At 65.5% G+C, this 57,671-nt stretch carries 19 protein-coding genes (2 of these 19 cut by a window edge); 2 read left to right on the plus strand and 17 right to left on the minus strand.

Translation table 11 applies throughout. The features are described 5' to 3' along the window. The 4 genes from CH305_RS26390 to CH305_RS26405 form a co-directional block, all read right to left on the minus strand. Positions 1–17,302: the 5' portion of a non-ribosomal peptide synthetase gene (locus tag CH305_RS26390; protein ID WP_094705508.1), read on the minus strand. Its footprint begins 4,466 nt before the window's first position; 17,302 of the gene's 21,768 nt are visible here — the first part of the coding sequence; it begins with the start codon at positions 17,300–17,302; its stop codon lies beyond the left edge, outside the window. Between the two features lie 92 nt (positions 17,303–17,394). Beyond that, positions 17,395–38,304, minus strand: coding sequence for a non-ribosomal peptide synthase/polyketide synthase (locus CH305_RS26395; RefSeq protein WP_256983995.1), 20,910 nt, complete (start codon positions 38,302–38,304; stop codon positions 17,395–17,397). A 283-nt stretch (positions 38,305–38,587) separates the two neighbouring features. Next, positions 38,588–39,013 (minus strand): PPOX class F420-dependent oxidoreductase, encoded by a 426-nt coding sequence (locus CH305_RS26400; RefSeq protein WP_032376623.1) that lies wholly within the window; start codon positions 39,011–39,013, stop codon positions 38,588–38,590. 95 nt (positions 39,014–39,108) lie between these two features. Then, positions 39,109–40,566 carry an amidohydrolase gene (locus CH305_RS26405; RefSeq protein ID WP_094705510.1) on the minus strand — a complete coding sequence of 486 codons (1,458 nt, stop codon included), beginning with the start codon at positions 40,564–40,566 and terminating at the stop codon, positions 39,109–39,111. Between the two features lie 73 nt (positions 40,567–40,639). On the opposite strand from CH305_RS26405, the gene CH305_RS26410 reads away from it, so the two are divergent. Further along, positions 40,640–41,074 carry a thioesterase family protein gene (locus CH305_RS26410; protein ID WP_094705512.1) on the plus strand — a complete coding sequence of 145 codons (435 nt, stop codon included), beginning with the start codon at positions 40,640–40,642 and terminating at the stop codon, positions 41,072–41,074. Here the strand turns inward: CH305_RS26410 and CH305_RS26415 are convergent. The 13 genes from CH305_RS26415 to mftE all read right to left on the minus strand — a co-directional run bounded on the left by CH305_RS26415 (position 41,050) and on the right by mftE (position 57,099). Then, entirely contained in the window at positions 41,050–42,996 is a 1,947-nt protein-coding gene (locus CH305_RS26415; protein WP_037147795.1) for an acetoacetate--CoA ligase, read from the minus strand. The two genes, CH305_RS26410 and CH305_RS26415, sit on opposite strands and share 25 nt — an antisense overlap. A gap of 31 nt (positions 42,997–43,027) precedes the next feature. Continuing rightward, entirely contained in the window at positions 43,028–44,644 is a 1,617-nt protein-coding gene (locus tag CH305_RS26420) for an AMP-binding protein (RefSeq protein WP_094705514.1), read from the minus strand. A gap of 53 nt (positions 44,645–44,697) precedes the next feature. Then, positions 44,698–45,522: an ethanolamine ammonia-lyase subunit EutC gene (gene eutC, locus CH305_RS26425; protein ID WP_373454596.1), complete on the minus strand. Its 825-nt coding sequence runs from the start codon at positions 45,520–45,522 to the stop codon at positions 44,698–44,700. Then, positions 45,519–46,931, minus strand: coding sequence for an ethanolamine ammonia-lyase subunit EutB (locus tag CH305_RS26430; RefSeq protein WP_032404654.1), 1,413 nt, complete (start codon positions 46,929–46,931; stop codon positions 45,519–45,521). Before CH305_RS26430 ends, eutC begins: the two co-directional genes overlap by 4 nt. Then, positions 46,928–48,382: an ethanolamine permease gene (gene eat, locus CH305_RS26435; RefSeq protein WP_094705516.1), complete on the minus strand. Its 1,455-nt coding sequence runs from the start codon at positions 48,380–48,382 to the stop codon at positions 46,928–46,930. The genes CH305_RS26430 and eat overlap by 4 nt, the downstream gene beginning before the upstream one ends. 135 nt (positions 48,383–48,517) lie before the next feature. Further along, positions 48,518–49,501 carry a cation diffusion facilitator family transporter gene (locus tag CH305_RS26440; RefSeq protein WP_032404652.1) on the minus strand — a complete coding sequence of 328 codons (984 nt, stop codon included), beginning with the start codon at positions 49,499–49,501 and terminating at the stop codon, positions 48,518–48,520. Between the two features lie 84 nt (positions 49,502–49,585). Then, positions 49,586–50,125 carry a DUF779 domain-containing protein gene (locus CH305_RS26445; RefSeq protein ID WP_052077824.1) on the minus strand — a complete coding sequence of 180 codons (540 nt, stop codon included), beginning with the start codon at positions 50,123–50,125 and terminating at the stop codon, positions 49,586–49,588. Then, positions 50,125–51,648: an aldehyde dehydrogenase family protein gene (locus CH305_RS26450; protein ID WP_032376614.1), complete on the minus strand. Its 1,524-nt coding sequence runs from the start codon at positions 51,646–51,648 to the stop codon at positions 50,125–50,127. Before CH305_RS26450 ends, CH305_RS26445 begins: the two co-directional genes overlap by 1 nt. 122 nt (positions 51,649–51,770) lie before the next feature. Then, entirely contained in the window at positions 51,771–53,066 is a 1,296-nt protein-coding gene (locus tag CH305_RS26455) for a transcriptional regulator (protein WP_032376613.1), read from the minus strand. A 108-nt stretch (positions 53,067–53,174) separates the two neighbouring features. Beyond that, positions 53,175–53,312 carry a hypothetical protein gene (locus CH305_RS29210; RefSeq protein ID WP_165712752.1) on the minus strand — a complete coding sequence of 46 codons (138 nt, stop codon included), beginning with the start codon at positions 53,310–53,312 and terminating at the stop codon, positions 53,175–53,177. Between the two features lie 50 nt (positions 53,313–53,362). Then, complete coding sequence (mftG, locus tag CH305_RS26460; RefSeq protein ID WP_094705518.1) at positions 53,363–54,856, minus strand: mycofactocin system GMC family oxidoreductase MftG; 1,494 nt, start codon at positions 54,854–54,856, stop codon at positions 53,363–53,365. A 33-nt stretch (positions 54,857–54,889) separates the two neighbouring features. Further along, positions 54,890–56,287: a mycofactocin biosynthesis glycosyltransferase MftF gene (mftF, locus tag CH305_RS26465; RefSeq protein WP_032405014.1), complete on the minus strand. Its 1,398-nt coding sequence runs from the start codon at positions 56,285–56,287 to the stop codon at positions 54,890–54,892. A gap of 125 nt (positions 56,288–56,412) precedes the next feature. After that, entirely contained in the window at positions 56,413–57,099 is a 687-nt protein-coding gene (mftE, locus tag CH305_RS26470; protein ID WP_037147789.1) for a mycofactocin biosynthesis peptidyl-dipeptidase MftE, read from the minus strand. Positions 57,100–57,170: 71 nt separating this feature from the next. Between mftE and CH305_RS26475 the strand changes: the two genes are divergently transcribed. Next, a protein-coding gene (locus CH305_RS26475; RefSeq protein ID WP_032404649.1) for a GntR family transcriptional regulator crosses the window boundary here: on the plus strand, positions 57,171–57,671 show its 5' portion. The gene runs 225 nt beyond the window's last position; 501 of the gene's 726 nt are visible here — the first part of the coding sequence; it begins with the start codon at positions 57,171–57,173; its stop codon lies off the right edge, out of view.

Genomic DNA, 57,671 nt, shown 5'->3' on the forward strand with positions numbered 1-57,671 from the left:
GATCGAGCAGATCGGCCTGCTCACCCTGGAGCCGCGTGAGGTACTGCTCCACTGTGTCGTGAGCATCGAGGCGAACTCGTACCGGAATGGTGTTGATGAACAAGCCGATCATCGATTCGACTCCGGGCAGGTCCGCGGGACGACCCGACACCGTGGCCCCGAAGACCACGTCGTCGCGGCCCGTCATCTGAGCCAACAGCATTCCGTACGCGGCCTGTACCAACGTGTTCACGGTGACGCCGAGGCGTCCACCGAGCGCGGTCAACGCTGCGGTGGCCTCCGCTTCGATCCGTACCTCGGTCTCTGCCGATCGGGTGGAGATCTCGCGGCCCAGGGTCGGTGGAGTCAGCAGTGTCGGTTCGTCGACGCCGTCGAGCGAACGGGCCCACGCCTGCCGGGAGGTCTCCGGGTCGCGCTGACCGAGCCACTGCAGGAACGAGCGATACGAGCGCGGACGCGGCATCGACGAGGTGTCGCTGCGGACGGCGTAGAGGTAGAGCAGCTCCTTCATCACCAGCGGCAGCGACCAGCCGTCCAGCAGCACGTGATGGTTGGTCATCGCCAGTCGGTACGTCGTGGGCCCGAGGCGAATCAGCAAGAACCGCAACAACGGGGCGGTGGTGATGTCGAAATGCTCCCGCTGATCCTCGTCCAGTGCCGCCGCGACCGCGGCGGCGCGCGCGTTCTCCTCGACACCGCTGAGATCGACACTGCGCCAAGGCAACCGCACGCCCTGCTGAACTATCTGCACACTGTCGCCGTCCGCGGTCACCGCGAACACGGCGCGTAGGTTCTCGTACCGATCCAGTAGGGCCTGTGCGGCATCGCGCAAACGCTCCTGATCGACCTCGCCTGCCAGGTCGAGAACGACCTGCATCGTGTAGACGTCCAGCGAGGTATCGGCGAACAGGGCATGGAACAGCAAGCCCTGCTGCAACGGTGCCAGCGGCCACACGTCGGTCAGTGCCGGATAACGCTGCTCGAAGCCGAGAATGTCGGCCTGACTCACGCGCGCCAACGGAAGGTCCGACGGAGTGAGGCCACCGGCACCGCGGGTACGTGCGTGGGCCGCGAGCGAGTCGAGCAGCTCCGACCACAGTTGTGCCAGACGCGCCACGGTCGCCTCGGAGATCGCGCCCCGCGGGAACGCCAGCGAAGCACTCAGGGCGCTGCCGTCGTCGGTGTCGACCACGATGGCGTTGATGTCGATCGTCTTGTTCGCGGCCATGTCCGGATCACCGGCTGCAGTCAGACCTGCGGTGTCCTCGGCAGGCAACCAGCCGAGAGACTTCATGTCCTCCGGTACCTCACCGGTACCGACCCGACCGAGATAGTTGAAGCTGATCTGCCCGGTGGACAGCGCCGCCAGCTCCGTCTCGCTCGTGGGATCGAGGTAGCGCAGCAGCCCCCACCCCATTCCTCGGTCGGGCAACGCCAGCATCTGCTCCTTGACGGCCTTCACGGCGTCGCCGAGGGCAGAGCCGCCGCCGAGGGCGTCGTCGACGTCGATTCCGGTCAGGTCGAGTCGAACCGGGAAGAGGCTGGTGAACCAGCCCACGGTCCGGCCCAGATCTGCTCCGGGGACCACGGCCTCCTCGCGGCCGTGGCCTTCGAGCTGAAGCAGTGTTGCGGGGGCATCGATCCCCTGTTCCTTGCGCAGGGCGGTGACTGCCAGCGCGAGTGCGGCGAGCAGTCCGTCCGCGACTCCGCCGTGGTAGATCTCGGGAACCGTGGTCAGCAACGTGCGCGTCGCATCCGACGACAGGGACATCTCGACTCGCTCGAGGGTGTCCACCACGTCGACGGCCGGCTCGAAGGCCCGCTCCCCCAGGACCGGGTCCGGGGTCCGAGCGATGCTGCGCCACTGCGGCAACTCATCCGTCCGGCGCGCCGCTTCCTCCACGAGTGCGTGTGTCCAGCGCCGCATCGACGTACCCACATCCGGCAGCACCGGGTCGGCACCGCCGGCGATCTGCGCCCACGCGGACACGAAGTCCGGCACCAGGATTCGCCACGACACGCCGTCGACGACGAGGTGATGTGCGACGACGGTCAATGTGTTCGGCGCGCTCTCGACCCACACGAACGCGAGCATGCGCCCGTTCTCCGGATCGAGCGATCCGACCGCCGCATCCACCGCGGCGGCTCCACCGTCCGACGACGCGGTCGTCAGCAGCCCGTCGACGTCCACCGAACCGGACTCGCCCACCTCGAGGCCCCAGCCACGAGCGTCGTGCACGAGGGTGGACCGAAGAACGTCGTGGTGGTCGACGACAGCAGTGAGCGTGGCCACGACACCGTCGCGGTCGATGCCTGCCGGGAGCTCGAGTGTGAGCGCCTGATGGAAGCGACGGTACCCACCGCCGCGCTGCAGCAGTGCCGCACCGAACGGTGGCAGCGGCAGCCAGCCGACCCCACCGCCGTCGAGTTCGTCGAGGACGACCGTGTCCGCACCCTCGCCGACGACGACGGCCACCTCGGCCAGCCCGGCAACGGTCTTGCGCTCGAACACATCTCGTGGGCCGAACTGGATTCCTCTCGCCTTGGCGCGCGAGACCAACTGAATGGACACGATGCTGTCACCACCGAGAGCGAAGAAGGAGTCGTCGACGCCCACCGTCTCGAGTCCCAGGACGTCGGCGAACACGTCGGCGATGATGCGCTCGGTATCGGTGCTCGCAGTGCGGAACTCGGCGTCGCTACCGAACTCGGGATCCGGTAGTCCCCGTCGGTCCAGCTTGCCGTTCGGTCCGAGCGGAAGTGATTCGAGAACCACCACCGACGCCGGAACCATGTATTCGGGCACCGTCCGCGCCGCGACCGCCGTCAGGGCCGCCGGATCGACGACCGCGCCGGAGGCGGGTACCACGTAGCCCACCAGAATTTCGCCCGACGACGGTGTCTGCCGCACGAGCACGACGGCCTGATCGACGGTCGGGTCGGCGATGAGCGCCGACTCGATCTCACCGAGCTCGATGCGAAGGCCGCGGAGCTTGACCTGGAAGTCGGTGCGCCCCAGGTACTCCAGCTCTCCCCCGGTGTTCCAGCGTACGAGGTCACCGGTGCGGTACATCCGGCTTCCCGCTCTCCCGTACGGATCTGCGACGAATCGGTCTGCCGTCAGGTCGGGTCGTCCCAGATAGCCACGGGCCAGCTGGGTTCCGGCCAGGTACAGCTCGCCCGGCACGCCGATCGGCACCGGGTGCAGCCGAGCATCCAGCACGGTGACCCGGGTGTTCCAGACCGGCACGCCGATCGGCACCGACACGGTGTCTGCGTCGGTGACCCGATGGAACGTCACGTCCACGGCGGCCTCGGTCGGCCCGTACAGGTTGTGCAGTTCCACGGCGGGCAGTGCCCGGCGGATGCCTACGGCTACCGAAACCGGTAGGGCCTCACCCGATGCGAACAGCATCCGCAGAGCGCTGCATCGCTCGATTCCGTCGGTGGCACCGAACACGGCGAGCAAGGAAGGAACGAAGTGTGCAGTGGTGACACCACGGCGTTCGATCGTCTCCACCAGATATGCGGGGTCCCGATGACCGTCCGGCTCGGCGATGTAGAGCTGGGCACCGATCTGCAACGGCCAGAACAACTCCCACACCGAGACGTCGAACGTCACAGGCGTCTTCTGCAGCACCACATCGTCGACGGTCAGACCGTACTCGTGCTGCATCCACAGCAGACGGTTGACGATGGCGGCGTGCGTGACGGCCACACCCTTGGGCTTGCCCGTCGAGCCCGAGGTGAAGATGACGTAGGCGGTGTCCGACGGCCTCAGCGGTGCCAGTCGCTCCGAATCCTCGACCGGTCGGGTCGCGGACGCATCGGTGTCCACGGTGTCCAACCGGATCTGCGGAACGGACGAACCGGCGACGCCGCCGTCGCGAGTGGTGGTCAGCACCGCGACCGGTGCTGCCGTCTCGAGGATGTACTCGATCCGATCGGACGGCTGGTCCGGGTCGACCGGCACATAGGCACCGCCTGCAGCGAGGACGGCGTAGATGCCGACGAGCATGTCCGGCGAACGGCGCATCGCGATCGCGACCACGGTCTCGGGTCCTACGCCCTCCCCGATGAGTACTCGGGCAAGCGAATTCACCCGTCCGGAGAACTCCGCGTAGTCGATCTGCTCGTCGCCGAAGCCCAGGGCCACGTTGTTCGGTGCTGCTGCTACCCGCTCGGCGAACAGGGAGACCAGGGTGTGCCGATCGTCGATCTCGTGGTCGGTCGCGTTCCACTGTTCGAGGACGGCGGTGCGCTCGGCAGGCTCGAGGAGATCGACGTCGCCGACGGGCCGGTCGATCTCGGCCGTCATCGACTCGAGAACCCGGACGAGCCTGCGTGCGAAGGCTGCCATCGACGATTCGTCGAACAGATCTGTGGCGTAGTCGAATTGGACGTCGACGCCATCGGGCGCGCCTGCGGAGTCGAACTTCTCCCACAGTGTCACCTGCAGATCGAACTTCGCGATCGCACTCGACAGATCGACACCGTCGATGTCGAGCCCGGGAAGCGCGAACGACTGTTCGGTGAGGTTCTGGAACGTGAGCATCACCTGGAAGATCGGGTGCCTGGCCTGCGACCGTTCCGGCGCGATCGCGTCGACGAGTCGCTCGAACGGTATGTCGGAGTGCGAGAACGCCCCGAGGTCCACCTCTCGCACCAGAGCGAGCTGATCGCGCAATGTCGTGCCCGGCTCGACGGACGTGCGCAGTGCGAGGGTGTTGACGAACATACCCACGAGGTCGTCGAGGTTGGAATCTCCGCGTCCGGCCACCGGCGTCCCGATCACCACGTCGTCGGTTCCCGCCAGCGCAGCCAACAGCACCGCGAGAGCGGTGTGCGCGGTCATGAACACCGTCGCGTTGTTCTCCCGAGACGCCCGGGCGATGCTCTCGTGCAGTTCGGCGTCGAGCGAGAAGTTGTACGCCGCTCCTCTGTTCGTCGCCACCGCCGGCCGCGGTCGATCGGTCGCCAGATCGAGTTGTGCAGGCGCGCCGCGCAGTACCGAACGCCAATAGCCGAGCTGCTGAGCCATGGGCGATTCGGGATCACCCTCGGTGCCGAGCAACTCGTGCTGCCACAGCGTGAAATCTGCGTACTGGACGGGCAGCGGTGCCCACTGCGGATCCTCGCCCGCCGCACGGGCGGTGTAGGCGACCATGATGTCGCGGGTCAACGGTCCCATGGAGAACCCGTCCGCGGCGATGTGGTGGGCCACGAATGCCAGAACGTGCTCACGCTCGTCGATGCGCAGGATCGTCACCCGCACCGGAACGGCGCTGGTGACGTCGAAGCCCTCGGACACGAACCGCCGCAACGTCTCTGGCACATCGGCGGCTGCCGTGTCGATGACGTCGACGGACGGCGCGCCCTCGGCCAGGCCGAGGACGACCTGACTGCCTCGCCCGTCGACCTCGGGGTACACGGTGCGCAGAATCTCGTGCCGCGAGACCACATCCGTCACCGCTCGCACCAGTGCGGGCACGTCGAGATCGCCGGACAGTCGGATCGCCACCGGAATGTTGTTCACCGCCGAGGTGGGATCGAACTGGCTCAGGAACCACATCCGCTGCTGTGCCAGCGACAGCGGAACCTGCTCGGGCCTCCTGCGCTGCACCAGAGCACGGCGCGCACCGACACCGACGGTGGATTCGATGGCGCGGGCAAGTCCGAGCACCGTCGGCGACTCGAAGATCGCCCGCACCGGAACCACGGTGTCGAGTGCGGAGCCCAGCCGTGAGACCACCTGGGTGGCGATCAGCGAGTTTCCGCCGAGCGCGAAGAAATCGTCGTCCAGACCCACGCGCTCGACACCGAGGATGTCCGCGAACACACCGGCAACCGTCACCTCGACGAGATCGGTGGGGGCCCGGAACTCCGCGGCCTCGAACACCGGTTCCGGCAGGGCCTTTCGGTCCAGCTTGCCGTTGGCGTTGAGTGGCAGGACATCGAGGATCACGAAGGCGGACGGCACCATGTAGGACGGCACCGACGACGCCATCGACGCGCGCAGGGACTCGGAATCGACCGTTACACCGTCGACGGGCACCACGTAGGCGACCAGTCGATCCCCGAGGCGTTCGTCGTTCGAGGCGACCACGGCCGCATCGCGTACCGATTCGATCGAGCGGAGCGCGGCGTCGATGTCGCCGAGCTCGATGCGGAAGCCCCGGATCTTGACCTGGAAGTCCGAACGACCCACGTACTCCAGTTCACCGTCGCTACGCCATGCTGCGAGATCGCCTGTGCGATAGAGCCGTCGGCCCGGCGAGAACGGGTTGGCCACGAACCGCTCCGCGGTGAGATCCGGCCTCCCGACATAACCGTCGGCCAACTGCGTGCCCGCGAGATAGAGCTCTCCCGTGACACCGACCGGGACCGGCGACAGACGTGAATCCAGCACGTAGACACGGGTGTTCCATTCCGGAGCACCGATGGGAACCGGCCCCGTCCCGGAGTCGTGCACCCGGTGCGCGGTGACCGACACCGCTGCCTCGGTGGGGCCGTACAGATTGTCCAGGCGTGCCCGCGTAGCGCGGAGCGCACGCTGAGCGGTGGTAGGCGGCAGTGTTTCGCCGATGGCCAGGATTCGACGCAGGCCGGACGGCAGCGTGCCCCCGGACGCCGCGATCAATGCGTCGAGCATCGACGGCACCGTGTGCAGCGTCGTCACGTTCGCCTCGGTCATCAGGTTCAGCAGGTAGCTCGGGTCGCGGTGTCCACCGGCCTCGGCGATCACGGTGCAACCGCCGGCGATCGACGCCGTCCAGAATTCCCATACCGACAGATCGAAGGTCGCCGCGGTCTTGAGCAGCACCGCGTCGTCGACGCCGATGCCGTATTCCGCACGCGCCCAGAGCAACTGGTTGACAATGGCGCGATGGCTGACGGCGACACCCTTGGGTCGACCGGTCGAGCCCGACGTGAAGATCACGTATGCCGTGTTCGCGGCACGCAGCGGCGCACGTCGTTCGTCGTCGGCGATCGGTGCATCCGAGATGTGTGCGTACTCGTCCGAATCCGCGTCGACCATCACGACGGGCACGGACCGACCGTTGCCCTCGGGAGCCGAGAACCCGTCACGAGTCGAGCTCAGGATCAACAGTGGCGATGCGTCGTCGACGATGTCGGCGATGCGGGCAGCCGGCTGATCCGGATCGAGCGGCACATAGATTCCGCCTGCCTTGCTCACCGAGTACATCGCGACGAGCAATTCGACCGAACGCCCGAGCGCAAGCGCCACCGTCACCTGCGGGGCCACTCCAGCAACGATCAACCGCCGCGCCAGACGGTTGATCCGACTGTCGAACTCGCGATAGGTCAGCGTCCGGCCGGCGTACCTGAGCGCCGGAGCGTCGGGACGAGCGTCGACCTGAGCGTCGAACAGCGACACCAGGGTCTGCGACAGATCGACATCGTGATCGGTGTCGTTCCACGTGTCCAGGATCGTCGTTCGCTCTGCCTCGTCGAGCAGGTCCAGATCTCCGACGACTGCACTCGGGTCTGCAGCCACCGCGGCCAGCACCGCAACGAATCTACGAGCGAAGGCCTCGACCGTCGATCTGTCGAACAGGTCGGTGGCGAAGGTGAATTCGGCGTCCATGTCCGCAGGCGTGCCGTCGACGGCGTAGCGATCGGACACCGTCAGTTGGAGGTCGGTCTTGGCGAGGGTCGACTCGGCGTCGACACCGCGGACGGTCAGCCCCGGCAACTCGAAGCTGAGATCGGCCAGATTCTGGAACGACAGGCCGATCTGGAACAGCGGATTTCGCGCGGTGGAACGCACCGGGTTGAGTACCTCGACCAGACGCTCGAACGGTATGTCCGCGTGGGCGAATGCCGACAGGTCGCGCTCGCGAGCCTGTGCCAGCAACTCCTCGAACGTCATGGAGGGGTGCACCGTGGACCGGAACACCAACGTGTTGACGAACATGCCGATCATGGGATCGAGCGCTCTCTCGCCGCGGCCGGCGATGGGAGTCCCGATGGCGACGTCCTCGGTTCCTGCCACACGTGCCAGGAACGCGGCGAAGGCCGAGTGGACGACCATGAAGACGCTGGCCTGACGTGCCCGCGCGAGGTCGGCGACGGCAGCGTGCACCGCGGCATCCACGGTGAAGCGCACCGTCTCGCCCCGGAAACTCTGGGTCGGGGGGCGGGGTCGGTCGGTGGGCAGCACCAGCTGGTCGGGCAGACCGTCCAGCGCTTCTTTCCAGTACCGAACCTGTTGCGACGCAACAGAATTCTCGCCGTCGTCGGAGCCGAGAACGGTGCGCTGCCACAGCGCGAAATCCGCGTACTGCACCGGCAGGGGTTCCCAGTCCGGAGCCGAGCCTGCCGCTCTCGCGGTGTATGCGGTCATCACATCCGTTGCCAACGGTCCCATCGATGCACCGTCGGCGGAAACGTGATGGACGACGAACGCAAGGACGTGCTCGACGTCCTCCCCGTCGATTCGCACCAGCATCGCGTCCACCGGAACCTCGCGGGTCACGTCGAAGCCGCGCAGGAAGAAGCGGCTCACCGTCTCCGGCAGGTCGGCCGCTGCAACTGTCCGCACCGACAGGTCCAGGGTGGCCTCGTCAGCCGGGAGTACCCGTTGGAACGGTCCGTGTTCGGAGTCCGGGTAGAGCGAGCGCAACGATTCGTGGCGTTCCACCACATCGCCCACGGCGGCCGCCAATGCCGCCGTGTCGAGCGCACCGGTCAGACGTACCGCGAACGGAATGTTGTCCACGGCCGACGACGTGTCGAACTGGTTGAGGAACCAGTAGCGCTGCTGTGCCAACGACAGTGGTGGACGCTCGGGCCGAGGTCCAGCCACGAGCGGCGCACGCGAGCCCGAACCGACGCCGGACTCGAGGCGATCCGCCAGCGCTGCGACGGTGGACACCTCGAACAGCATGCGTACGGGCACGGTGGTGTCCAGAATTGCACCGAGACGCGAGACCACCTGCGTCGCGATGAGCGAGTTGCCACCGAGCTCGAAGAAGTCGTCCTGGGCACCCACCCGATCGACTCCCAGCACCTCCGCGAACACGGTCGCCACGCTCTGCTCCACCGCGGTGGCCGGCGCAATGAACTCGCGTGCCTCGAACGCCGGAGCAGGAAGTGCTGCCCGATCGAGCTTGCCGACCGATGTCAGCGGCACCGCGTCGAGCACCGTGATCGATGCCGGAATCATGTAGTTGGGCAGCGCTTTTCCGACGAACGTCGTCAGGTCGCCCACGTCGACCGATGCGTCGCGGACCGGGAGTACGTACGAGATGAGCGTGGTGACCCCCGAGGGCAACCGGTGTCCGAGTGTCACGGCGAACTCGACACTCGGGTACGCGGTCAGTGCCGAGTCGATCTCGCCGAGTTCGATACGGAACCCACGCACCTTCACCTGGAAATCGGTGCGGCCCACGAACTGGAGTTGAAGATCCTCGGTCCAACGCACCACGTCTCCGGTGCGATACATCCGGCCGCCGCCGACACCGTAGGGGTTGGCTACGAAGCGCTCGGAGGACAGCATGGGCCGACCGAGATAACCGCGAGCGAGAGCGCCGCCGGCCAGGTAGAGCTCACCGGCAACTCCGGACGGCACCGGACGCAATCGATCGTCGAGAATCAGAGCCGACATACCGTGAATGGGCCGTCCGACGGTGATCGGTTCGCCGGGAGTCAGGTCTGCGAAGCTCGAGATGATGGTCGTCTCGGTCGGTCCGTAGCCGTTGAAGTACTTGCGGCCAGGGGCCCATCGCGCGAGCAGTTCCGGTGTGGTGACGTCGCCGCCGACCGAGAGCACTTCGAGCGCGTCGAGACCCGTCGGATCCATCGTGCCGAGCACCGCGGGAGTGATGATCGAATGGCTGACCTGCTCGGCCTTCAGCAGCTCGGACAACTCGGTACCGCCCAGGATCTCGGCGGGCACGATCACCAGAGTTGCACCTACCGAGAACGCCGCCATCCACTCGAGGACGGACGGATCGAAGTTCGGCGAGCAGATGTGCAGGAATCGCGCCGACGGTGTCAGGTGGTACAGATCGCCGGCGGCATCGAGCACGCCCCCGAGCCCGGCGTGCGTCACCACGACGCCCTTGGGCTTACCGGTCGAGCCCGAGGTGTAGATGACGTACGCCGGATTCTGGAACACCGACGGCCGCAGTCGATCCGCATCGGTGATCGGATCGGCCGAGTGAGCGCGCACCGCCGCCACCACGTCGTCGTCGAGACGGATCCATTCCGGACCGCCGCTCGATCCCTGCACCGACGCCAGGTGTGCCGCGGCGGTCAGGCCGAGTACCGCACCGGAATCACCGACCATGTGGGCAATGCGGTCGCTCGGATATGTCGGGTCGACCGGGAGGTGGGCACCGCCGGCCTTGGCCACGGCCCAGACCCCGAGCACCATCTCGTAGGAGCGCTGGAACCCGAGCGCGACAACGGTCTCCGGCCCCACGCCTCTGGAGATGAGCAGACGAGCGAGCTGAGACGACGTGCTGTCGAGTTCGGCGTACGTGATGGAGCGATCGCGGTAGCGGATAGCGATCGCCTGCGGATCGAGAGCGGCTCCGGCAGCGAAGATCTCGGCGAGAGTGCCGCCTGCCAACACCTCGTCTCCGTGCACGTGCGTCAAACGGTCGTATTCGTCCTCGTAGAGAATCCCCAGGTCGCCGACCGGAGTACTCGGATCCGCCACCACACCGTCGAGAAGGCGGCGGAAGCGGTCGGCGAAGCCCGCGATGGTCGACTCGTCGAACAGATCGCGCGAGTAGAGCCACGCCGCGGACATACCGCCGCCGTCGGACTCACGCAACGTCAGCGACAGATCGAACTTGGCCGTCTCGACGTCGAGATCGACGGCCGAGACCTCCAACCCGGGCAGCGCGAAGGTGCTCGGCGGCAGGTTCTCGAAGGCGATCGCAACTTGGAACAGCGGATGTCGCGAAGCGGAGCGTTCGGGGTCGAGAAGATCGACCAGACGCTCGAACGGGATATCGGCGTGCGCGAAGGCCGCCAGATCGACCTCGCGGACGTCGGCAAGCATGCCGTCGAAGCCCTTGCCCGGGTTCACCTCGGTACGCAGGACCAGGGTGTTGACGAACATTCCGATCACGTCGTCGAGTGCGGCATCTCCGCGTCCGGCGATGGCCGTGCCGACGGCGATGTCCGTCGAATTCGACATGCGCGCAAGGAATACCGCGAGGGCAGTGTGCAGCACCATGAACGTCGTGGTGCCGCTCTCCCTGGCCAGGGCAGTGAGACCGGCATGGACGTCGGGGGCGATCTCGAATTCGACGCGGCCACCGGCCCCCGAGGACTCGGCGGGACGTGGCCGATCGTGCGGAAGAGCGAGCTCGGCCGGCATCTCCGCCAGCGTCTCGCGCCAGAACGACGCCTGCCGGGAGATCAAGCTCGCCGAATCCGCCTCGCTACCGAGTACCGACCGCTGCCACAGCGTGAAGTCGATGTACTGCACCGCAAGCGGCTGCCAGGACGGCGACTCGCCCGCCACTCGTGCGAGATACGCGGTCATCACGTCGCGGGTCAGCGGACCCATCGACCAACCGTCGGCGCTGATGTGATGCACCACGAACACCAGGACATGTTCCTGCTCCGAGACCTCGAACAGCCTCACGCGCAACGGAACTGCAGCAGTGACGTCGAAGCCTGCGGCTACGAAGGCGGTCACGTCGGCCACGACCGAATCGGCGGTTGCCGCGACCGGCTCGAGATCCGGGACGACGGTCCGGGTGGGGACCACGAGTTGGTGTCCCGAGCCGTCCACAGCCGGGTACACCGTGCGCAGGGATTCGTGGCGCTCGAGGACGTCCGACACGGCAGCGCGCAGCGCAGCCGTGTCCAACGAACCACGCAACCGGATGGCCACCGGAATGTTGTTCACGGCCGACTCGGGATCGAATCGGTTCAGGAACCACATCCGCTGCTGCGCCATCGACAGCGGAACCGTCTCCGGCCGAGCCTGCGGAACCAGCGGTGCCGCGGCACCGTCACCCAGGTGACTCTCCACCCGAACCGCCAGTGCCGCAACTGTACTGGCCTCGAACAGTGCACGGACCGGAACGGTCGCATCCAGTTCGCTACCCAATCGCGAGACCACCTGGGTGGCGACGAGAGAGTTGCCACCGAGGGCAAAGAAATCGTCGTCGACGCCGATGCGGTCGACTCCGAGAACGTCCGCGAACACCCGAGCGACGATCTCCTCGACGGGATTCGACGGTGCGCGATACTCGACTTCCTCGATCTCGGGATCCGGCAGGGCCTTGCGGTCCAGCTTGCCGCTGGCACCGAGGGGCAGAGCATCGAGAACGACGATCACGGCGGGCACCATGTACGAGGCGAGACGCTCGCTCAATGCACCACGCAGAGATTGCGTGTCCACGCTCCCGGTGCCGACCACATAGGCCACCAACCGATCGGCACGGACCACGGTGACCGCCTGGCTCACCGACGGCTGCTCGAGCAGGGCCGCTTCGATCTCACCCAGTTCGATCCGTAGACCGCGAAGCTTGACCTGGAAGTCCGAACGTCCGACGTAGTCGAGTTCGCCGCCGGGCAGCCAACGCACCACGTCGCCCGTGCGATACATCCGGGCTCCGTCTTCGCCGAACGGGTTGGGCAGGAAGCGATCCGCCGTCAGATCCGGTCGCCCGACGTAGCCTCGAGCAAGCTGCGTTCCGGCGAGGTAGAGCTCTCCGTGCACTCCGACCGGCACCGGTCGCAGAGCGGAGTCCAGTACGTAGACGGCCGTGTTCCAGACCGGCGCACCGATCGGTACGACGGCGGTGTCGTCGTCGGTGACTCGGTGGTACGTCACGTCCACCGCGGCTTCGGTCGGGCCGTAGAGGTTGTGGATCTCGATGGCCGTCAGCGCCCGGCGCAGCGCCTGCGCAGTCGTCGGTGTCAACGCCTCACCGGAGGCGAACACCAGCCGCAGGGTTGCTGCGGACTCGGCGCGCGCAACGACCTCGGGTACGAACACCGACATCATCGAGGGAACGAAGTGAACTACCGAGACTTGTTCGCGCGCAATGATATCCAGCAGATACGCGGGGTCGCGATGGCCGTCCGGTACAGCGACGGCCACCGAGGCACCGTTCTGCAGAGCCCAGAAGAACTCCCAGACCGAGACGTCGAACGTCGCGGGCGTCTTCTGCAGCACCACGTCGGAGGCGGTCAGCGGATACTCGTGCTGCATCCACGACAAACGGTTGACGATCGATTCGTGCGAGACGCCGACGCCTTTGGGGCGGCCGGTGGATCCGGACGTGAAGATGACGTAGGCGAGGTTGTGCGGGCGTAACGATCCCCGGCGATCGGCGTCGACGAGAGGTTCGGCCGAATGTGCCGAGACGTCCAGCGCGTCGATATCGATCGTTTCGAATCCGCCGAGTTCGAGGTGATCGCGGGTCGAGGACAACACCAGAACCGGATTCGCCGTCTCGGCGATGTAGTCGTTGCGCTCGCGCGGCTGGCTCGGATCGACGGGCACGTAGGCCCCACCGGCCGTCACGATCGCGTACATGCCCACGAACAGCTCGATGCTGCGCTCCATCGCGAGAGCGACCAACGTGTCCGGACCGACACCACGCGAGACAAGTTCTCGTGCAACACGATTGACTCGGGCGGCGAACTCGGCATAGGTCAGCCGGTCGCCCTCGAACACCAACGCCTGCGCATCGGGTGTGGCCTCGACCTGCGCTCGGAACATCTCGACCAGCGTCAGGTCCGACGACACCTCGTGGCCGGTCGCGTTCCATGCTCGAAGCACCTGCAACCGTTCCTCGGCGTCGAGCACATCGATCTCCGCGATGGGCGCGGCAGGCGCACGAGTCGCCGAGTCGAGCACCCGCAGGAACCGCTCGCCGAATGCGGCCATCGTCGACGCGTCGAACAGATCGGCCGAGTACGTCAATGCGACGGTCAAACCGGCCGGATCGGTCCCCTCGGCCACCGAGTTCCACAGGGTCACTTGCAGATCGAACTTCGCGAGATCGGCCTCGTAATCGAGTGCGCTCACCCGAAGACCGGGGATCTCCACGGACGTGGCGTCCAGGTTCTGGAACGTCAGCATGACCTGGAACAGTGGATGACGAGCTGTCGAGCGAGTGGGCGCGAGAACCTCGACCAGTCGCTCGAACGGAACCTCGGCGTGCGAGAACGCGGCGAGATCGGTCTCGCGTACTCGTCCGAGCAGATCCGCGAAACCGGCTGCGGGGTCGATCGTGGTGCGCAACACGAGCGTGTTGACGAACATGCCGACGACGTCGTCGAGGACGGCGTCTCCGCGACCGGCGACCGGTGTCCCGATCGTGACGTCGTCGCTACCGGACAACGTCGCCAGCAGCACCGCCAGTGCGGAGTGAACCACCATGAAGGTCGTGGCCCCGTGGGTGCGCCCGAGTTGTTCGACCGCCGCGACGAGGTCCGCATCGATCTCGAACAGATGTGTACCGCCGTGGGTGGTCGCCACCGCCGGCCTCGGTCGATCCGTCGGCAGGTCGAGCTGTTCGGGCGCGCCGGCCAACTGCGAGCGCCAGTAGGCCTCCTGTGCGGCGATCAGCGAGGTCGGATCGTTCTCGTTTCCGAGTACCGATCGCTGCCAGAGCGTGTAGTCGGCGTACTGGACCGGCAACGGCGTCCACGCCGGCTCCTGCCCGGAACTGCGGGCAACGTACGCAGTCACCACGTCTCGCGTCAACGGTGCCATCGAGAAACCGTCGGCCGCGATGTGATGGACCACGAGGGCCAGAATGTGTTCGGTCGGAGACAGCGCCAGTACGGCGGCGCGCACGGGCAAGCCGGTCGAGACGTCGAACGGCCGAAGAGCGAACTCGAGCAACGTCTCCGGCAGCCGGGCCTCATCGACGTCCGAGAACTCCACGTCCACTGTGGCGGAGTCGGGTTCGAGCACCTGCTGGTACCCCACTCCGGCGTGATCCGGATAGATCGTCCGCAGGGACTCGTGCCTGCCCAACACGTCCGAGACTGCCGCACGCAGAGCATCGAGATCGAGATCGCCGGACAGCGAGATGGCGACCGGGATGTTGTTGACGGCCGATTCGGGCTCGAACCGGTTCAGGAACCACATCCGCTGCTGAGCCAACGACAACGGAACACGCTCCGGCCGCGGCTGCGCGGTGAGGGCCGCACGGGGTGCACCACTCGACGCCTCCGCCGTATCGACCACAGCGGCGAGCTCGGCCACGGTGGGAGCATCGAAGAACGCGCGAACGTCCACGGACACACCGCGTTCGGCGTTGACGCGCGCGACGACTCGGGTGGCGTTGAGAGAGTTTCCTCCTACCGCGAAGAAGTCGTCGTCGACGCCGACACGGTCCATCCCGAGGACGTTCTGGAAGATCTCGACGAGCGCGGACTCGGTCTCGGTTTCCGGAGCTCGGTATTCACGGACGAGTGACCCGAAGTCGGGAGCCGGCAACGCCTTTCGGTCGAGCTTGCCACTCGAATTGAGCGGGAACTCGTCGAGTACGACGAACAACGACGGCACCATGTAATCCGGTGTGCGACGCCGTACTGCAGCTGCGAGATCACTGTGATCGATCTCGTGGTCGGACGAGACGACATAGCCGACCAGGTGCTCACCCAGCTCCACGTGGGCCTCGGCGGCATGCACCAGTACCGCAGCCTGGCTCACGTTCGGCTCGGCGAGCAGAGCCGATTCGATCTCGCCGAGTTCGATACGCAGGCCGCGCAGCTTCACCTGGAAGTCGGTGCGGCCGATGTAGTCGATCAGCCCGTCGGAGCGCCTGCGCACCAGGTCTCCGGTGCGGTACATCCGATCGCCTGGCCCGCCGAACGGGTCGGCGACGAAACGATCCGCGGTGAGGTCGCCTCGGCGCAGATAGCCGCGAGCGAGCTGCACACCGGCGAGATACAGCTCGCCCTCGACGCCTCTGGGCACCCGGTGCAGCGATTCGTCGAGAACGTAGAGCTCGGTGTCGGCCACCGCGGCACCGATCGGGACAGCAGCCTCCTCGACATCCTGCGTGCGGTAGTACGTGACGTCGACCGCGGCCTCGGTGGGGCCGTACAGGTTGTGCAGTGACGCGGCAGAGATTCGGTGGAAGGCATTGACGGTGCGCGCCGGCAGTGCTTCACCCGATGCGAACACGGTCGTCAGCGACGTCACCTGTGCTGCAGCGGGTTCGGCGACGTACACCGAGAGCATCGACGGCACGAAGTGGGCAATCGTGACGCTCTGCTCACCGATGATTCGGGCCAGGTACGCGGGATCCCGATGACCGTCGGGCTCCGCGATCACCAGGCGGGCACCGATCTGCAACGGCCAGAAGAACTCCCACACCGACACGTCGAAGGTGAACGGCGTCTTCTGCAGCACGACGTCCGTGGCAGTCATGACGTATTCGCGCTGCCGCCACGCGATGTTGGCCACGATCGCGCTGTGCCCCACCGCGACGCCCTTGGGCCGTCCGGTCGACCCGGAAGTGAAGATGACGTACGCGAGATCACTGGACGACAGTGGGGCGCGGCGGTCTTCGTCGGTCACCGGGCCGGTGGAGTACCCGGACAGATCGACCGTATCCACCGACACGGTCTCGGTGGACGCCGGCACGTCGGGGTGATCGGTGGAGGTCGTGACCACCACCACCGGCTCGGCGATATCGAGGACGTAGCCCAACCGATCGGATGGATGATCCGGGTCGAGAGGAACGTACGCGCCACCGGCCGCGGTGATCGCGTACATGCCGATCAGCAGGTCCATCGATCGACGAATCGACAGGCCCACTCGGGCGTCGGGGCCGACACCGCGCTCGATCAGGTGTCGGGCCAACCGGTTCACCGACTCCGCGAACTGCGAGTACGTCAGCGTCTCGCCGGCAAACGTCAGGGCAGGAGCGTCCGGGGTCCGCTCGACCTGCTCGACGAAACGCCGATAGAGCGTGTCGGCCTCGGCCGAACTCCGTGGCCCGGCCGCTGCGGCCGAAACGGCTGCCGTGTCGTGTCCCAACACCGACGCCGCATCGTCGAGGAGGCCCGCGACAACGGCGTCGAGGCCACCCTCGGTTGCCTCGATCAGACCGGGGACAGCGGTGGACAGCACCACGGGCACCAGGGCGTCGGGTCCGAGGGCACCGCCCATGGCCGTGTCGAGGGCGGTGATCTCCGCATCCAGACCGACGTAGGTCAGCTCCACACCGAGGTGCGTCAGCGCCACCCGATCCGGTTCGAGCGCACCGACGCTCCGAACCAGCCGAGGCAGATCCTCGATAGTCGAAGAGCTACCGCCGAGGCCGCCTGACGCCATCTATCCATTCCTCCTGATCGAAAACCGTGCCGTGTCGTTCTCGTTGGCCCCGCGCGGTCGGCGGGGATACGTGCCGCCGGGATCGCCGCCGCTCACGATGACGCGATCACCGACTCCGCACGTTCGATCAACGATGCCAGAGCCGTGGTGAGCCCTTGTGCACCGAGGGCCGGAAGTATGCCGGGCACCAGAGCGGACAATGTCACCGTCATGAGTGCCTGCGGCTTCATGGCACCGCCCATCGTCGCCGACGTCTGCGCCACTCTGGTGTTCATCGCCGCGAACGTCACTCGCGTCGACTCGTGCTCGAACGCGATCTCGTCCGGTGCCACGGCAGCGGCCTGCGCCACCAACTCGGGCAGGTCGTCGATCGTCTTCGGAGTGGCCTTGGGTGCGAACTCGGCCTTCTCGTCGTCGGTGAGAACGTCGATTGAGCCCACGGCCACCGTCGGATCGGCCGTGACCGCCTCGAGGATCTTTCCGAAGCGCTCGGCGAAGGTCGCGACACTCGCCTCGGTGAACAGCGCCGTGGCGTAGGTGAACGTCGCCTCGATCGCAGCGAGTGATCCCGCCTCGTCGAACGACTCGACCGCGGTCAACTGCAAGTCGAACTTCGCCTGGTCGTCGCCGGCGTCGAGCGCATCGATGCGTAGTCCTGGCAGCTCGAACGTTCCGGTGGTGTGGTTCTGGAACGTCAGCATCACCTGGAACAACGGCGTGTACGCAGTGGACCTGGCCCGACCGAGCGCATCGACGAGCCGCTCGAACGGTACGTCCGCGTTGCCGAACGCAGCGAGATCGGTCTCCTTGGCCTGCTGCAGCAGATCCAGGAACGAATCGGCGCGCTGCACTCGGGTTCGCAGAACCAGGGTGTTGACGAACATGCCGACCAGGTCGTCCAGTTTCTGCTCACCGCGGCCGGCGCTCGGCGTGCCGATGCTGATGTCGGTGGAGTTGCTCAGCCGCGAGAGCAGGACAGCGAACGCGCTGTGGACCACCATGAACGTGGTGGCCGCGTGCTCGCGCGCGATCGCCTCGATGCGACCGGCGACATCCCGGCCGACGGTGAACCGATAGGCCGCGCCGTGCATCGACGGCCGAGCCGGACGCGGTGAATCCGTCGGCAGTTCGAGCACTTCCGGAGCTCCGGACAGTCTCTCGGTCCAGTAGGACAGCTGTCGGGCGAGCGCGCTGTCCGGGTCGGTCTCGCTGCCGAGTACCTCGCGCTGCCAGATCGCGAAGTCGGCGTATTGGACGTCGAGCGGCTCCCACGCGGGCATGCCTCCGTCGACGCGTGCCGTGTAGGCCACCATCACGTCACGGATGAGCGGGCCCATGGAGAAACCGTCGGCAGAAATATGGTGCGCAACGACGGCCAGCACGTGCTCGTCTCCACCGATCGCGAGCAGAGCTGCACGGACCGGCACCGCGCTCGTGACGTCGAAGCCGGTTCCCAGTACTTCCATCAGGCGGGCAGGCAACGCGTCTCGGTCGACCTTCTCCGGGGTCAGGTCGACCCCGACGTCGGCGACCGATCCGATGAGTTGCATCGGACCGTCCGCGCCCTCCGGATACCGGGTCCGCAGAATCTCGTGTCGGGCCACCACGTCGTCGAACGCCGCCGCGAGAGCAGCTACGTCGAGCTCGCCGGTCAATCGGACCGCCACCGGGATGTTGTATGCGGCGGACTCCGGATCGACTCGGTTGATCGTCCACATCCGGTCCTGGGCCACCGAGAGCGGCAGCACTTCGGGCCGCGCGACCGAGGTCAGCTCCCGACGGGCTCCCCCACCGACGAGGGGCGCGATGTGAGCTGCGAGGCCCTCGACCGTCGAGGCGGTGAACACAGCGCGTACCGGAACCTGCGCATCGAGCGCCTGTCCGAGACGGGACACCAACTGCGTTGCGATCAACGAGTTTCCGCCGAGCGCGAAGAAATCGTCGTCTCGTCCGGCGCGGTCGAGGCCGAGCAGATCGACGACGGTCTGCGCGACGATCTCCTCGACGGGTCCCACCGGTGCCCGGAACTCGGCTGTCTCGAACTGCGGGTGCGGAAGTGCCGCGCGATCGAGCTTGCCGTTGGCGTTGAGCGGAAGCCGTTCGAGCACAACGAACGCGGCCGGGACCATGTACGACGGCAGCACGCGCGCGAGATCCTTCTCGGCCGCCGCCGTGTCGGGAGCCGATCCGTCGACACCCACCAGGTACGCGACCAACTGCTGACCGACCACCGAGTCCCGGTGGACCACCACGGCAGTCTCGGCGATCTGAGGCAGTGCGCGCACGGCGGCTTCGATCTCGCCGAGCTCGATCCTGAATCCCCGGATCTTGACCTGGAAGTCGACTCGGTCGACGTACTCGAGTCGTGCACTTTCGGCACCCTCGGAATCGCCGTCCGCCAGACGCCACCGCACCAGGTCTCCGGTGCGGTACATCCGCCCGCCGTCCACCGAGAACGGGTTCGCAACGAATCGTTCCGCAGTGAGATCCTGGCGGCCGAAGTACCCGCGTGCGAGCTGATCACCGGCGAGGTACAGCTCGCCCGTGATTCCGGCCGGAACCGGGTGCAGACGCGAATCGAGAACGTGGACAGCAGTGTTCGCTTCCGGCACACCGATGGGAACGACAACCGTGTCGGCATCGGTCACCGGGTGAGCCGTCACCGACACAGCGGCCTCGGTCGGCCCGTACAGGTTGTACAGCTCGGCGGTGTTCCGACGCCGGAAGTCCTGCGCCAGAGCAGCCGGAAGTGCTTCGCCGATGGCCAGCACACGGCGCAAGGAGGGTCCGAGGGAACCGCCTGCGACAGTGGTCAGCATCGTCAACGTCGACGGCACCAGATGCAGCGTCGTCACCTCGTGCTCGCGGATTGCCGCCAGGAGGTAATCCGGATCGCGATGCCCGTCGGGAGCCGCGATGACGACTCGTCCGCCTGACGTCGGCTGAGACCAGAACTCCCACACCGAGAGGTCGAACGTTGCCGCCGTCTTGAGCAGCGACGCGTCCTCGGTACCGAGGCCGTACTCCTCACGCATCCACTCGAGTTGATTGACGATGGCACCGTGGCTCACCGCGACGCCCTTGGGTCGCCCGGTCGAACCGGAGGTGAAGATGACGTACGCGGTGTTCTCCGGGCGCAGCAACGACGTCCGCTCGTGCGGAGCCACCGGCTCGGCGGAATAGCCGGACAGGTCCAGCTGTGTGATGTCGACGGCCGTCGCGACCGAGGCGATCCCGTCCTCGTCTGCACCGTTCGCGGCGACGAGCACACACAGGGGTTCGGCCGTCTCGAGGACGAACGAGTTGCGTTCGAAAGGCTGATCCGGGTCGAGCGGAACATACGCACCGCCCGCGGCCGAGATCGCGTACATGCCGACGAGGAGATCGACGGAGCGCCGAATTGCAAGGCCCACACGTACTTCGGGTCCGACCCCCACAGAGATCAGGTGACGCGCCAGCCGTGCGACGCGATCGGAGAACTCACCGTAGGTGAGTGTGCCGTCGTCGTGGATCAGAGCCACCGCGCTGCGATCTCGCGCGGCCGATGCAGCGAACAGGTCGGTCAGCGTGCTCTCGGAGATGCTGCGATCCGTGTCGTTCCAGCGCGAGACGATGGTCTCGCGCTCGTCGCCGAGCAGGAGATCCAGATCGCCGATGGCCGTCGCAGGCGATGCGACTATCGCGGCCAACAGTTGCTGGAACCGATCGACCAGAGTCCGGGCGGTTCGCTCGTCGAACAGATCGGTGGCGTAGGTCAACATGGCCCCGAACCCGCCGTTCTCGCCGCTCTGCGGGTCGCTCGATCCGGGCGTATCGGTGACGATCAGGTGCAGATCGAACTGAGACGTCGTCGAGTCGGTGTCGAGTGCCGAGATGTCGAGACCGTCCAACTCGAAGCTGCGGCGCACGAAGTTCTGGAAGGAGAAACCCACCTGGAACAGCGGATGCCGAGCCGTCGAACGTGCCGGATTCACCACCTCGACCAGACGCTCGAACGGAATGTCCGCGTGTGCGAATGCCTGCAGGTCGGTCTCGCGAGCCGCGACCAGAAGGTCCTCGAAGCTGGCATCGGCGCGCGCGTCGAGACGCAACACCAACGTGTTGACGAACATGCCGACGAGATTCTCGATCTCCGCTTCGCCGCGGCCGGCGATCGGAGTACCGACCACGATGTCCTGCGATCCGGAGATGCGAGCCAGCAGTGTTGCGAATGCTGCGTGCACGGCCATGAACACCGTGGCGTTGTGGGTACGCGCGAGTGCGACCAGAGCAGCCCGGACATCGGCATCGATGCGGAAATCGATGCGGCTGCCGCGGAAGGTCTGCTCGGCAGGCCGTGGGTGATCCAACGGCAGGTCCAGTTGCTCGGGAAGGTCGGCCAACGCGTCCGTCCAGTACCGAATCTGTTGCGCTGCGATCGAGTCGGCATCGCCGTCGTCGCCGAGCACCTCCCGCTGCCACAGCGCGTAGTCGGCGTATTGGACGGCCAGTGGAGACCACTGCGGATCGGACCGGCGTGAGCGCGCGGCGTACGCCGTCATCACGTCGGTCGAGAGGGGAACGGTCGACAACCCGTCGGCACTGATGTGGTGGATGACCATTCCGAGCACGAACTCGGTGTCGGACACCCGAAAGAGCACCGCCTGCAACGGGATCGACGCGGTGACGTCGAAGGTGGTCGCCAACAGTTCACCGACGCGGGTAGCGACGGATTCGGCATCGGTGTCCACGACGGTCAGTGCTGTGCGCACCTCGGACATCGGCACGATCACCTGCTGTGGTCCGTCCGGTGAGTCCGGGTATACCGAACGCAGGGTCTCGTGGCGTTCGATCACGTCGAGGACAGCCTGCTCGAGCGCGTCGACGTCGAGGTTGCCGCTCAACCGCATCGCGAACGGGATGTTGTAGGCCGTCGACGAGTTGTCGAACCGGTTGAGGAACCACATGCGCTGCTGCGCCAGCGACAACGGGACGAAGTCCGGGCGCGGCCGCGCCACCAGCGCAGGGCGCTCGGGCCCGGAGCTGCGTTCGACACGGTGCGCCAGCGACTCGACCGTCGATGCCTCGAACAGCATCCGCACCGGCACGTTTCGGCCGAGGGCGGCACCGATCCGCGAAACCACCTGGGTTGCAACGAGCGAGTTTCCACCGAGCTCGAAGAAGTCGTCGTCGAGTCCGACGCGATCCACTCCCAGCACACCGGCGAAGACACCGGCAACGATCTCCTCGATCGGGGTGGACGGCGAACGGAACTGCCGAAGCTGAGCTGCGGGCGCGGGAAGCGCGCGCCGGTCGAGCTTTCCGTTGACCGTCAACGGAATGGTGTCGAGTACGACGAACGCGGACGGCACCATGTAGTCGGGGAGGTTCTCGGCGACCGACGAGCGCAGGGTGTCGACGTCCACGACAGCACCCGCAGCGGGCACCACGTATGCAACCAGTCGCGCCGAGCCCGGAGTGTCCTCGCGAGCGATCACGGCTGCCTGGCCCACGGTCGCCGCTGCGACGACAGCGGATTCGACCTCGCCCAGCTCGATCCGGAATCCGCGGATCTTGACCTGATCGTCGGCTCGCCCGACGAACTCGAGTTCCCCCGAACCGGACCACCGTGCGACGTCGCCGGTGCGGTACAGCACCGATCCGTCCGCAGCGAACGGATCGGCCACGAAACGGGTGGCGCTCAATCCTGCTCGTCCGAGATATCCGCGCGCGACCTGGCCGCCCGAGACGTACATCTCGCCGGGAACTCCGACCGGAAGAAGCCCGAGCCGGGAGTCGAGTACGTAGACCGCGAGTCCTGTAATCGCCCGTCCCACCAGAGATCCCGAGGCGGACGCGGCCGAGGTCACATCGAGCTCGCGGTGCGACACGTGCACCGTGGTCTCGGTGATTCCGTACATGTTGACCAGTCGCGGACGACTGTCACCGTGCCTGGCGAACCAACCGGACAGCCTGCGCAGCTCGAGTGCCTCGCCACCGAAGATCACGAACCGCAGCGCGTAATCGGCCGCTGTGGCGGCGGTTCGATCGGCCTCGTCCAACTGGTAGAAGGCCGACGGTGTCTGGTTGAGCACGGTGACCCGCTCGGAAACCAGCAACTCGCGCAGAGCTTCCGGTGACCGTGACGTGTAGTAGTCCACGACGACCACGGTGCCGCCGGTGGTGAGCGGCCCCCACAGCTCCCAGACCGAGAAGTCGAAAGCGAAGGAATGGAACAGCGTCCACACGTCCTCGGGACCGAAGTCGAACTCGCTCTGTGTGTTCGCGAGCAGGCGAACGACATTGCGATGCGGAATCACCACGCCCTTGGGCTTACCGGTGGACCCCGACGTGTAGATCACGTAGGCGACGTGTGCGTCGGAGCGCGGTGAACGCAGTTCGGTCGGGTTCAACGGCGCAGTGTCGACCGCGTCGTCGGACGAGTCGATCTCTACCCGCGGCAATGTCGTCGGCAGATCCACCTCGACCCCGGACCAGGTCAACAGGGCGGCAGGACGCGAGTCGGTCAGCACGAACTCGATGCGATCGGCCGGGTAGGACGGATCGATCGGGACGTAGCCGCCACCGGCTTTGAGCACGCCGAGCAAGCCGACGACGAGGTCGGTGGACCGCGGAAGAACCACGGCGACAAGGCTTTCCGCCCCCACTCCGACCGCCGACAGGCGGCGGGCCAGAGCATTGGATGCCTCGTCGATCTGCCGGTAGGTCGAGCTGCGATCGCCGAACACCACGGCAACCGATTCGGGTGCCTCGGCGGCGCGAGCGGCGAACAGGTCCACCAGCGTCTCCGGCGTATCCGCGACGGCGGGTGCCGTACGGGCAAGCGCCAGAACGTGGTCACGCTCGGCCGTGTCCATCAACTCGATGGTTCCCACCGGAGCGCCGTAGTTCTCGGCGACCGTGTCGAGGATGCGCAACAACCGGGTACCGAAGCTACGGGCGGTGTCCTCGTCGTAGAGGTCGCGAGCATAGGTGACGTCGAGTCGCGTGCTGCCGTCGGCATTGTCGGTGAACGTGAACTGCAGATCGAACTTGGCCGTGACGATGTCGAGGTCGAGTCCGCGCACGTGCAGTCCGGGCAGCTCGAGTTCGGTCTGCTCCATGTTCTGCACGGTCAGCATCACCTGGATCAACGGGTGTCGCGCGGCCGAACGAGCCGGATCGAGAGCCTCCACGAGACGCTCGAACGGTACGTCCGCGTGGCCGAAGGCCGACAGATCCGTTTCCCGGACATGTTCCAGCGCAGCGACGAACGACGAATCCAACGCGACGTCCGTGCGCAACACCAGGGTGTTGACGAACATGCCGATCACATCGTCCAGTGCCGCGTCGCCGCGGCCCGCGACCGGCGTACCGATCGCGATGTCCCGCTCACCCGACAGTCGCGCGAGCAGTACGGCGAGTGCGGTGTGCAGCACCATGAACAGAGACGACCGATGGTCGCGGGCCAGATCCACCAGGCTCGCCCGGGTTACAGCACCGACAGTGAGGACGACGTTTCCGCCGCGATACGACGCAGTGTCCGGGCGAGGCCGATCACCGGGGAACGTGATTTCGTCGGGTAGTCCGGACAGCGTGTGCGACCAATGCCGAATCTGCGTCGCGATCGGCGACTGCGGGTCGTCCTCGGAACCGAGCTCCGCGAGCTGCCACAGGGTGTAGTCCACGTAGCGAACCGGCAGTGGTTCCCAGTTCGGTGCCGCGCCGGAAGACCTGGCCCCGTAGGCGATCATCAGATCACGGGTCAACGGTCCCATCGAGTAGCCGTCGGCAGCGATGTGGTGGGTCACGAACGCAAGGACGTGACGGTCCTGTTCGATCCGCAGCAACGCTGCGCGCAGCGGCGGTACCGTCGCAACGTCGAATCCGCCCATGAACAGATCGGTGAGCGCACCGACGACCTCGGCCTCGGCGACCGAACGGGCGTGCAGTTCCGGAACCACCAGCGCGGCGTCGACGATGACCTGCGACGCAGTTCCGTCGACCTCGGGATACATCGTGCGCAACGACTCGTGGCGCTCGACGACGTCGGCGACGGCGGCAGCCAGGGCTTCGACGTCGAGCGTGCCGGTCAGCTCGATGGCCACCGGAAGGTTGTTCGTTGCGGCGTCGACGTCGAACTGGTTCAGGAACCACATTCGGCGTTGCGCGAGCGACAGCGGGACCGTCTCGGGCAACTCGCTGCGCACCAACGACTTTCGTCCACCGGAACCGGTCTGTTCGTCGAGTCGGGCTGCGAGCGCAGACACCGTGGCGGCCTCGAAGATCGCGCGAACCGACACGGTGGTGTCGAGTGCGACGCCGATACGCGACGCCACTCTCGTCGCCACCAGTGAGTTTCCACCGAGTGCGAAGAATTCGTCGTCCGCACCCACTCGGTCCACGCCCAGAATCTCGCGGAACACATCGGACACAACCATTTCCGTGGCCGTGCTCGGTGCTCGGAACTCGCGCTGAACGATCTCGGGATCCGGGAGCGATCGACGGTCGAGCTTGCCGCTCGGTGTGAGAGGCAGGGAATCGAGCACGACGAACGCCGCAGGGACCATGTACGAGATCAATGAACCCGCGGCTGTCTCGGTCAGCTCGGCCGGGTCGAGGGTCGACCCAGGAGTAGGCACGACGTACGCGACGAGCTGATCGCCGGTCACCTCGCTCGAATGCACGAGCACCACAGCCGATCCGACACCCGGATGGCGCCGCAACACGGTTTCGATCTCGCCCAGTTCGATGCGCAGACCGCGAAGCTTGACCTGGAAGTCGGTGCGGCCCAGGTATTCCAGGACCCCACCCGATCCGGCGATGCCCGGACGGTTCTCGTCACGCCAACGGACCAGGTCGCCCGTGCGATACATTCTGTCGCCGCGCTCGCCGTAGGGGTCGGCGACGAAACGGTCGGCGGTCAGATCGGAACGGTCCAGATATCCGCGCGCCAACTGCACACCCGCGAGGTAGAGCTCGCCGGCGACTCCGGGAGCAACCGGTCGCAAACGTGAATCCAGCACATACGTGTGGGTATTCCACACCGGGGCACCGATCGGCACCACGTCGACGTCGGCCTCGGTCACGTCGTACGAGGTCACCTCGACCGCAGCCTCGGTCGGACCGTACAGATTGTGCAGTGTCGTGTTCGGCAACACGGCCCGTAGTCGAGCGCCCACGCCAGCGGACAGAGCCTCACCGGACGCGAACACCATCCGCAGCGACTCGGCGCGCGAAACACCGTCCTCTCCGACGAACACCTCGAGCAGTGCAGGCACGAAATGAGCAGCGGTGATGGATCGTTCGACGATGAGATCGACGAGATACGTGGGGTCGCGGTGACCGTCCGGTTTCGCGATCACCAACGTCGCACCGATCTGCAACGGGAAGAACAGCTCCGGTACCGAGACGTCGAACGTCACCGGGGTCTTCTGCAGCATCACGTCGTCGGCAGTCAGAGGGAAGTGCTCTCGCATCCACGACAGGCGGTTGACGATGGACATGTGTGTCACCGCAACACCCTTGGGGGTACCGGTGGAACCCGAGGTGAAGATGACGTACGCGGCGTTCGACGGCAGCAGTGGGGCACGTCGATCCGCGTCACCGATCGGAGCGTCCGACACGTCGAGACCCGCGGCCGAATTCTCGGCGATGTCGAGAACGGGGACGTCCGAGCCGAAGGAGAACCCGTCGCGGTCGGTCGTCAGGATGCAGACCGGAGCCGCGGTGTCGAGGATGTGGCCCGTACGTTCGGCAGGCTGGTCCGGATCGATGGGTACGTAGGCACCGCCGGCCGTGACGATGGCATGAATGGCGACGAGCAGCTCGATCGACCGACGAGCGGCGACGGCAACCGATGTCTCCGGCCCGACTCCGCGAGAGATCAGCACGCGAGCGAGTCGGTTGACGCGACACGAGAACTCCGCGTACGTCAGCGACTCACCCTCGAACACCAGAGCCGTTGCGTCCGGTGTCTTCTCGACCTGGGCCTCGAACAACGAGACCAAGGTCTGCGAGCGGTCGACGGGATGCTCGGTGTCGTTCCACTCACGGAGGACTCGGGTGCGTTCACTGTCGTCGAGAAGCTCGATCTCGCCGACCACGGCCGCGGGGTTCTCCGCGACCGAACCCAGGACGGTGACCAACCGCTCGCACAGAACGAGGACGGTGTCCTCGTCGAACAGATCCGTCGCGTAGGTGACGTCGACGACCATGCCCTGTGGGGCACCGGCCGGACCGATCTTCTCCACGAAGGTGAATTGGAGATCGAACAGCGAGACCACGGTTTCGAAGTCGACGGTGGACACCGACAGTCCCGGCAGTTCCAGGTCTTTCTGACCCAGGTTCTGGAACGCGAGCACCACCTGCACGAGGGGATGACGAGCCGTGGATCGGGCGGGATTGAGGATTTCGACCAGTCGCTCGAACGGTACGTCCACGTGGGCCAGAGCCGACAGGTCGGTTTCTCGGGCGTCGGCAAGCACCTGGTCGAACCGCCGGGACGTATCGATCTCGGTGCGCAGGACCAGGGTGTTGACGAACATGCCGATCAGGTCGTCGAGAGCGGCCTCGCCACGACCGGCGACCGGAGTACCGATCGCGATGTCGGCTTCACCGGACAACCGCGACAGCAGTACCGCCAGCGAGGTGTGCACCACCATGAACAGCGAGGCGTTCTCGGCTCTCGCAGCGTCGATCAGGCCGCGATGCAGATCCTCGTCGATCGAGAAGCGCACCAGCGCACCGCTGTTCGAGGCGACGGCGGGCCGCGGACGATCCGACGGCACATCCAACTGGTCGGGTAGACCTGCCAATGCCGTTGTCCAGTAGTCGATCTGCTGCGAGACAATGGAGGTGGGATCACTCTCGGAACCGAGGACCTCGCGCTGCCAGAGGCTGTAGTCGGCGTAATCGACCGGCAGCGGAGACCAGTACGGTTCCTGGTTCATCGACCGCGCGGCATAGGCATTCATCACGTCACGAGTCAGCGGACCCAGAGAGAATCCGTCGGCCGCGATGTGATGGACGACGAACACGAGCAGGTGCTCGGTGGGACTGACCTCGAACAGCCTCGTCCGGAACGGTAGGTCCTTGGACAGGTCGAAGCCGGTGGTGGCCAGTTCGCGCATCGCGTCCGCTACGTCGTGTGCGGCTATGTCGACAGGCGTCAGGTCGGGGGTGGCCGACTGCGCGTCGACGATCACCTGATGTGCGGTGCCGTCCGTCTCGGGGAACACCGTGCGCAGAGACTCGTGCCGAGCAACGACGTCGGACACCGCGATCTGCATCGCGCGGCGGTCGAGCAGACCGGACAGGCGCACGGCGATCGGGATGTTGTTGGCTGCCGATTCCACGTCGAACTTGTTCAGGAACCACATGCGCTGCTGGGCCAACGACAGCGGTATGTGTTCCGGCCTCTCCTGCGACACCAGTGGCGGGCGACTACCGGTGGCGACCAGCGTGCCCAACCGAGCAGCGAGGTCGGCCACTGTCGACGTGTCGAAGAGCTCCCGCACCGCGATGCGGGTATCCAGAGCGACGCCCAGCCTGGACACCAATTGTGTTGCGATGAGCGAGTTTCCGCCGAGATCGAAGAAGTCGTCGTCGAGACCGACCCGCTCGATACCCAGCACCTGAGCAAAGACGTCGGCGACGACACGTTCGATCTCGTTCGTCGGTTCCCGGTACTCGGTCACCTCGAAGGCGGGATCGGGCAACGTCTTTCGATCGAGCTTTCCGCTCGCGCCCAGTGGGAATTCCGCGAGCACGATGAGAGTCGACGGCACCATGTATTCCGCCAGTCGTGCCCGAAGCGCGGCCAGTACGGCTCCGGTGTCCACCGAGGCACCGGACGGTACGACGTACCCGACGAGTTGTTCGCGGCGCACGACGACGACCGCCTGGGAGATCGAACGCTGCGCCAGCAGTGCAGATTCGATCTCGCCGAGTTCGATGCGCAGGCCGCGAAGCTTGACCTGGAAGTCGGAACGTCCGACGTATTCCAGTTCGCCGTGTCGGTTCCATCGCACGACGTCGCCGGTGCGGTAGAGACGAGCTCCATCCGTCGCGAACGGATGCGCCACGAATCGATCCGCGGTCAGATCGGGGCGACCGACGTAGCCACGAGCCAACTGTGTACCCGCAAGATAGAGCTCACCCGCGACTCCGACGGGAGTGGGGTTCAGTCGCGAATCCAACACGTACACCGCGGTGTTCCACACCGGAGCACCGATCGGCATGACATCCGAGTCTTCGTCCGTCACAGCGTGATACGTCACGTCGACCGCGGCCTCCGTCGGACCGTACAGGTTGTGCAGCGCCACTCCCCCGATCGCCCGGCGCAGCGCCCGGGCCGTGGTGGGAGCCAGAGCCTCACCGGAGGCGAACACCAGCCGCAGGGAGGCACCGGACGTCCTGCGCCGTTCTACCTCCGGAACGAAGACGGACATCATGGAGGGCACGAAGTGCACCACCGAGACATGCTCGCGTGCAATGACATCGAGCAGGTACAACGCGTCTCGGTGACCGTCCGGGACGGCGATGGCCACGGACGCGCCGTTCTGCAGGGCCCAGAAGAACTCCCACACCGACACGTCGAAGGTCGACGGAGTCTTCTGCAGCACCACGTCGTCGGCATTCAACCGGTACTCGTGCTGCATCCACAGCAGGCGGTTGACTATCGCTTCGTGCGACACCCCGACGCCCTTGGGTCGGCCTGTCGATCCGGACGTGAAGATCACGTAGGCGGTGTTCGAGGGTCGTAGCGGGGCGATTCGATCGGCGTCGGTCAGCGGAGCCGACGACAGCGTCGACACGTCGAGCGTGTCGATGTCGATCGTTTCGACTCCGGCGAACTCCACGTGATCGCGCGTGATGGACAGCACTCGGATCGGTGCCGCCGTGGCCACGATGTACTCGTTGCGGTCGGCCGGCTGCTTCGGGTCGATCGGAACGTAACCCGCTCCCGCCTTGACGATCGCATACATGCCGACGAACAGATCGAGGCTTCGACCGACAGCGAGTCCGACCAGGGAGTCGGGCTCCACTCCGATCGAGACCAGATGGCGCGCAAGGCGATTGGCTCTCGCGGCGAACTCCGCATATGTCAGCCGCTCCCCCTCGAACACCAGCGCCGGTGCATCGGGAGTCTCGGCGACCTGACGGTCGAACAGGTCGACGAGCGTCACCTGCTTCGGCACGTCGTGTTCGGTGTGGTTCCACGCCGTCACGACTCGCGCGCGCTCACCGTCGTCGAGAAGATCGATGTCTCCCACCGACACCGACGGATCGGCCACCACTGCGGTGAGCATCCGCACGAAGCGATCGGAGAAGCCGCGCACCGTCTCCGCATCGAACAGGTCGGTCGCGTACGTCAACTCGGCGGCCATGCCCTGTCCGCGCCCGTCCACTCCGATCGACTCGGTGACGGTCAGCTGAAGATCGAACTTCGCCACCTCGGCATCGAGGGCGACGCTGTCCACCGACAGACCTGGCAGGTCCACGTGCGTACGAGTGAGGTTCTCGAACGAGAGCATCACCTGGAAGAGCGGATGCCGCGCCTGCGAACGCGACGGATTCAGCACCTCGACCAAGCGCTCGAACGGAAGGTCGGCGTGCCCGAACGCACCGAGCGCTACTTCTCTTGCGCGCCCGATCTGCTCCGAGAACGTGCGACCCGCTTCGATATCGGTACGCAGTACGAGCGTGTTGACGAACATGCCGACCACGTCGTCGAGGGCTGCGTCGCCGCGACCGGCGACCGGGGTGCCGATCGCAATGTCCTCGGTGCCCGAGAGGCGCGCGAGCAACACTGCCAGAGCAGCGTGGACGACCATGAACAGTGACGCGTTGTGCGTATGGGCCAGCGAAGAGAGGCCGCGATGGACCTCGGCCGGCACCTCGAAGCGGATCGACGAGCCCTGGTAGGACTGGCGATTCGGGCGAGGTCGGTCGGTCGGCAGATCGAGCTGATCCGGCAACCCGGCCAGCATCCGAGCCCAGTAGTCGACCTGGCCGGAGATCAGCGATTCCGGATCGTCCTCCGATCCGAGGACGGAGCGCTGCCACAGGCTGTAATCGGCGTACTGCACCTCCAACGGCATCCATGCCGGGTTCTCCCAGGCAGTGCGCGAGGCATACGCGATCATGATGTCGCGCGCCAGCGGGCCCATGGACCATCCGTCGGCCGAAATGTGGTGCACCACCATGGCGATGACGTGTTCGCGAGGGCCGATCTCGAACAGTCGGGCCTGAATCGGAACATTGACGGTCACGTCGAACGTCGTCGAAGCCAACGTGAAGACCTGCCGCTGGATGTCGGCCGCAGACGTCGGAATGGGCATCAGATTCGGCACCGTCTGAGCGGCGTCGAGAATGGACTGCTGTGGGCCGTGGGCGGTATCGGGGTACACCGTGCGCAGCGACTCGTGCCGGTCGATCACGTCCATGATCGCAACCTGCAGTGCCGCGACATCCAGCTCGCCGGTCAACTTCAACGCGAACGGAATGTTGTACGCGGTGGAATCGGCGTCGAACCGGTTGAGGAACCACATTCGCTGCTGCGCCAGCGACAGCGGGATTCGCTCCGGCCGCACCGCCGCGACCAGCGCGGTGCGTCCACCTTCGCCCGCGGCTTGCTCGACCCGCACCGCGAGCAGGGCGACGGTCGAGGCCTCGAACAACATGCGCACCGGAACAGTGGCATCGAGTGCCACGCCCAATCGTGAGACCACCTGGGTGGCGATCAACGAGTTGCCGCCGAGCTCGAAGAAGTCGTCGTCGAGCCCCACCCGCTCGACCCCGAGCACGTCTGCGAAGACGTCGGCGACGATCTCCTCGATCGGCGTGGTCGGAGCGCGGAACTCGCGGACCTCGAACACCGGTGCCGGCAGCGCCCGGCGATCGAGCTTGCCGTTGACCGTCAACGGAATGGCTTCCAGCACAACGAAAGCGGACGGCACCATGTATTCCGGAAGAGCTGCAGCGATACCGGCCCTGAGGTCTTCGATGTCGACGATCGGGCGACCCTCGACCGCAGCGGAGACCACGTACGCCACCAGACGCGCCGCGCCAGGCGAATCCTCACGAACGACGACGGCAGCCTGGGTGACCGTCGGCTGCGCTGTCACCGCGGCCTCGACCTCGCCCAGCTCGATGCGGAATCCGCGCACCTTGACCTGATCGTCCGAGCGTCCGAGGTACTCGAGTTCTCCCCCGGCGTTCCATTGCGCGAGGTCACCCGTTCGGTACAGCAGCGCCCCATCCTCGGACCCCGAGGCGAACGGGTTCGCTACGAAGCGGGTCGATGTCAGCGCTCGGCGACCCAGGTAACCGCGGGCGAGTTGTCCACCACCGACGTACATTTCGCCGGGAACACCCACCGGAACCGGATGCAGTCGGGTATCGAGCACGAACACGCGCAGACCGGCGATCGGCTTGCCGACCACCGATGCACTGGTCCCCACGGACGCAGAACCGAGCTCACGGTACGACACGTGGACGGTGGTCTCGGTGATGCCGTACATGTTGATCAGCCGCGGTGCGGTGTCCCCGTGCCGCTCGAACCACCCGGTGAGCCGACGCTGCTCGAGTGCTTCACCACCGAAGATCACGTACCGCAGCGACAGCTCACCTCCGTCGGTCACCGCGACGCGATCGGCCTCGGAGAGCTGATAGAACGCCGATGGCGTCTGGTTCAGCACTGTCACCCGCTCGTCGACGAGCAGTCGGTGGAATGCCTCGGGCGAACGCGAGGTGAAGTAGTCCACGACCACCAATGTGCCGCCGTAGAGCAACGGGCCCCACAGCTCCCACACCGAGAAGTCGAATGCGTAGGAGTGGAACATGGTCCACACGTCGTCGGCACCGAAGCCGTAGACCGAATCGGTGTTGGCGAGCAGCCGAACCACGTTGCGATGCGGCACCATCACGCCCTTGGGTCGACCGGTCGAGCCCGAGGTGTAGATGACGTAGGCGACGTTGTCGGGACGCAGGGGACGCGTACGTTCTTCGTCGGTGACGACGCCGTCCGCCATCCACACGAGATCGACGGTGTCCATGTCGAGCAACGTTGCGCCGGTGTGTGATTCGACATCCACCGGCAACTCGACGCCTTCGGCACCGGAGTACAGCACGGTGGTGGGCCGAGCATCGTCGAGCATGTACTCGACGCGGTCGAGCGGGTAGCTCGGATCCACCGGAAGATAACCGCCGCCGGCCTTGACGACCGCCACGAGGGCGACGATGAGCTCTGCCGACCTCGGCAGGGCGACGGCGACCAGGCTCTCGGGGCCGACGCCATGGGAGATCAGGACTCGGGCAAGACGATTGGTGCGGGCGTCGAACTCGGCGTACGTCATCGACGTGCCGCCGAAGCGCACCGCGACGGCGTTCGGCTTCTCGGACGCCGCTGCGTCCAGGAGGTCGACCAGCGTTACCTCACGAGAGACGTCGACTCCCGACGCGTTCCATTGCGATGCCACGCATTCGTACTCCGCGGCATCGACGATGTCGACGTCACCGACAGGAACCGTCGGGTCGATGGTGACAGCGTCCAGAATGTCGAGGAATCGGCGCGCGAAACTGTTCACGAGTTCTGCATCGAAGAGATCTGTGGCGTACTCGAACACCGCGTCGATGCCCGCGGGCACTCCGTCGTCGAGGTGCTCGGTCAGCCACAGCTGGACGTCGAATTTGGCGATGGGAACATCGAATTCGGCGGCTTCCGCGCGGAGTCCACCGACTTCGAGCTCGCGCGACATCGCAGATTCCAACGAGATCGCAACCTGGAACAACGGATGCCTCGACGTCGAGCGCACCGGATTGAGCACCTCGACGAGTCGCTCGAACGGCACATCCGCGTGGGCGTACGCAGACAGGTCGGTGTCGCGGACTCGTTCGAGGAGTTCCTCGAACGTCAACGCGGGATCGACGTCGGTGCGCAACACGAGGGTGTTGACGAACATGCCGACCAGGTCGTCGAGTGCGGGCTCGCCGCGGCCCGCAACCGGTGCTCCGATGGCGATGTCGGTGGTGCCGCTCAGTCGGGCGAGCAGCAGCGCGTACGCGGCCTGCATCACCATGAACAGCGAGGCGTTGTTCGCGCGCGCCAGGTGTGCCAACGAGGCGTGCAGCCCCGCCGGAACGTCGACGCGCAGCTTGCTGCCGGCGTTCGAGGACACCGCAGGGCGCGGCCTACTCGACGGCAGGGCCAGCTGATCGGGCAGATCCTCGAGAGTCGCGCTCCAGTAGGCGATTTCACGGGAGGCCATCGACAGCGGATCGGTCTCGGGGCCGAGCACAGCCCGCTGCCACAACGCATAGTCCGCGTACTGGACCTCGAGCGGCGTCCATTCCGGTGCGCGCCCGTTGATCCGGCTCGCGTAGGCCACGAGCACGTCCCGTGCGAGCGGACCGAACGACGCCCCGTCGGCGGCGATGTGGTGCAGCACCATGGCGAGTTCGTGCTCGGTCGGTGAGATCTCGAAGAGCGCGATTCGGAAGGGTGTGTCGACCGTGACGTCGAAGCCCTTTCCGACCAGTTCGTGCAGGCGACCGCCCAGGTCGCGGCGGTCGATGCGCACCGGCAGGATCGTTGCCGGGGTGCGAGCTGCCTCGAGCACGACCTGCTCGGGTGAGCCGTCCACCTCGGGGTACACGGTCCGCAACGTCTCGTGTCGATCGACGACGTCGGCGAATGCAGCCGACAGGGCGACCACGTCGAGGGGGCCGGTCAGACGGACGGAGAACGGCAGGTTGTACACCGCAGTGGTGGGGTCGAAACGGTTGAGGAACCACATGCGCTGCTGCGCAGGCGAGAGCGGGATGCGCTCGGGCCGTTCCTTGGCCTCGAGCACCGGTACGTCCGCTCCGAGCCGAGCCGCCGATTCCGCCCTGGCCGCGAGCGCGCCGACGGTGGGCGCCTCGAACAGTTCCCGGACGCCGAGCCGCACTCCCAGTGCACTGCCCACTCGGGTCACCAACTGAGTAGCGATCAGCGAGTTGCCACCGAGCTCGAAGAAGTCTTCGTCCAGACCGACCTTGGAGGCCCCGAGCAGATCCTCGTAGATGCCCGCCACCACGTAGTCCGCACGGCTCTTCGGTGCCCGATACTTCTTCGCGCTGCTGAACACGGGTTCCGGCAACGCTTTTCGATCCAGCTTTCCGCTGGTGTTCAGCGGGAGAGAATCGAGGACGACCACCGCCGCGGGCACCATGTACGACGGCAACGCGTGTCCTGCGAATTCGATTGCTGCTGCGGATTCGATGGATCGCCCCGGAGCCGCGACGACATAGGCCACCAACTGGTCACCGGTGACCGTCTGCGCCACCAGAGTCACTGCCTGCGAGATGGATTCGTGGGAGAGCAGAACCGTCTCGATCTCGCCGAGCTCGATGCGCTGGCCGCGGAACTTGACCTGAAAATCGGTGCGTCCTATGTAATCCAGAACTCCGTCACTACGCCAGCGCACGAGGTCGCCGGTGCGGTACATCCGGTCGCCGCCGACGCCGAACGGATTGGCCACGAAGCGATCCGAACTCAGATCCGGCCGGCCCACGTACCCGCGCGCGAGCTGCACTCCGGCGAGGTAGAGCTCACCCGACTCGCCGATCGGTGTGGGGCGCAAGCGACTGTCGAGAACGAACGCCTTCGTGTTCCATTCGGGCACACCGATCGGAACTGTCCGACTGTCCTGCGGGCCGCTGGGGTAGTACGTCACGGAGACGGCAGCCTCGGTGGGGCCGTAGAGATTGTGCAGTCCCGCAGGGGATATCGCCCGGAACGACGCGGCGGTCTCGACCGGCAGCGCCTCACCGATCACGAACACGTGTCGCAGCGAACTGCACGTGTGCACCGGCGCATTGGCGACGAAGACCGTCAACATGGACGGCACGAAATCGGTGACGGTGACTCGGTGTTCGGCAATCTTGTTGGCCACGTACACCGAATCGCGATGCCCATCGGGTGTCGCGAGCACCATCGTCGCGCCGACCCGCAACGGAAGGAAGAACCCCCAGAGCGAGACGTCGAAGGTGGTGGCCGTCTTCTGCAGATAGACGTCGGAGGCGTCCATCGGGTACTCCGCGAGCATCCACTCCATCTGGTTGTGGATCGCCCGATGCTCGACCGCCACGCCCTTCGGTCGTCCGGTCGAGCCGGACGTGTAGATCACGTATGCGGTGTTCGAAAGACGCAGTGGCGCGGTACGTTCGGCGTCGCGGATCGGCGTGGTGGACCGCGAGGCGTAGTCGAGAAGATCGACTGCCACCGTCTCGGTTCCATCGGGCAGGGCAACGTCGTCGGACGAGGAGATCAACACACAGCGCGGCTGCGCGGAGTCCAGGATGTACGCCGTGCGCTCGGCGGGGTGGTCGGGATCGATCGGCACCCAGGCACCGCCGGCCGCCACGACGGCGTACATGCCGACGACGAGGTCGAACGAACGACGGATCGAGAGTCCGACGAGCGTCTCGGGGCCTACGCCCATCTCGATCAGGTGTCGAGCGAGCACGTTCACTCGCGCCGCGAGATCGCCGTAGGTGAGCGCCTCGCCCTCGTACACGAGCGCTGTTGCGCCGGGATTCGCTGCAGCTGCCGCTTCGAAGGCCGACAGCAGCGTGAGCGGGTCGGTTTCGTGATCGGTGGCGTTCCATTGCGCCACGACCAACTCACGCTCGTCACCGTCCGTCAGCGCGAGATCCCACACCCGATCGTTCGGAGCCGACGCCACGAACCGACCGATGAAGTCGACGAACCGTTCGTGGTTTCGCCCGGACTGCTCCGACCCGTACAAGTTGGGGTTGGACTCGAAGTCGATGTGGGTCGAGGAACCGGCCACGCTCGTGTACAGGTTGAGCCCGAAATCCTCGATCAGGCCGGTGGAGAGGATGTTGATGCCGCCGACCATCGAACCCAGGCGTACCTCGCCGAAGAACAGCATGATGTTGACCCACGGGCCGAAGAACGATGCCTGACCGCTGGCACCGCCCGCGTCACGGCGAATGTCCTCGTGCCGGTATCGCTGGTGCCGCAGGGCCCCGGAGACCTCGGCGTTGACGCGTCCGAGAAGGGTTTCGACGGTGGTGTCGCCTGCGACATCGAGCCGCAGAGGCACGACGTTGGAGACCATTCCGCCGGAGCGGCGAAGGACCGCGGTGGTACGCGCAGTCACCGGGAGCGAGAGCACGACGTCCTCGCGGCCGGTCATCTGAGCGAGGTAGGCGGCGAAAGCACCGATGACGATGGTGGCCATCGTCGTGTCGGTCCGGGCGCGCAGGGCCTCGAGCCGTTCCATGGTTTCGGCGGACAGAGCTGTGCTGTCGATCTGACTCTTCGCCGCGGGCGGTGCCGTGTGACCGGCCAGGGTGGTGACCCCGTCGATGCCCTCGATGCGCGACGCCCAGTACTCGCGGTCGGCCTCGAAGCGGGTCGAGTCTCGGTAGGCCACGTCGATGTCGTAGACCTTGGTCAGATCCGACGCCAGATTCTTGGTCGGCTCGACGCCGTCCACTTCTGCCGTGTACAGCTCCGCTGCGCGGTTCATGAAGGTGACGGCACCGAAACCGTCGAGCACCACGTGGTGAACGCGCTCGTACCAGAACCACACATCGTCGTCCAGGCGCAGAACGGTGGCGGCGATCAACCGGTCTCGGAGGATGTCGATGGGCGCGCTGTAGTCGTCGTGCATCCACTTCAGAGCGGCGGCGCGCGGGTCGGCTTCACCGCGCAGGTCCAAGCAGTTCAGGGAGTCGTCGAGAGTGGGGTCGACGGTCTGCCGAGGCTCGGCATCGACCTCGAGGAGACGCACGAATCCGGACTGCAGCTCGAGCGCAGCCTGGGACGAGGCCCGGCGGAGAAGCTCCACATCGAGATCACCGTGCAGTTCGATGTACTGGGCGATGTTCGCGGGTACCGCCGGGTCCACGTGCTGCGCGAACCACATTCCCAATTGGGCCGGTGACAGGGGGAACGACGAATGCTCAGGACTGCCGACTCCGTCGTCGTGTCCAGCACCTTCCACACCTAGCGGGTCCAATCGATGCCTCTCTTTCCCACAATCACACGCGCCCCCACCGGCTGCTGAACCAGCAGCGATCGGTGGGCACCGAACACGTCGAGCAAGTTGCTTACTTCGGTCTCTATTTTCTCACCGGCGACAACTCGAAGTTACCTTTCAGTACATATCCGTACGTATGTACAGGACCGTTACAAGTCGGTACCCGTTTCGGGCTCACCCGACACACTCCGACTCGATTCGGCACCCGGTCAATCTACAGTGCCGACCGCGGAGAGATCGTCGGTCGTCATGCCGTCATGTCGAAAGCGGCGATCACCTTGTTCGGCGTCACCCGAACGATCAATTCGCCCGGAACACCGTTCCTGGTGCCGAACTCCTCGGCGCGCTCGCGGCCCATGTACCGGGCCCCGATCTCGGTTGCGGTGCGAACCAGCTCCGCCGGGTCCTCGTCGACGGATGCGATGCCCTGCACCTGGACGAAACCGTACGGTGGCTGCTCGAGATCGACGGTCAGGACCACGCGGGGGTCACGGCGAATCGACTTGCCCTTGGCCGTGTCTGCTCCCGTGTTGAACACGATCTGGTCGCCCTCGACGAGGAACCAGATGGGTGCCACCAGGGGCCTCCCGTCGGAGGCGAGGTACCCGAGCTTGCCGGTGCGGGTTCCCGAAGACAGAAACTCGCGCACACGCGGATCGGTGATCGACGTCATCGCAGTTACGCTACGCGGCCACACCGACAACATCGATCACCCCGCGCGCGCTGTGTGTCCTTCCTGGTACGAGCCGCGCGCCAGACCGGATGCGCCTACACAGCAGCCGCGTGGGTGAGCGCGCCTGCACAGATCGTGGCCCTGATCTCAGTTTCTGGGAGATCGTGCACCGTGCGGTGCTCGGGATGCTCGACGAGCACGACGATGTCCGCCGCGTCCCCGACTCGGAGGGCCCGGCGACCGCCACACGCGGCCTGCAGCGCGGCGTCGAGGGGCACTGCTTCCTCGACGTGCCACGGGGGTCGGTCGTCGTCGGTTCGGAACACCGCGGCGGCGACTCCGGCCAGCGGTTCGGGTGGACTGACCGGGGCATCGGAGCCGAAGAGCAGTCTCGCCCCGCTGCGGTGGAGCGTTCCGTAGCCGTAGGCGACCGAGCGACGCCCGGACCACAAATCCTCCGCGATGTCGCGATCGGACATGGCGTGCTGCGGCTGCACCGATGCCGCGACACCCAATGCGGCGAAACGTCCGATGTCCTCCGGCAGGATCTGCTGAGCATGTTCGATTCGACCACCGCAGCCGGCCCGCTCGAAAGCATCGAGTGCGATGCTGTTGGCGCGGTCGCCGATCGCATGGATCGCCGGCACGATGCCACTGCGTGAGGCCCGCGAGACGAGCTCGAACAGACTCTCCCGAGTCTCGAGCAACAGACCGTAGGCGTCGTCCCCGTCGATGCCCGGGTACCGGTCGTGGCAGCACGCCGTTCTGGTGTTGAGCGAACCGTCGAGCATCACCTTGAGCGGTCCGCGCCTGATCAGTTCCGAGAGCGCCGAGACGTCGCCGGTCCGCTCGCCGCGTTCGATCGCTTCGTCGAGCCACTGCGGCCATACCGTCGTGTCGACGCGTACTGCGGGAGAACCGGCCGACAGGCGTCGATCCCAGACCGTCCTGTTGTCCGCGAACTCGAAGTCGACGACGCCGGTGACTCCGCGGACCGCCAGCGCTGCGGTGGCGTCGAGTACGGCCCGATCGAGTTCCGCCGGGTCTTCCTGTTCCTCGAGTGCCATGACCGCTTCGAGGCCGTCGACATCGCGCAGCACCCCGGTGGGGTGATCGATTCCCAGATCTGCGAGTAACGCCGGGCTCAGCCACAGCGTGTGCAGGTCCATGCTCGTCATGGCCACGCGGGCACCGGGCAGTGCACTCTCGAGCAGATCCTTGTGCGGCTCCTCCGGCCACTGCGCGTCCCGGAAGCCGTTGGCGCGCACCACCGAATCGCCTGCAGTCCGCGCATAGGGGTACACCAGCGCGACGGCATCGGCCGCCGACGTGGCAGGCCCGACATCGATACGCCGACGCGCCGCCGCCCATTGAGTCAGGTGTACGTGACTGTCCACGAACCCGGGCAGGGCAACCCCACCTCCCCCGTCGAGCACCTCGACGCCGGTACCGCGTGGACTGCCGGCGGGGACGATCGACGCGATGACCGAGCCGACGAGTTCGATGTCGAAGAGCACGCCGGAACCATCCAGTGCGACGTTGGCGATTATCACCCCTGGGACTCTAGAGCGTCGCCACCGTAGTCGCGCATGCCATCCTCTAGCAATGAAAACAGAGCCTGGTGCGATGCAGACAGAGCCGACCGGACCCGTCGGGTATCACGCGACCGTCACAGTGCGCTGGTCGGACATGGACGCATTTGCGCACATCAATCACGCCCGGTTGGTCACCTTGCTCGAAGAGGCGCGTATCGAATGGCTGCTCAGTGAGGGCGAGGCGAACGAGAGCTTGATCAAGAGTGCGTTGATCGCCAATGTGGCCATCGCATACAAGAAGCCGCTCCGGCACTCGGACGGTCCCCTCGACGTCACACTGTGGTTCGAGAAGGTGCGAGCCGTCGACTTCACCATCGGGTACGAGGTGCGGGCAGCAGGCGCGGCATCGGATTCGCCACCGGCGGTGGTGGCGACCACCCGGATGGCGATGGTCGACGTCGGTGCCGAGACCTTGCGCCGCATCGCGCCGGAAGAGAAGGCCTATCTCGCCCGCTGGACTCGCTGATATTCGGCCGCCCGGTCGACGAACCACGCCAACGCAGCCGGATCGTCGACGGCGCTGGATTCGAGAGTGCTTGTCGCCGTGGCACCTTGGAAGAGTCGCTTGAGTGGCACCTCCAGCTTCTTCCCGGTTCGCGTGTGCGGGATTGCCGGCACCGCGATGACGTCGTCGGGAACGTGTCGCGGCGACGCCTGCGTTCTGATGATCGATTCGATGTGTCCGCGCAGTTCGTCGGTGAGACCGTCCGGAACGACCACGAACAAGGGCATCCAGTAACCACCGTCTGCCAGCTCGACGCCCAGAACGAGTGCCTCGGTGATCTGGTCCAGTGACTCCACGGCCTGATAGATGTCGGCGCTCCCCATTCGAATGCCATTGCGGTTCAGGGTCGAATCGGATCGACCGTGCACGAGAACACTGCCGTGATCGGTGATGGTGATCCAATCACCGTGACGCCAGATTCTCGGGTAGGTGTCGAAATAAGCGTCGCGGTAGCGAGTTCCGTCGGCGTCGTTCCAGAAGTACAGCGGCATCGACGGCATCGGCTCGGTGACGACCAATTCACCGACCGACCCCCGCACCGAGTTGCCGTCCTCGTCGAAGGCGTCGAGCGCAACGCCGAGGAACGGCACGGAGAGCTCTCCGGCCCATACCGGGGCGGTTCGCACTCCCCCGGCGAACGCCGACACGACGTCGGTACCGCCCGAGATGGAGAAGACCGGTATCTGCGCACCGATGTTCTCCGACAACCAGATCGATGAGGATGCAGGCATCGCGGACCCGGTGATACCGACCGCTCGCAGAGCCGACAGGTCGTGATCGGTACCGGGATGCGTGTCGGCCTTGATGCACGAGAGCACATAGCCGGGGCTGGTACCGAGGTACGTCACACCCAGCCTGGCTGCGATGTCCCACAGCGCATCCGGCGTGGGGAACGACGGATTACCGTCCGCACAGACGATGGTGGCACCGGTCAGCAGGCCGGCTATCTGGAAGTTCCACATCATCCAGCTCGGGCTGGTGTACCAGAAGAACACATCCTCGGGACCCAGATCGGAGTGCAGGGCAACAGATTTGAGGTGCTCGAGCACCACACCGCCGTGACCGTGCACGATCCCCTTGGGTAGACCTGTGGTGCCCGACGAGAACACGACCCACAGTGGGTGATCGAACGGGACGGCCACCGGTACCAGGTTTCGGCTGTCGGCGGTGGCGTCGGACCAACTCTGCGCCGTTCCCGACGGTTCGCCGATCGTCACCACTGCCCGCAGAGTCGGAAGGCCTTCGACGAGAGCATCGACATCGGCGGCCTTGTCTCGGAACTTCCCTCCGTAGGTGTATCCGGCGGCGGTGATCAGTGCCGTGGGTTCGAGTTGTCCCAGACGATCACGCGCGGCCGAGGCCGAATAGTCCTGCCCACAGGCGGACCACACAGCGCCCAGGCTCGCGGTCGCCAAGAAAGCGATCACTGCTTCCGGAACATTCGGGAGATAGCCGACGACGCGATCGCCGCGCCGAACCCCCTTGTCTGTGAGCGTCCCCGCGAGCGCGCCCGCCTGCTCGATCATCTCCGCCCATGTCACGGTCCGGACGGAGCCGTCCTCGCGAGCATGGACGATGGCCGCGCGATCGGGGCGAGCATGCCTGATCACCTGGTCCACGTAGTTCAGCTCGGTTCCCGGAAACCACTGCGCGCCCGGCATTCCGCGTTCACCGAGCACGATGGTCGGCTCGGCGGCCGAGCGGATCTCGAAGAAATCCCACACTGCTCGCCAGAAGAGTTCCAGCTCGGTCGTCGACCAACGCCACAGCGCCTGATAGTCAGGCAACGTCAGAGGGTGACGTTGCTCGACGAACCGCGCGAACTCGGTCACCCGAGCCTCGGCGAGATCGGAATCCGTCGGCGTCCACAGCGCACTGTCCATGCATGCGAGTATGTCAGCCGAGTGATCGTCGTCAGATCAGTCCGAGCGACCGTTCCCGCATTTCCACCTTGCGTACCTTGCCGGTGACCGTCATCGGAAACTCGTCGACGACGTGCACGTAGCGCGGAATCTTGTAGTGCGCGAGCCGGCCATCGCAGAACGCGCGCAGCGTGTCCGAATCCAGCGGCGCGGCATCGTCTCTCATCCTGATCCACACCATGAGCTCCTCGCCGTACTTCTGATCGGGAACACCGATCACCTGTGCGTCGAGGATGTCGGGGTGGGTGTACAGAAACTCCTCGACTTCGCGGGGATAGATGTTCTCACCGCCGCGAATCACCATGTCCTTGATCCGTCCGGTGATGGCTACGTAGCCGTCTTCGTCCATCACCCCGATGTCGCCGGTGTGCATCCACCCCTCGACGTCGATGGCTTCGGCGGTCTTCTCCGGCTGCTCCCAGTAGCCCAGCATCACCGAGTAGCCGCGCGTGCACAGCTCGCCCGCCTCCCCGCGCGGCAAGGTGCTGCCCTCCATCGGGTCGACGATCTTCACTTCGAGATGCGGACCCACACGACCGACGGTGGACACTCGCTGTTCGATGGAGTCGTCGCTTCGAGTCTGCAGTGACACCGGGGACGTCTCGGTCATGCCGTAGCAGATCGACACCTCCGTCATCCCCATGCGCTCGATCACCTGCTTCATCACCTCGGTGGGGCACGGTGATCCGGCCATGATTCCGGTACGCAGACTGCTCAGATCGAAGTCGTCGAAGTTCTCGAGCGCCAGTTCGGCGATGAACATCGTCGGGACGCCGTAGAGCGACGTGCATCTCTCCGATTCCACGGCGGTCAGTGTCGCGACCGGATCGAAGGAGAGTCCGGGAATCACCATCGCCGAGCCGTGCGAGGTACACGCGAGATTGCCCATCACCATGCCGAAGCAGTGATAGAACGGCACCGGAATACACACTCGGTCCTCGGCGGTGTAGTGGCAGAGCTCGCCGACGAAGAAGCCGTTGTTGAGGATGTTCCGGTGACTCAGCGTCGCGCCCTTCGGGAAACCCGTCGTGCCCGAGGTGTATTGAATGTTGATCGCGTCATCGGCACGGAGCTGTTCGGAGACGTCGGTGATCATGTTCGGAGTCTTCGCCAAGGCACGGTGCCCACGATCGGTCATCGCTTCCCATTGAATGCTGCCGATGAACAGAACCTCACGCAGCGAAGGCACCTCGGGTCGCGCGTTCTCGATCATCGCGGCATAGTCCGAGCCCTTGAAGTCCTTGGCCGACAACAACACCGACACCCCGGCTTGCTTCAGTACGAATTGCAACTCGTGTGACCGATACGCAGGGTTGATGTTGACCAGCACCGCCCCGATCTTCGCTGTCGCATACTGCGCCAGAACCCATTCGGGACAGTTGGGTGCCCACATCCCCACTCGGTCACCCACCGCGACACCGGCCACCAGTAATCCGGCCGCCAACAGATCCACGTCGGCGACGAACTCCGAATAGGTCCACCGCCGCCCGGAGGCAACATCGATCAATGCATCACGATCCGAGTACCGCGCCGCAGTGCGATCCAGATTCGCGCCGATCGTGTCGTCCAGAACTGCTGTGTCCGACGCACCGGAAGAATAACTGTCCATGCCCCCACGGTAGTGACCGCCGTCACGCGCAGCCACCCCCGAATAGGGGGATGTCACTCCAGCGTGAGGGCTTCGGTCGCCTCGAGCACATCGGCGCGTGAGGTGTCCTTGAGCGCCACTCCGGACCGTCCGAGCTTTCTTGCCCCGGCCAGGAGGCCCGCTACTATTCGCGCCGACTGTGCGTATCCCTGTCCCTCGGGCGGATGGATATTGGAGATGCAGTTGCGGTCGGCATCGGTGCAGCCCGGCTTCGGCAGATGCGTCAGGTAGATGCCGAGACTGTCCGCAACCGACAACCCAGGGCGCTCCCCGATCAGCACCAGTACCGTCCGCACTCCCATCGCCGCGGCGATGTGATCGCCCAGCGCCACCCGCGCCTCGGTCGCGATCACCGGAGCCGCTATCGAATACCGATCGGCCAGTTCGGCTTTCAACGCCTCGAGCATCGGCACACCGTGATCGGCGAGTGCGCGGGGGGACAACCCGTCACCCAACACGATTCCGATCTCGTCCTCGGAGTTCACCACCGCCGACAGATCCTCGGGTTGCCGACCGAGATCGGGCCGTCGTAGATACTCCGCACGACTGGTCGCCAACGACGTCACCACGGCCGGCGCACCGAGCCCCACCTGCTCCACCCGGCTCACGAACTCCTCGACATCGAGCGGCATGTGCACCGCATCCCTGGCGGCAGCGTGCGCCGAGCGAAACTCCAGCACCCGGGTGGTCGGCAAGGAATCACCGATACGCCCCAGCCCGATTCGGGCCTGAGTCATCGCTCGCAGCTCGCCCCAGAACTCTACTTCCGGTCGTTCCGCAGGCTCCACTCCTGCCACTTCCTGCCGTTCCGCGGGCACTGCGCCCGATGGGTCTGTCATCGCGCACTCATCAACGCTCGAAGTGGCGATCCCGCGGCATCGACGTCGAGGACTCTGCCGTCGGCGTCCACCATGCCCAAGCGCGAGAGCCATGACTCGAACTCCGGTGCGGGCCGCAGGCCGAGGACCTGTCGGACGTAGAGCACGTCGTGAAAGCTCAGAGATTGGTATCCGAGCATGACGTCGTCGGCTCCCGGCACCGCGATGACGAATGCAACTCCGGCCGCACCCAGCAGCGTGAGCAACGTGTCCATGTCGTCCTGATCGGCCTCGGCGTGGTTGGTGTAGCAGACGTCGACGCCCATCGGCAGTCCCAGCAGCTTGCCGCAGAAGTGATCTTCGAGTCCGGCCCTGATGATCTGCTTGCCGTCGTACAGGTACTCCGGCCCGATGAATCCGACAACGGTGTTGATCAGCAGCGGCTCCAGATCGCGGGCCACCGCGTACGCGCGTGTCTCGAGGGTCTGCTGATCGACCGGTCGGTCACCGGTGCCGATGTGCGCGCCCGCCGACAACGCGGAGCCCTGACCGGTTTCGAGATACATGACGTTGTTCCCGACGGTTCCGCGGTGCAACGATCGGCCGGCCTCGTTGGCCTGCCGAAGAAGCGGAATGTTCACGCCGAAGCTCGAATTGGCTCCTTCGGTGCCTGCGATGGACTGGAACACCAGGTCGACGGGAACTCCCTTGTCGATCAGTTCCATCGTCGTCGTCACGTGCGAGAGCACGCACGATTGCGTGGGAATCTCGAAGCGCTGTCGAATCTCGTCGAGCAGATGCAGCAGGTCGGCTGTGGCCTGAGGCGAGTCGGTTGCGGGATTGATCCCGATGACCGCATCGCCCGATCCGAGCAGCAAACCGTCGAGCGTGGCCGCCGCAATTCCACGCGGATCGTCCGTCGGGTGATTGGGTTGCAAACGCGTGGTGAGGGTTCCGGGTAGCCCGATCGTCGTCCGGAACGCCGACGTCACCTGCACCGCCCGAGACACTGCGATCAGATCCTGGTTTCGCATTATCTTGCTGACGGCAGCGACCATCTCGGGCGTCAATCCTGCCGCGACCGATCGCAGTGTCGCTGCCGCGTCGGGCCCTGCGGTCACCTGCAGCAGCCAATCCCGTAGACCTCCTACGGTCAGGTGCGAGACGGCCCCGAATGCGATGCGGTCGTGCGAATCGATGATGAGCCGAGTGACCTCGTCGCTCTCGTACGGAACGAGCAGATCGTGCAGGAAGACATCGAGTGAAACCTCCGACAATGCCCACTGCGCAGCAGCCCGTTCGGCATCCGATTCGGCTGCGCAACCGGCCAACTCGTCACCCGACCGCAGCGGGGTCGCCTTGGCCATCAGGTCCACCAGACCGTCGAACGTGTAGGTGGTACCCGAGACCTGTTGGGTGTAGATCGTCATTCCAGTTCGGCCTCGGCCTCGGCCAGTGCGGCGAACTCCTCGTCCGGCGAATTCGCGACGAGGTGATGCCTGCTGTAGATGCCGAAGTACGCCATGAACGCCACGAACACGGCCAGACACCACAGTGCCGCAGTGGAATCGACGACGAAGGTGGCGACAACGGCGAGAGCCGCGATGATCAACGCGAATCCGGTGGTCACGACACCCCCGGGGGTTCGGTACGGCCGTTCCATGTTCGGCTCGTTGCGGCGAAGCACGATGTGGCTGACCATCATCAGAACGTAGCTCAGTGCCGCACCGAAGACGGCCATGTTGAGCAACATTCCGCCCTGACCGGTCAGGGAGAGCAGGAAGCCGATGACGCCGGGCACGATCAGTGCGAGAGTCGGGGCCTTGCGAGAGTTGGTGATGGACAGTGTCTTCGGCAGGTATCCCGCGCGCGAGAGCGCAAAGAGCTGGCGCGAGTACGCGTACATGATCGAGAAGAATGACGCGACCAATCCGGCCAGGCCGATGTAGTTGACGATCTTGCTCGCCGTTCCGTCACCGAGGGCTTCCACCAACGGGTTTCCCGATTCCTTGACGGCGTCGGCCCCGCCTGCTCCGGTCACCAGAAACAGGACGACAGCACCGGTGACGAGCAGAACACCCATGGCGGCGATGATGCCGCGCGGGACGTTCTTGGTCGGATCCTTGGCCTCTTCCGCGGCCAGCGGCACGCCCTCGATGGCGAGGAAGAACCAGATGGCGAACGGCACGGCCGCCCAGATGCCGAGGTAGCCGAACGGCAGGAATCCCGAGGCCCCGGCAGCGTCGGTGGGCGCGATGTCGGTCAGGTTGCTCGCGTCGAACTGACCGATGGCTGCGATGGCGAACACGACGAGTCCGACCAAGGCGATGCCGGTGATGACGAACATGATCTTGAGGGCTTCGCCCGCGCCGGAGAGGTGGATTCCGATGAACACCGCATAGACCACCAGGTAGACCCACCACCCGTCGGTGATCCCGAACAGTCCGAGCGATTCGACGTAGGCACCGATGAACGTCGCGATTGCGGCAGGCGCGATCGCGTACTCGATGAGAATCGCTGTACCGGTGGCGAATCCGCCCCACGGTCCCATGGCCCGGCGGGCGAAGGTGTAACCGCCGCCTGCCGCGGGCAGGGCAGAAGACATCTCTGCCATGCCGAGGACCATGGCGAGGTACATACCCGCGATGATGATCGCCGCGATCAGAAGGCCACCGAAACCGCCCTCGGCGAGACCGAGGTTCCACCCCGAGTAGTCGCCGGAGATCACGTAGCTGACTCCGAGGCCGGCCAGCAGTACCCAGCCCGCGGTCCCCTTCTTCAGGGTGCGCTTGACCAGGTAGTCACCGCCCTCGACGTGCGACTGTGTGCTCTCGTGCGAGCCGGTTTTCGGATGAGACGACTGGGGGTCTACTACGGACATTGCAAGCCTCTCGTAGCCGTTGCGCTCGGAGCGGGTTCACGCCCGAGGGGACGATTCACAACACGTGTGGCGCGCGAATCGGTTCACGATAGGCCCGTGATGTAAGCGCCGCGTCATCGATGAATGACGGGCGAATTACGCCTGGTGCCCCACCGCGTTGATGTCACCGATGTCGCCCTCGTCCGGTTCGGCGACTGTCAGTACCGCGTCCACCACAGCTCTGTTGGTTTCCAACTCACGCTCCAGCCGCCGGAGCGTGTGCGCGATGCGTGATTCTGCGAAATCACCGACGAGATCGACACTCGCCACCACGTAGATCTGTTTGGGACCGACGAACTCGATGCGAACGAACCGGACCGACGCCACCTCGGGGAGTTGCTCGATTCGCTGCACCACCGCATTCCATAATGCTCTCGATCCCGGTTCACCGGTGAGGAATCGGCGGTTTCGATCGATCAGTACGAACGCGACGATTCCGAGAAGTACTCCCACCAGAATGGATCCGATGGCGTCGAAGGCGGCGTTACCGGTCAGTTGGTGCAATCCGATTCCGGCACCGGCGATCACGATGCCGATCAACGCTGCACTGTCCTCTGCGAACACTGCGCGCAGCGTCGGGTCCGAGGTCTCGAGTGCGTAATCGAGGAAGTCCTTGTCGTATTCGGCTGCTTCACCGCGAATCTGCCGAACCGATTGCAGGAACGAGACTCCCTCGAGCAAAAATGCGATGGCGAGCACCACGTACGCGACGAGGTAGTTCTCACTGCTCGATTCGCCGGCGAGCAACGAGGTGATGCCGTGCCACACCGATACCGCGGCACCGGCGACGAAGAGCCCGATGGCTGCGAGTGTCGACCAGAAGTAGGTCTCGCGTCCGTAGCCGAGCGGCCGACGATCGTCCGGCCCGCGTGAACCCCGACGATTGGCGACGAGCAGAAAGATCTCGTTACCGGTGTCGGCCCACGAGTGCGCGGCTTCGGCGACCATCGACGCCGATCCGGTGAACACCGCTGCGAACGTCTTGGCGATCGCGACGCCGAGATTGGCGACGAACGCGATCACCACCGTGCGCAGGCTCTCGCCGCCCTCGGCCGCGTCGGATTTCGATGAGCTCTTCATTGTTCGCACTGTATGCGCTCCGCGCAGTGGTGCGGTCGAGTGCCACCTGCGGCATTCAACCGCGCCACTGCGGCGCAGCCGCACTCAGCCTTGGAGCATCCCCGGGACGGGACATGCGTCGACAGCCTCGGCGACAACCAGAGGTTCGTCGGGAACCTCGGGCCGTCGACCCTCTTCCCAGTCGACGCCGACGAGCGGCGGGTGCTCGGCCAACATCTCGTTCTCCTCGGCGGTGTACGCGCGGCCTCGGCTCAGGAAGCGAACCCCTTCCGGGGACTCGAGCGAGAACCCACCACCGCGGCCGGGCACAACGTCGAGTACCAGCTGGGTGTGTTTCCATGCCTGGAACTGCGACCCCGAAATCCAGACCGCGACCCCGTCGGCCCCCTCGGGCAGAGTCGTCGCAACCTCACCCACTCCGAGCCTCAGGTCGATGAACCCGAGCAGGACGTCGCGGTCACCGACGATGAATTCGCCTGCGGGATAACACATCGGCGACGATCCGTCACAACATCCACCGGACTGATGCATCATCAGTTCCCCGTGGATACCGCCGAGGCGACGGAGCAAGTCCATCGCCTCGACGGTGGTCTTCAGCCGCGCAGGCGGCCGAGCGTCCAGCATCAGAAGAAGCCCTGTGCCTTCTGCGCGTAACTCACCAACAGGTTCTTCGTCTGCTGGTAGTGATCGAGCATCATCTTGTGGTTCTCGCGACCGATACCGGACTGCTTGTAGCCACCGAACGCGGCGTGCGCCGGGTACTGGTGGTACGTGTTGGTCCACACGCGACCGGCCTGAATATCGCGGCCGGCGCGGTAGGCAATGCCGCCGTCGCGAGACCAGACGCCTGCGCCGAGACCGTACAGGGTGTCGTTGGCGATCTCGATGGCGTTGTCGTAGTCGGTGAACGACGTGACCGAGACGACCGGTCCGAAGATCTCTTCCTGGAAGATGCGCATGTTGTTCTTGCCGGTGAAGATGGTGGGCTGCATGTAGTAGCCACCGTTGAGGTCGCCGCCGAGTTGTGCGCGCTCGCCGCCGGTGACGACCTGCGCGCCTTCGCCCTTGCCGATCTCGATGTACGAGAGAATCTTCTCGAGCTGGTCGTTCGATGCCTGGGCACCGATCATGGTCTCGGTATCGAGCGGATCTCCCTGTCGCACAGCCTTGGTGCGGATGGCAGCGAGGGCGAGGAACTCGTCGAAGATGTCCGCCTGAATCAGCGAGCGCGACGGGCACGTGCATACTTCACCCTGGTTGAGAGCGAACATCGTGAAGCCCTCGAGGGCCTTGTCCTGGTAATCGTCGTTGGCCTGCAGCACGTCGGAGAAGAAGACGTTGGGGCTCTTGCCACCGAGCTCCAGTGTCACGGGAATCAGGTTCTGCGAGGCGTACTGCATGATCAGGCGGCCGGTGGTGGTCTCGCCGGTGAACGCGATCTTGGAAATACGCGGGCTCGATGCCAGCGGCTTTCCTGCCTCGACACCGAAGCCGTTGACGATGTTGATCACGCCCGGGGGCAGCAGGTCACCGATGATCGAAATCAGGTGCAGGATCGACGCGGGGGTCTGCTCGGCGGGCTTGAGCACCACGGCATTACCCGCCGCGAGTGCAGGCGCGAGCTTCCACACGGCCATGAGGATGGGGAAGTTCCACGGGATGATCTGTCCGACTACGCCGAGCGGCTCGTGAAAGTGGTAAGCCACTGTGTCGCTGTCGATTTCGGACAGCGAGCCCTCCTGCGCGCGAATGCAGCCGGCGAAGTACCGGAAGTGATCGATGGCCAACGGAATATCGGCGTTGAGGGTTTCGCGGATCGGCTTGCCGTTGTCCCAGGATTCTGCCAGCGCGATGGACTCGAGGTTCTCGGCGATGCGGTCGGCGATCTTGTTGAGGATCACTGCGCGCTCGGCGGCGGACGTCTTGCCCCACGCTGGTGCTGCGGCGTGTGCCGCGTCGAGTGCGAGTTCGATGTCTTCGGACGTGGAGCGGGCGACCTCGCAGAAGTTCTCACCGGTGACGGGAGTCGGGTTCTCGAAGTACTGGCCCTTGACCGGCGGTACCCACTCGCCGCCGATCCAGTTGTCGTAGCGCGACTGGAACGACATGACGGAATCGGCGGTACCTGGACGGGCGTAGACGGACATTGATAATCCTCCTGATCGACACGTGCTTCACAGTTGATGCGGTGTGTGATTCAGGACACTAGGCCGTGCAACGTTGCAAGTACGTTGCCGATATTTCGCACCGGCGGGGCGCGACGGGTGCGTCAGATTCCGAGTTCGCGATCGAGTAGATCGATGCGCGCGCTCACCTGACCGTAGAGCGCAGAATCCCTGCTCAGAGTGGCCCGGTAGGCCTCCCAAGCGATGACGTCCGTGCGCCCGTGGATGGACGAGGTCCACTGCGCGAGCAGCACCGGGTCTCCGAGCCGGAGCAACGCGGCCTGCATACGAGACCGCAGTTCCTCCCGGATGCTCTCGATGCCGGGCGCGGACGACCCCGGGAGTACTGGGCCGGAGTAGATCCGTAGAGCAGCGTCGACGTCGCCGCGGTCCAGCGCGCGCCGGATGTCGCCGACATCGGAGGTCAACTCGCCGACCAGACGGTAGGGCCGCGAAGCCAGACCTGCCGTGCCGAAGGTCTTGCGCAGTCTCGACATCTCGGCGCGGATGGTGACGGAATCGAGTTCCTGCTCGTCGAGGAGCACCGCGAGGTGGTCCGAGCTGAGCCCTTCCGGATGCTCACCCAACAGCAGCAAGATTTCGGCGTGTCGCTGGGAAAGCGGCACACGGCCGGATCCGCGAACCACTCCCGGTCGGCCGGATCCGAGAACTTCGAGTCGAGGAGCCGTGTCGCCCAACGATTTCGGCGAGTTCATCAAGTGCAGACGTAACTCGGATTCGGCCGCGGCGACGGTGGCACGCACCAGAGAGAGCACCTCGGGCACCGCCACCCGCGGGCCACCGGTGATGTCGATGGCTCCCAGAATGTGACCGCTGGTGGGGTGGTGCACCGGTGCCGCCGAGCAGCTCCACTCGTGCACCGACCGAGAGAAATGCTCCGACGCGAAGATCTGCACACTGTGGTCGACCGCGAGCGCGGTACCGGGAGCATTGGTGCCCTTGCTCTCCTCGCTCCAGTCGACGCCTTCGGCGAAGTCCATCGTGAGCGCCCGATCCTTCGCCGCAGAATCACCCTCCACCCACAGCAGGCGTCCCTCCGCATCCGAAATCGCCACGAGCAATCCCGTATCGGAAGCGTCCTCGACCAATAGCTTGCGAATGACCGGGCGGATGATGGCCATCGGATGACCGTTGCGGTAGCGCTCGAGATCCGGCCCGGTCAGAATCGGAGTGTCGTTTCCACCGTCGGGATCGACGCCCTTGGTGCGACTGCGCATCCACGAATCGAGCACGACGGACCGAACCGTCGAACCGTGCGTACGGATGTCGTCGACGAAAGACTGATGGGCACTGGACATTTGGCGCGCCAGAACGGCGACGTCCTCGCCCGGGCGCACTGCGACCCAGGGGTTGCCGCCACTGTCCGATCGGCTTGCCATTCGACGCTTCCTCCGTGACCTGTCCACATTGCTGTAACCCAGCTCACAAGCAAGGATACAGCCGTGGTCGACGCGAGCGGCGGGCCCGGTCACGTCGACCGCGAGTGGCTACTTCTTCTTGACGGCCGAGGTGATGATGTCGTTGCTGGTGTCACCACTGGACTTCGCCCGCTTGTCTGCGCGCTTGTCCTTGAGAGATTTGCCGGTTTTCTTGGTCATCGTGTTGCGGGGCGATTTGTCCGACATGGCAGTAACCCATCTATTGGGGAACCTGAACGGTCCCCAGACCACGAACGCTACGCTTCCCCGCGCCGATCGTGGTCTGCAATCAAGGCAGCAGCACGCTCGGCGAACATGACGGCCGTCGCGTGTGGCCCACGGCTGGGCACCACCGGGAATGCCGAGGTATCGACGACGAAGAGTCCGTCGACGCCGCGCACCCGGCAGCGATCGTCCAGTACCGAACTCGGATCCGACTCGGGCCCCATCCTGGCGCTACCGGACAGGTGCAGTGATGTGCCGAGCGCTGCGAGGGGATTCTCGATCGTGGACACAGTCACGGTCTCCGACATGATCGGCGACGCCAGCAGATCGCGCGCGAGTTCGACGCCCTCGCGCATAGCGCGCCGGTCGACCTCCGATTCGAGATAGTGGTACCGCACGTCCGGAGCCGCTAACGGGTCCGTACTGCGCAGCGCAATGCTCCCGCGACTCGTCGATCGCATCAGGCCGACGCCGACTACGTGCGGCCCGGGCTGGAGACCGGAGATCAGCCGGTCGAACTTTCTGGTGTACGGCCTGATTTCCACAGCGCCTGCATGTAGAACCGCCTCCAGCGCAGGCGATTTCGACGGACGTTCGTTCTTCCCGACGACGGGAACGGCAACCTCGGGATGGTCACTGAAACCTCGACCCACACCAGGGCTGTCGACCACGACCGAAATCCCCAGCGCAACAAGATCATCAGCTGGACCGATACCTGATCGAAGTAACAGTGCCGGGGTGTGCACAGAACCGGCAGACAGAATCACTTTGTCGGACCTCACGATACTGCGCACGCCGTCGACGACCATCTCGACGCCGATCACCCTGCTGCCGTGGAACATCAACGACGTCACCGTCGAATTTCCCTGCACGCGTAAGTTCTGCCGATCCAGGATCGGCAAAAGATATGCGAGAGCTGCACTTACGCGGGTGCCGTTGCGGATGTTCAACGGCACAGCACCGACTCCCCCGGCGGACGCTCCGGGAGAGTTCAGGTCCTGTTGCATCGAAAATCCTGCATTCACTGCAGAATCGACGAATGCCGTCGTGATCGGATGTCGACTGTGTACCGGGGTGCGCGCGACCGGCATGGGTCCGCGAGATCCGTGCCACCGCCTCTGCATCCCGGCATCGAGATCTGTTTCGGAGCCGAGGTAGAACGGCAGCACCTGCTCGAAAGACCACAGCGACTGCGGCCAGGTGTCGAAGTCCGTGGGCGTGGCACGAACGAAGTAACCACCGTTCACTGCGCCCGAGCCGCCCAGCACCCGGCCTCGAGCAATCGTTCGGCCGACGCCGGAGGTGAGTTCGGCCGAGTACGTTCCCACCCATTCGCTGCCGGGTCCGATGGGAAGCATCGATGCGTCGGTCAGGTCGGCCGGGACTTCAGCGACAGCAGAGAACGTGGGTCCGGCTTCGAGCAACAACACCGATCGATCGGGATTCTCGCTCGACCGAGAGGCAACGACACAGCCGCAGGAGCCACCGCCGACGACTATGACGTCCGCGTACTCGATCCGGTTCACACCATCGACGGATCGGGCCGGGTTCGCACCGCGTCAGCCGTCCAAGCGTGGCTTGAGCGCATCGATGCTTCGGGCCGACAGAGCGCCTTTCCACAACCCCGCACCGTAGGCAATATCGTCGGCTCGTTTGAAGAAGGCATAGCGCACCGGATCGAGACCGCCGAGTTCGCGGTGCTTACTCCAATCCGAGAATGCCTCTGCGACAGCCAATCCGAGTGCGATCTTTCGAATTCGACTGGACAGCAATACAGCGAGAAGGGTGATCGGCCAATAATGTCGGCACAAGGCCGACGCCAGTTGCCACAACCCCGCCACAAAACCTTCCGCGGCAAGAATCGCCGCGATGCGAGTGGGCTGGTCCAAGCCGACGAACATCTTGCGAAGTCGAACAACCGTCACGCCGAGTGTCGCAGCTGCGCCGACGAGTCCGATCCGCGTCAGACTCGCAGCGAGCAGGCACGCGATGAGCGTCCATGGAGACATCGCAATCGGCGGCACCATTCCCGGATGACGAGCGGACAACGGTGTGGCACCGGTTCCGTAGAACAACTTGCGAGCGAACCATTCGACGAAGGTGACGCGGTGCTCGTGAGCAACGTGGGCGACGGGCTCGTAGCGCAACCGCCACCCTGCCTCCTGCAGCCGCCAGCACAGGTCCACATCCTCCGCCACGTGCATCGACTCGTCGAATCCTTCGCAGTCCATCGCAACGGACCGGCGCAGCAACATCGCGGCGCTGGGTACGTAGGACACCGAGCTCCCGGCCCGCACTGCCGCTTCTCTGCGACCGAGATCGAGCGACGAGCGTGCGTGCTCGTATCGGGCCAGCGCACTGCCTTCGGGCTCGAGCGCGACGATGCGGGGTGCCACCAACGCCACAGCAGGATCCGAGAAATGACCTAGCATCACCTCGAGCCAGCCCTTGCGCGGCACGACGTCCGAATCCAGAAATGCGACAAAATCAGTTGTAGCGCAGCGTAATCCGGTATTTCGCGCCGCAGCCGGTCCGCGTGAGCGCTCGTGCCGGAGCACCGTCACACTGCCCACACTGCACGCCATCCGCGGCACTGCGACCGGGATGTCGGACCCGTCGTCGACGATGATGACATGCAGCCCGTGCAACGCCGTGATCAGACGCTCGAGCCCGGCCTCGTTGTTCTTGAGCGGAACGACGACGGTGACGTCGGACGGCGACGGGATCGACATCGGGCGCGGGTTGCCGACTCCCGAGTCGAGAAGTTTGCGTGCGACGAGTGCGGACTGCGAGTCGGTCACTTCGATGAAACCGTCGCCGATCATCGCGGCCGCCGTCGGTGCGAGTGTGAGCATCCGTGTCGGCGAACCACCGATCAGGACGCGTCCTTCGGAGAATGTGCGTACGCGTGGATCGACTCTCACCCCGAAGCCATCAGGCAACCGACCTTCACCCATCAGGAGATCGTAAGCGGACAAGCCTCTGGTGTGTCGGCCACCCGCAAAATCGGACGGAACATACCTGCTGCCCGTTTCTTCGGATTCGATCGCGGGACGCTGAACAGGCGTTTCGCCCAGGTCGGTCACGCGATCACTCCATGCTCGGAGGGACTCCATCTTCGCACCGCATCGCCGGCGCGGGCTCGAAGTAGCTCGAACGCCCGACGCCCCTCCTCCGGATCGGCTCCGGAGGGGTCGCCGAGCACACCGTTTGCAGCGACCGATGCGACGCCGTCGGCGCGCAGCGCAGGAAGTAGGGCGGCGATGTCGGTCACATTGCCCACCTCCGCCTTGCTCATATCCACTACCTCGGGCGAAAGGTGCAGCAGCATCGACGTTTCGGTGCGCCCAGCGTGAGCATCTGCTCCGGGCACCGCGCACGGGAACCAGACGACGTCACGCCCCTCGTAGCGCAGCAGCAGCACTGCAGATCGCAGGGCGGGCCCGTTGCCGCCGTGCCCGTTGACGAACACCACCCGTTCGGCCCACCGGCACGCGGAGCGCCCGTATTCCACGAGCACCGTCTCGAGTGCTGCAGCGCCGATCGACACGGTGCCGGGAAATCCCTCGTGCTCGCCGCTGGACCCGTACGCGATCGCGGGAGCAACGAGCGCGTTGTCGATGGTGTGCGCAACGGCGGTGGCGATCCGGGTGTCGGTATCGAGCGGCAGGTGCGGTCCGTGTTGCTCGATCGAGCCGACCGGCACCACGAGGGTCCCGGACCCATCGACGTCCGGCCAGTACTGCGTACCGAGGGGGTCCGTGGCCATGGGTGCCGATGCTATCGGTATGGAACGAGAACGTCACGCCGTCGAAACACTGCGCCGCTAACCTTCGGTTCGTGCCACCCCGTCGCCGGTCGATATTTCTCTCGCAATTGTCGATAACGACGCCGGGTGGTCCACAGCCGACAATTCTTCGAGAGTTACGCCGAGTAATTCTCGCCGGCGATGCGCCACCGAATACGCCGATCCCACTCAACGAGGTAGCGGAACTTTTCGGGGTGAGCAGAATCCCGGTGCGCGAATCTCTCAAGACACTCATCGGTGAGGGATTGGTCGATCATCGACCGAATCTCGGTTACACGGTCGCTCAGTTGACCGCGGCCGAGCTTCGCGAAATGTACATCGTGCGAGAGGTTCTGGAGACCGCAGCCCTTCCGGTCGCGGTGGATCTCGCCACCGAGGACGACCGCGCCCACCTCATCGAGGTCAATCGCCTGCTCGAGGCCTCACTGACCCAGGACGACTCACGTGAATACCATCGGCTCTCGCGTGAATTCCACCTGTCCCTGACCCGCCCGTGCCGCATGCATCGGTTGCTTCACATGCTTGAATCTGCC

The organism is Rhodococcus sp. 15-649-2-2 (assembly GCF_002258645.1).
Lineage (GTDB): Bacteria > Actinomycetota > Actinomycetes > Mycobacteriales > Mycobacteriaceae > Rhodococcoides.

Bases quoted from the DNA above. Each gene is read 5' to 3' on its own strand.
- CH305_RS26400 (WP_032376623.1), bottom strand. From the start codon at position 39,013: ATGACGTCGATCACCGATCCGCGTGTGCGCGAGTTTCTGTCTTCGGGA.
- CH305_RS26410 (WP_094705512.1), top strand. From the start codon at position 40,640: ATGCAGACAGAGCCGACCGGACCCGTCGGGTATCACGCGACCGTCACA.
- CH305_RS26415 (WP_037147795.1), bottom strand. From the start codon at position 42,996: ATGGACAGTGCGCTGTGGACGCCGACGGATTCCGATCTCGCCGAGGCT.
- CH305_RS26420 (WP_094705514.1), bottom strand. From the start codon at position 44,644: ATGGACAGTTATTCTTCCGGTGCGTCGGACACAGCAGTTCTGGACGAC.
- eutC (WP_373454596.1), bottom strand. From the start codon at position 45,522: ATGACAGACCCATCGGGCGCAGTGCCCGCGGAACGGCAGGAAGTGGCA.
- CH305_RS26430 (WP_032404654.1), bottom strand. From the start codon at position 46,931: ATGACGATCTACACCCAACAGGTCTCGGGTACCACCTACACGTTCGAC.
- eat (WP_094705516.1), bottom strand. From the start codon at position 48,382: ATGTCCGTAGTAGACCCCCAGTCGTCTCATCCGAAAACCGGCTCGCAC.
- CH305_RS26440 (WP_032404652.1), bottom strand. From the start codon at position 49,501: ATGAAGAGCTCATCGAAATCCGACGCGGCCGAGGGCGGCGAGAGCCTG.
- CH305_RS26445 (WP_052077824.1), bottom strand. From the start codon at position 50,125: ATGCTGGACGCTCGGCCGCCTGCGCGGCTGAAGACCACCGTCGAGGCG.
- CH305_RS26450 (WP_032376614.1), bottom strand. From the start codon at position 51,648: ATGTCCGTCTACGCCCGTCCAGGTACCGCCGATTCCGTCATGTCGTTC.
- CH305_RS26455 (WP_032376613.1), bottom strand. From the start codon at position 53,066: ATGGCAAGCCGATCGGACAGTGGCGGCAACCCCTGGGTCGCAGTGCGC.
- CH305_RS29210 (WP_165712752.1), bottom strand. From the start codon at position 53,312: ATGTCGGACAAATCGCCCCGCAACACGATGACCAAGAAAACCGGCAAA.
- mftF (WP_032405014.1), bottom strand. From the start codon at position 56,287: ATGGGTGAAGGTCGGTTGCCTGATGGCTTCGGGGTGAGAGTCGATCCA.
- mftE (WP_037147789.1), bottom strand. From the start codon at position 57,099: ATGGCCACGGACCCCCTCGGTACGCAGTACTGGCCGGACGTCGATGGG.